Annotated in this window: 47 protein-coding genes (2 of these 47 running past the window's edge); 16 read left to right on the top strand and 31 right to left on the bottom strand. The window is 73.2% G+C overall.

All coding sequences use genetic code 11. The features are described from left to right. Together ACH4DX_RS29820 and ACH4DX_RS29815 are read left to right on the top strand one after the other, a co-directional pair. Positions 1–164 carry the 3' portion of a hypothetical protein gene (locus ACH4DX_RS29820; RefSeq protein ID WP_398121752.1) on the top strand. The gene continues 196 nt to the left of window position 1, outside the view, so the window shows 164 of its 360 coding nt (coding positions 197–360); its start codon lies off the left edge, out of view; it ends in the stop codon at positions 162–164. Position 165: 1 nt separating this feature from the next. Beyond that, positions 166–600, top strand: coding sequence for a hypothetical protein (locus ACH4DX_RS29815; RefSeq protein WP_398121751.1), 435 nt, complete (start codon positions 166–168; stop codon positions 598–600). Here the strand turns inward: ACH4DX_RS29815 and ACH4DX_RS29810 are convergent. The 3 genes from ACH4DX_RS29810 to ACH4DX_RS29800 form a co-directional block, all read right to left on the bottom strand. After that, a complete protein-coding gene (locus ACH4DX_RS29810) occupies positions 597–1,106 on the bottom strand; it encodes a GNAT family N-acetyltransferase (protein WP_398121750.1) in 510 nt (169 codons plus the stop codon). The genes ACH4DX_RS29815 and ACH4DX_RS29810 overlap by 4 nt on opposite strands. Before the next feature lie 40 nt (positions 1,107–1,146). Beyond that, positions 1,147–1,668, bottom strand: coding sequence for an RNA polymerase sigma factor (locus ACH4DX_RS29805; protein ID WP_398157417.1), 522 nt, complete (start codon positions 1,666–1,668; stop codon positions 1,147–1,149). 111 nt (positions 1,669–1,779) lie between these two features. Beyond that, positions 1,780–2,955 carry a glycerophosphodiester phosphodiesterase gene (locus ACH4DX_RS29800; protein WP_398157416.1) on the bottom strand — a complete coding sequence of 392 codons (1,176 nt, stop codon included), beginning with the start codon at positions 2,953–2,955 and terminating at the stop codon, positions 1,780–1,782. Between the two features lie 533 nt (positions 2,956–3,488). On the opposite strand from ACH4DX_RS29800, the gene ACH4DX_RS29795 reads away from it, so the two are divergent. Continuing rightward, positions 3,489–4,109 (top strand): lysophospholipid acyltransferase family protein, encoded by a 621-nt coding sequence (locus tag ACH4DX_RS29795; RefSeq protein ID WP_398121747.1) that lies wholly within the window; start codon positions 3,489–3,491, stop codon positions 4,107–4,109. Positions 4,110–4,317: 208 nt separating this feature from the next. On the opposite strand, the gene ACH4DX_RS29790 is transcribed toward ACH4DX_RS29795, so the two are convergent. The 5 genes from ACH4DX_RS29790 to ACH4DX_RS29770 form a co-directional block, all read right to left on the bottom strand. Further along, positions 4,318–5,859 (bottom strand): MFS transporter, encoded by a 1,542-nt coding sequence (locus ACH4DX_RS29790; protein ID WP_398121746.1) that lies wholly within the window; start codon positions 5,857–5,859, stop codon positions 4,318–4,320. Continuing rightward, on the bottom strand, positions 5,856–6,407 hold the full coding sequence (locus tag ACH4DX_RS29785) for a TetR/AcrR family transcriptional regulator (RefSeq protein WP_398121745.1): 552 nt from the start codon (positions 6,405–6,407) through the stop codon (positions 5,856–5,858). Before ACH4DX_RS29785 ends, ACH4DX_RS29790 begins: the two co-directional genes overlap by 4 nt. Positions 6,408–6,507: 100 nt before the next feature. Beyond that, positions 6,508–7,479: an aldo/keto reductase gene (locus ACH4DX_RS29780; RefSeq protein WP_398157415.1), complete on the bottom strand. Its 972-nt coding sequence runs from the start codon at positions 7,477–7,479 to the stop codon at positions 6,508–6,510. 271 nt (positions 7,480–7,750) lie between these two features. Continuing rightward, positions 7,751–9,181, bottom strand: a complete 1,431-nt coding sequence (gene argH, locus ACH4DX_RS29775; protein WP_398121743.1) for an argininosuccinate lyase — start codon at positions 9,179–9,181, stop codon at positions 7,751–7,753. A 92-nt stretch (positions 9,182–9,273) separates the two neighbouring features. Further along, positions 9,274–10,467: an argininosuccinate synthase gene (locus ACH4DX_RS29770; RefSeq protein WP_398157414.1), complete on the bottom strand. Its 1,194-nt coding sequence runs from the start codon at positions 10,465–10,467 to the stop codon at positions 9,274–9,276. Positions 10,468–10,646: 179 nt separating this feature from the next. Between ACH4DX_RS29770 and ACH4DX_RS29765 the strand changes: the two genes are divergently transcribed. From ACH4DX_RS29765 to ACH4DX_RS29745, 5 genes are all read left to right on the top strand, one after another. Further along, positions 10,647–15,611, top strand: coding sequence for a caspase family protein (locus ACH4DX_RS29765; protein WP_398157413.1), 4,965 nt, complete (start codon positions 10,647–10,649; stop codon positions 15,609–15,611). Beyond that, entirely contained in the window at positions 15,608–15,973 is a 366-nt protein-coding gene (locus ACH4DX_RS29760; RefSeq protein ID WP_398157412.1) for a hypothetical protein, read from the top strand. The genes ACH4DX_RS29765 and ACH4DX_RS29760 overlap by 4 nt, the downstream gene beginning before the upstream one ends. After that, complete coding sequence (locus ACH4DX_RS29755) at positions 15,970–16,599, top strand: hypothetical protein (RefSeq protein WP_398157411.1); 630 nt, start codon at positions 15,970–15,972, stop codon at positions 16,597–16,599. The genes ACH4DX_RS29760 and ACH4DX_RS29755 overlap by 4 nt, the downstream gene beginning before the upstream one ends. Before the next feature lie 129 nt (positions 16,600–16,728). Next, entirely contained in the window at positions 16,729–17,703 is a 975-nt protein-coding gene (locus tag ACH4DX_RS29750) for a bile acid:sodium symporter family protein (RefSeq protein ID WP_398157410.1), read from the top strand. Between the two features lie 142 nt (positions 17,704–17,845). Beyond that, the gene (locus ACH4DX_RS29745; RefSeq protein WP_398157409.1) at positions 17,846–22,912 is read left to right on the top strand and encodes a caspase family protein; all 5,067 of its coding nucleotides are present in this window, start codon (positions 17,846–17,848) and stop codon (positions 22,910–22,912) included. Here ACH4DX_RS29745 and ACH4DX_RS29740 read toward each other — a convergent pair. From ACH4DX_RS29740 to ACH4DX_RS29715, 6 genes are all read right to left on the bottom strand, one after another. Further along, positions 22,909–23,454, bottom strand: coding sequence for an arginine repressor (locus tag ACH4DX_RS29740; RefSeq protein ID WP_398121736.1), 546 nt, complete (start codon positions 23,452–23,454; stop codon positions 22,909–22,911). The two genes, ACH4DX_RS29745 and ACH4DX_RS29740, sit on opposite strands and share 4 nt — an antisense overlap. Positions 23,455–23,473: 19 nt before the next feature. Further along, positions 23,474–24,688, bottom strand: coding sequence for an acetylornithine transaminase (locus ACH4DX_RS29735; protein WP_398157408.1), 1,215 nt, complete (start codon positions 24,686–24,688; stop codon positions 23,474–23,476). Then, a complete protein-coding gene (gene argB, locus ACH4DX_RS29730) occupies positions 24,685–25,602 on the bottom strand; it encodes an acetylglutamate kinase (RefSeq protein ID WP_398121734.1) in 918 nt (305 codons plus the stop codon). The genes ACH4DX_RS29735 and argB overlap by 4 nt, the downstream gene beginning before the upstream one ends. A gap of 45 nt (positions 25,603–25,647) precedes the next feature. Then, positions 25,648–26,799 carry a bifunctional glutamate N-acetyltransferase/amino-acid acetyltransferase ArgJ gene (gene argJ / locus ACH4DX_RS29725; protein ID WP_398121733.1) on the bottom strand — a complete coding sequence of 384 codons (1,152 nt, stop codon included), beginning with the start codon at positions 26,797–26,799 and terminating at the stop codon, positions 25,648–25,650. Positions 26,800–26,857: 58 nt separating this feature from the next. Further along, positions 26,858–27,886, bottom strand: a complete 1,029-nt coding sequence (gene argC, locus ACH4DX_RS29720; RefSeq protein ID WP_398157407.1) for an N-acetyl-gamma-glutamyl-phosphate reductase — start codon at positions 27,884–27,886, stop codon at positions 26,858–26,860. Positions 27,887–28,242: 356 nt separating this feature from the next. Continuing rightward, positions 28,243–30,462, bottom strand: coding sequence for an NADP-dependent isocitrate dehydrogenase (locus ACH4DX_RS29715; protein WP_398157406.1), 2,220 nt, complete (start codon positions 30,460–30,462; stop codon positions 28,243–28,245). Between the two features lie 231 nt (positions 30,463–30,693). Between ACH4DX_RS29715 and ACH4DX_RS29710 the strand changes: the two genes are divergently transcribed. Further along, entirely contained in the window at positions 30,694–31,683 is a 990-nt protein-coding gene (locus tag ACH4DX_RS29710; protein WP_398157405.1) for an aldo/keto reductase, read from the top strand. A gap of 117 nt (positions 31,684–31,800) precedes the next feature. After that, on the top strand, positions 31,801–32,355 hold the full coding sequence (locus ACH4DX_RS29705) for a DUF6314 family protein (protein ID WP_398157509.1): 555 nt from the start codon (positions 31,801–31,803) through the stop codon (positions 32,353–32,355). A 28-nt stretch (positions 32,356–32,383) separates the two neighbouring features. Here the strand turns inward: ACH4DX_RS29705 and ACH4DX_RS29700 are convergent, their stop codons facing one another. Both ACH4DX_RS29700 and ACH4DX_RS29695 read right to left on the bottom strand, forming a co-directional pair. Beyond that, positions 32,384–32,845 (bottom strand): GNAT family N-acetyltransferase, encoded by a 462-nt coding sequence (locus ACH4DX_RS29700; RefSeq protein WP_398157404.1) that lies wholly within the window; start codon positions 32,843–32,845, stop codon positions 32,384–32,386. Positions 32,846–32,913: 68 nt separating this feature from the next. Further along, positions 32,914–34,359: a PLP-dependent aminotransferase family protein gene (locus ACH4DX_RS29695; RefSeq protein WP_398157403.1), complete on the bottom strand. Its 1,446-nt coding sequence runs from the start codon at positions 34,357–34,359 to the stop codon at positions 32,914–32,916. On the opposite strand from ACH4DX_RS29695, the gene ACH4DX_RS29690 reads away from it, so the two are divergent. Together ACH4DX_RS29690 and ACH4DX_RS29685 are read left to right on the top strand one after the other, a co-directional pair. Then, positions 34,358–35,296 carry a DMT family transporter gene (locus ACH4DX_RS29690; RefSeq protein WP_398157402.1) on the top strand — a complete coding sequence of 313 codons (939 nt, stop codon included), beginning with the start codon at positions 34,358–34,360 and terminating at the stop codon, positions 35,294–35,296. The genes ACH4DX_RS29695 and ACH4DX_RS29690 overlap by 2 nt on opposite strands. 134 nt (positions 35,297–35,430) lie before the next feature. Next, positions 35,431–35,625 (top strand): DUF1918 domain-containing protein, encoded by a 195-nt coding sequence (locus tag ACH4DX_RS29685; protein ID WP_398121725.1) that lies wholly within the window; start codon positions 35,431–35,433, stop codon positions 35,623–35,625. Positions 35,626–35,677: 52 nt separating this feature from the next. On the opposite strand, the gene ACH4DX_RS29680 is transcribed toward ACH4DX_RS29685, so the two are convergent. Then, on the bottom strand, positions 35,678–36,901 hold the full coding sequence (locus tag ACH4DX_RS29680; RefSeq protein WP_398157401.1) for a glycoside hydrolase family 10 protein: 1,224 nt from the start codon (positions 36,899–36,901) through the stop codon (positions 35,678–35,680). A gap of 184 nt (positions 36,902–37,085) precedes the next feature. On the opposite strand from ACH4DX_RS29680, the gene ACH4DX_RS29675 reads away from it, so the two are divergent. After that, on the top strand, positions 37,086–37,943 hold the full coding sequence (locus ACH4DX_RS29675) for a 3-hydroxybutyryl-CoA dehydrogenase (protein WP_398157400.1): 858 nt from the start codon (positions 37,086–37,088) through the stop codon (positions 37,941–37,943). Positions 37,944–38,190: 247 nt separating this feature from the next. Continuing rightward, a complete protein-coding gene (locus ACH4DX_RS29670; protein ID WP_030560343.1) occupies positions 38,191–38,448 on the top strand; it encodes a hypothetical protein in 258 nt (85 codons plus the stop codon). A 21-nt stretch (positions 38,449–38,469) separates the two neighbouring features. Here ACH4DX_RS29670 and ACH4DX_RS29665 read toward each other — a convergent pair whose 3' ends face one another. From ACH4DX_RS29665 to infC, 9 genes are all read right to left on the bottom strand, one after another. Continuing rightward, the gene (locus ACH4DX_RS29665) at positions 38,470–39,012 is read right to left on the bottom strand and encodes an NUDIX hydrolase (protein ID WP_398121722.1); all 543 of its coding nucleotides are present in this window, start codon (positions 39,010–39,012) and stop codon (positions 38,470–38,472) included. A gap of 153 nt (positions 39,013–39,165) precedes the next feature. Beyond that, a complete protein-coding gene (locus ACH4DX_RS29660; protein WP_398121721.1) occupies positions 39,166–40,515 on the bottom strand; it encodes a transcriptional regulator in 1,350 nt (449 codons plus the stop codon). Positions 40,516–41,009: 494 nt separating this feature from the next. Continuing rightward, positions 41,010–43,628, bottom strand: a complete 2,619-nt coding sequence (pheT, locus tag ACH4DX_RS29655; protein ID WP_398157399.1) for a phenylalanine--tRNA ligase subunit beta — start codon at positions 43,626–43,628, stop codon at positions 41,010–41,012. Continuing rightward, complete coding sequence (gene pheS / locus ACH4DX_RS29650; RefSeq protein WP_398121719.1) at positions 43,628–44,758, bottom strand: phenylalanine--tRNA ligase subunit alpha; 1,131 nt, start codon at positions 44,756–44,758, stop codon at positions 43,628–43,630. The genes pheT and pheS overlap by 1 nt, the downstream gene beginning before the upstream one ends. A gap of 207 nt (positions 44,759–44,965) precedes the next feature. Further along, a complete protein-coding gene (locus tag ACH4DX_RS29645) occupies positions 44,966–46,114 on the bottom strand; it encodes an ATP-binding protein (protein WP_398157398.1) in 1,149 nt (382 codons plus the stop codon). Positions 46,115–46,172: 58 nt separating this feature from the next. Next, complete coding sequence (locus tag ACH4DX_RS29640) at positions 46,173–47,030, bottom strand: TrmH family RNA methyltransferase (protein ID WP_398121717.1); 858 nt, start codon at positions 47,028–47,030, stop codon at positions 46,173–46,175. A 124-nt stretch (positions 47,031–47,154) separates the two neighbouring features. After that, complete coding sequence (gene rplT / locus ACH4DX_RS29635) at positions 47,155–47,538, bottom strand: 50S ribosomal protein L20 (protein WP_030560335.1); 384 nt, start codon at positions 47,536–47,538, stop codon at positions 47,155–47,157. 95 nt (positions 47,539–47,633) lie between these two features. Continuing rightward, on the bottom strand, positions 47,634–47,828 hold the full coding sequence (gene rpmI / locus ACH4DX_RS29630; protein ID WP_004944288.1) for a 50S ribosomal protein L35: 195 nt from the start codon (positions 47,826–47,828) through the stop codon (positions 47,634–47,636). Between the two features lie 106 nt (positions 47,829–47,934). Then, on the bottom strand, positions 47,935–48,612 hold the full coding sequence (infC, locus tag ACH4DX_RS29625; RefSeq protein ID WP_398121901.1) for a translation initiation factor IF-3: 678 nt from the start codon (positions 48,610–48,612) through the stop codon (positions 47,935–47,937). A 358-nt stretch (positions 48,613–48,970) separates the two neighbouring features. Between infC and ACH4DX_RS29620 the strand changes: the two genes are divergently transcribed. After that, positions 48,971–49,345, top strand: a complete 375-nt coding sequence (locus ACH4DX_RS29620) for a DUF1844 domain-containing protein (protein WP_398121716.1) — start codon at positions 48,971–48,973, stop codon at positions 49,343–49,345. Between the two features lie 19 nt (positions 49,346–49,364). On the opposite strand, the gene ACH4DX_RS29615 is transcribed toward ACH4DX_RS29620, so the two are convergent. From ACH4DX_RS29615 to ACH4DX_RS29605, 3 genes are read right to left on the bottom strand one after another with little or no spacing between them, the layout of a single operon-like run. Further along, positions 49,365–50,096 carry an SseB family protein gene (locus ACH4DX_RS29615; protein ID WP_398121715.1) on the bottom strand — a complete coding sequence of 244 codons (732 nt, stop codon included), beginning with the start codon at positions 50,094–50,096 and terminating at the stop codon, positions 49,365–49,367. Between the two features lie 10 nt (positions 50,097–50,106). Next, positions 50,107–51,291 carry a type VII secretion-associated serine protease mycosin gene (mycP, locus tag ACH4DX_RS29610; RefSeq protein WP_398121714.1) on the bottom strand — a complete coding sequence of 395 codons (1,185 nt, stop codon included), beginning with the start codon at positions 51,289–51,291 and terminating at the stop codon, positions 50,107–50,109. Further along, positions 51,288–53,207, bottom strand: a complete 1,920-nt coding sequence (locus tag ACH4DX_RS29605; protein WP_398157397.1) for a hypothetical protein — start codon at positions 53,205–53,207, stop codon at positions 51,288–51,290. The genes mycP and ACH4DX_RS29605 overlap by 4 nt, the downstream gene beginning before the upstream one ends. 759 nt (positions 53,208–53,966) lie before the next feature. On the opposite strand from ACH4DX_RS29605, the gene ACH4DX_RS29600 reads away from it, so the two are divergent. After that, positions 53,967–55,169, top strand: coding sequence for an amino acid deaminase/aldolase (locus tag ACH4DX_RS29600; protein ID WP_398157396.1), 1,203 nt, complete (start codon positions 53,967–53,969; stop codon positions 55,167–55,169). A gap of 69 nt (positions 55,170–55,238) precedes the next feature. Here ACH4DX_RS29600 and ACH4DX_RS29595 read toward each other — a convergent pair whose 3' ends face one another. Further along, positions 55,239–56,201 carry a DUF2510 domain-containing protein gene (locus ACH4DX_RS29595; RefSeq protein WP_398157395.1) on the bottom strand — a complete coding sequence of 321 codons (963 nt, stop codon included), beginning with the start codon at positions 56,199–56,201 and terminating at the stop codon, positions 55,239–55,241. 96 nt (positions 56,202–56,297) lie between these two features. Beyond that, positions 56,298–57,391: the 3' portion of a haloacid dehalogenase-like hydrolase gene (locus tag ACH4DX_RS29590; protein ID WP_398157394.1), read on the bottom strand. The gene runs 205 nt beyond the window's last position; 1,094 of the gene's 1,299 nt are visible here — the last part of the coding sequence; the start codon falls outside the window, past its right edge — the gene reads right to left on this strand; its stop codon occupies positions 56,298–56,300.

Genomic DNA, 57,391 nt, shown 5'->3' with positions numbered 1-57,391 from the left:
CGACGATCTTCGTGGCGTATCTGATCGGCTCGTTCGCGTGCGTGCCCGCGGCCGGATTCATGTCGCTCGCCGAGCGCACCCGCTGGGGCTCGCTGACCGTCGCCGCGGGCGGCGTGGTCCTGGCCGTACTGGAAGTACGGCTCTACGACATCTGGGGAGGCTGAGGTGACGGTGACGGACGACGGACCCCGCACCCGGCAGAAGCTGATCAGCGGTCCCGGCATCCTCCTCGTGTGGCTGTACGGAGTGATGGTCGTCGGCGCCGTGTCGCGCTCGGCGGTGCAGATCTCGACGGACTTCCACAAGGCCCCGCTCGCGTACACGCTGTCCGCGGTCGCCGGTGTGGTCTACGGCTTCATCACGTACTCACTGGTGCGCGGCGGGGAGCGGGCGCGCAGGGCGGCGCTCGTGTGCTGTGCGGCCGAGCTGGTCGGAGTGCTCGCCGTCGGGGCCTGGACCCTCGCGGAGCCCTCCGCGTTCCCCGACGCCACGGTCTGGTCGGACTTCGGGATGGGCTATCTGTTCATCCCCGTGCTGCTGCCGGTGACCGCCGTGTTCTGGCTGCGCAGGCCGCGCAGCCAGCCACGGGCGGGCGCCTAGGCGCTCGTCGCGTACGCGCCCGCTGCGGCTTCCTTGGCGAGGGTGACCACCGTGAGCCGGTCGTCCACGCGCCGGGTGCTCACCGGCGCGTAGCCGTGCTTGCGGTAGAGCTGGAGATTGCTCTCGCTGCGGTGGCCCGAGAACAGCTCGAAGCGCTTGGCGGAGCCGCCCTCGCCGAGGCGCAGCTCGATGGCGTGCAACAGCCGGCCGCCGAGGCCGTGCCGCTGCATCCGCGGGTGCACGATGAGCTTGCCGATGCGGGCGGTGCCCGCCGCGTCGACCGTGCCGCGCACGGACGCCACCACCTCCTCGCCCAGGTGCGCCACCAGGACGCTGCCCGCTTCGAGCTCGGCCCTGATGGAGTCCAGGCTCTGCGTCAGCGGCTCGATGGAGTAGTCGCCGTACAGCTCGGCCTCGCTCTGGTAGCAGAGGTACTGCAATTTGAGGATCTGCTCGGCGGTCCTGCCGTCGGCCGCCGCCTCCGAGATGGTCACGCTCATGCCCATGTGTGCATGCCTCCCGCTCACCTGCTCCGCCGGTTGTCCCTCACTCCTTTCCCCATGGGTCAGGAGTCGCAACCTCTTGCGCGAGCATTCTGCGCAGGCATCCCAGGCAACGGGAACGTTCCGGTCCCAAGGATCCTTGTGACATTCCCAACTCCCCTGCGATTTCGCGGTAGGTGGGGTCCTTGGGCGACAGAAGCGCAAACATGAGACGCGGACAGCGGCCGGGCAGTCTGCGCACCGCGGCGTACAGCGAGCGGTGCCGGTCGGCCCGCAGCGCCCGCTGTTCGGGACCGCCGCGCGGGTCGACGGGCTCGGTGACGTAGGCCCGTTCCCTGCGGGCGGTGGAACGGGTGCGGCGCGCCTCGTCGCGGACGGCGGCGCGGAGCCAGGCCGGGGGGTCGGCGGGCGGCTCGCCGGTGTCGAGGTGCTCGAGCAGGCGCAGCCAGACCGCCTGCTCGATGTCGCCGGGGTCGGTGCCGCTGCCGTGTGCCTCGGCCGAGACCTCCGCCGCGAGCAGCGGACGCAGGGCGGTGACCAGATCGGAGGTGAGCGAAGGGGTCATGCCGACGTGGACGCGGTCGTTCCGGTACGGGTTTCCTTCCCGACCGCGCCTCACCCCAACCGGGGCCCCGCGCACCCTCGTTGACGGGAGGGTGCCGGAGCGGGCGGCGGGTCAGTCGTCGGAGAAGTCCGCGGCGGCGAGCAGGGCCGTGTCCGGGTTGTCGGAGAAGATCCCGTCGATGCCGGTGGCGAAGTACGCCTTGAGCGCGCCGAACACGTCGCCGTACGCGTTCGGGTCCGTGCCCTTCTTGAAGTCGGCGGGCAGGAAGGTGTTCTCGTTGCGCATCGTGTAGGGGTGCAGGAGCAGGCCCTTGGCGTGGGCGTCGCGGACGAGGGTGGTCGGCTCCTGGAGCCTGCCGTCGGGGCCCTTGGGGATGATCAGGTCGAGGGTGGGGCCGATGCCCTTGGCGTACGAGGCCAGCCAGCGCAGGCCCTCGGGCTTGACGAGGTCGGCGACGGTGCGCGGGTCGCCCGCCTGCACGAAGTCCCACGGGCGCGAGGAGGCCGAGGACAGCAGGACGACGCCGGGCGCGCCGACGAGCTTGTGCAGGCGCTGGATGCTGCTCGGCTCGAAGGACTGGAGGAAGTTCGGGGAGTGGCGGTGGTGCCGGTCGTAGCGGCGGAGCAGTTTCGCGAGCCGCTCCTCCAGGCCGAGGCCGAGCCCCCGGAAGTAGGTGGGGTGCTTGGTCTCGATGTGCAGCCACACGCGCCTGCCGCGGCGGCGCCCCTCCTTCTCCGCCCAGCGGAACACCTCTTCGAGCGTGGGCACCTGCCAGCGCCCGTCGTAGAGGGTGTTGTGCTGCCGGGTGCCGGGGATGCGCTCCTTGGCCCGCAGCGTCTTCAGCTCGGCGAGCGTGAAGTCCTCGGTGAACCAGCCGGTGAGCTTGACGCCGTCGACGGACTTGGTCGTCCTGCGCCCCGCGAACTCCGGGTGCGCGGCCACGTCCGTCGTACCCGTGATGTCGTTCTCGTGACGGCATACGAGGTGGCCGTCCTTGGTGGGCACCACGTCCTGCTCGATGACGTGCGCGCCCATGTCCAGGGCGAGTTGGTACGAGCCGAGCGTGTGCTCGGGCCGGTAGCCGCTCGCGCCGCGGTGCGCCACGACGGTCGGCACGGGCAGGTCACGGTACCCGCCGCCGTGCCCGTGGCCGTGCCGCTCACCGGCTCTCGCCACCCCCGGCGCCCCCACGGCCGCCGCGCCCGCCCCGAGCACCGCGGCCCCGAGCACCGCGCGCCGCCCCGGGCTCGTGCCCGTCTCCCGTCGCCCCGATTCCTGCGTCGCCATTGCGCGCTCCTCCCTGTGTACTGCCGCGTGCCGCCTTGCACCTGACAAAGCGGCACGATCGTAGGTGTGATCATGTGACGAAAGGGAGGCCGGGGACCGAACGCCTGGCTGACGCCGCGTGTCGAGCGCGCTCACAGTCGGGGCCGGGGGGCAGGTGTACGCCTGACGGCGCGGGGCACTCGTGCCGGTGCGGGTTCGCGGACGGCCCGGCAGTGCGGACGGCGCGTACGCCCCGGCTCGGGGGCGCCGGCGGACTTCCGGCCGTAAGCGGAACCCGGAGTGAGAAGCACCACTCGGACAAGCCACGCAGTTCGCACGGCGATAACGTCGTCACGGTGGGGTCCTCGCGGGGACAACAGCAGCCAGGAACAGGTCAACTGCGCGTATCGGTCGGATGAACCCGATGTGCAATCGACGGGGCCCGCGAGTATGGTCCTCACCTGCACAGACTCGCCGCCGACCCGTTGACACCGGAGGACCTGTTGTCCCGTCTAGCGCTCATTAAGGCAGTGCTTGGGCCGATCTTGCGCCTGATGTTCCGCCCGCGGGTGGAAGGCGCCGAGAACATCCCCGGTGAGGGACCCGTCATCCTGGCCGGAAACCATCTGACGTTCATCGACTCGATGATCATGCCGCTCGTGTGCGACCGGCCCGTCTACTTCATCGGCAAGGACGAGTACGTCACCGGCAAGGGCCTCAAGGGCCGCCTCATGGCCTGGTTCTTCACCGGCGTCGGCATGATTCCCGTGGACCGCGACGGGGGTCGCGGCGGGGTGGCCGCCCTGATGACCGGGCGCCGCATCCTCGACGACGGCAAGGTCTTCGGCATCTATCCGGAGGGGACCCGCTCCCCCGACGGGCGGCTGTACCGCGGGCGTACGGGGATCGCCCGGCTGACCCTGATGACCGGTGCGCCGGTGGTGCCGTTCGCGATGATCGGCACGGACAAGTTGCAGCCGGGGGGCAAGGGGCTGCCGCGGCCCGGCAAGGTGACCGTGCGGTTCGGTGAGGCCATGGAGTTCTCCCGGTACGACGGGATGGGCCGTGACCGCTATGTGCTGCGGGCGGTGACCGACTCGGTGATGACCGAGGTCATGCTGCTCTCCGGGCAGGAGTATGTGGACATGTACGCCACCAAGGCCAAGGCCGCGTAGGCTCCGCCCGGGTTTTTACGGTGTGCCCGCGCCGGTGCTGGGGGTTCTTCCCGGCGCCGGGGCGGGCGTTCTGTGTATCGGCACCCGGCGCCGGGGGCTGTGCCCACCCTTCCCCAAGCTCTCGGCTTCGCTCGAGCAGGGGAGAACCCACTCGCCGTGCGGAACGCCTGCCCACAGTGGGAGCGGGCGGGTGCCCACGGGGGTGGGGTCAGTGTTCTGGGCTGTCCTCCAGTTTTTGGTGCTTCAGGAGGAACCAGGCCGCTGCCGCCGTGGCCAGCAGGACCGCTGCGCCCACGCCCGCGGCCAGGCGGAGGCCGTCCACGAAGGCGTCCTGGGCCGCGGCCAGCAGGGGCTCGGCCGTGTGGGCCGGGAGGTCCGCGCCCGCCTCGACGGCGCCGCCCAGGGAGTCGTGGGCCGCCGACGCCGCGTCGGCCGGGGTGCCCGCGGGGGCCGTGAAGTCGCGGTACACACCGGTCACGATGGAGCCGAGCAGGGCGATGCCGAGCGCCGCGCCGAGTTCGTACGCCGTCTCCGAGACCGCGGACGCCGCGCCCGCCTGCTCCTTGGGCACGCTGGACAGGATCACGTCGGCGGTCACCGTGAAGGAGAAGCCCGCCCCGACGCCGACGACCAGGAGTGCGGCGCCGAGCAGCGGATACCCCGTCTGCTGGCTCAGCACGGTCAGGGAGGCGAGCGCGACACCCACCGCGGCGAGACCGCCCGCGACCACCGCGCGCACCGAGTACCTGCGCGCCACCGTACCCGCGATCAGGCCCGCCGTGACGGCGCCCACGGCCGCGGGCAGTTCGGCGAGACCGGCCTCGAACGGCTGCCTGCCCTGCACCAGTTGCAGGAACTGGGAGAGGAAGAAGACGAGCCCGGACAGGCCGAGGATGGTCAGCAGGTCGGCGAGGACCGCCGCCGAGAACCCGCGGTTGCGGAAGAGCCGCATGTCGAGGAGCGGCGCGGGCAGCGTGAGCTGCCGGCGTACGAACCAGGTCAGGGCGGCCGCGCCGATGACGCCGGAGACGAGGACGTCCCAGCGCGGGCCGTGCGCCGCCGCCTCCTTGATCGCGTACACGACGGCGATCATGCCGATGAGCGAGAGCACCACGCTGATCAGGTCCCAGGGACCGGGCGCCGGGTTCTTCGACTCGGGCAGCAGCTTGATGCCGACGAGCACGAGGACCGCCATCACGGGCAGGTTGATCAGGAAGACCGAGCCCCACCAGAAGTGTTCGAGCAGGAAGCCGCCGACGACCGGGCCGACCGCCGCGCCCGCCGACGCCATCGCGCCCCACACGCCGACGGCGATGCTGCGCTCGCGCGGGTCGTGGAAGATGTTCCGGATCAGCGCGAGGGTGGACGGCATCAGGGTCGCACCCGCCACACCGAGCAGCGCACGCGCGAGGATCATCAGCTCGGGCGTGGTGGCGTAGGAGTTGAGCACGGACACCGCGCCGAACGCGACGGCGCCGGTGAGCAGCAGCTTCTTGCGGCCGATGCGGTCGCCGAGGCTGCCCATGGAGACGAGCAGGCCCGCGATCACGAACGAGTAGACGTCGCCGATCCACAGGAGCTGGGTGCCGGACGGCTTCAGGTCCTCACTGATGTACGGGGTCGCGAGACCGAGGACGGTCGCGTCCACCGCGACGAGCAGCACGGCCAGCACGAGTACGGCCAGGGCGAGCCAGCGGCCGGGGTGCGGCGCCACCTCCGCGGGCCGTACGCGCTGTTCGGTGCCTTTCATGGTTCCACTCTCCGTCGTGCGCCGCCGATCAGCAGCTCGGCGATCATGTATGAGATGTCCTTGGCCGCCACGCGGCCGTCGAGCACGGCCCAGGCGCCGGAGCCGACGAGCCCGTACAGCGCCTCCGTGAGCCATGCGGCGCTCAGGTCGATGCGGAACTCTCCGCTCTGCTGTCCGCGCCGGAACAGGGCCGCGATCCGGACGTCGAGCCGGGACCAGCCCTCGTGCTGGGCGTCGCCCTCGAAGAGCTGGTTCTCCGTGACGAGGAACGCGAGCAGGCCCGCGGCGGGCTCGAATTCCTTGATCAGGCGCCGCAGCGCGGCCTCGGCGCTGTCCTCGTCGAGCCGGGCGGCGTCCATGGCCGCCTCGCACTCCTGGATGCCCAGCTCCTCGAGCGCGCGGATGAGCGCGTCGCGCCCCGCGAAGTGACGGTGCAGCGTGGCGCGGCTGAGGCCGGCGGCCCTGGCCACCTCGTCCATGGTCGAGGAGCCCTTGCGGGTGAGCTGCGCGGCGGCACTGCGCAGCACGTGGTCACGATCGACTGGCATGAGACAAGCATAGGCCATTTGAGACAACTTTGTCTCACGCGACTGAGTCGAGGGAGTCTCGCGGGTGCCGCGCGGCCGGATGACGTGGTGTGCGTGTCGATCAGTGCCAGGGCAGGCCCGACCGCGTGGCCCAGTACGCCGCGGGCTCCTCCGCGAGGGCCGACAGCCGGTCCAGGTGCTCCTCGTCCAGGTCGACCGCCGTGGCGTGCAGGTTCGACACCAGCTGTACGGAGGTGGCGGCCCCGGAGAGGACGACGCCCGCCCACGGCTCCCGCAGGACGAGGGCGAGCGCGACCGCGTCGCAGCCGTGCCCGGTGGCCTCGGCGGCGGCGCGCAGCGCGGCGGGCGCCCGCGGGCCCGCGAGGCGGCCGTTGGCCATGCCCTCCTTGACCAGGACGGTGAGTCCGGCGTCGTGCGCCTCCGCGAGGGCGGGCCCCGCCGAGGTCTCCAGGGCGTTGTAGGTGGCCTGGACGGTACGGAAGAGGCACTCGCCGCCGACGGTGACGTCGAGGGCGGCGCGGATCGCCGCGGCCTGCTCGGGGCCGCTCACGGAGAGCCCGACGGTGACACCGCTGTCCGCGAGATCCGCGAGGCGGGCGTGCAGTTCCTTGTCGGTGAGGGCCGGGCTCTGAGGAGTGACCGAGTGGATCTGGTAGAGGTCGAGCCGGTCGCCGAGCAGCTCCGCGCTCTCCGCGCGCTGGCGGTCGTACGCGGCGACGCTGTGGTCCTTGACCTCGTGCGCGTCGGCGTCGGTGCGCCAGTCGGCCGTGTACGTGTAGCCCCACTTGCTGCCCACGACGACGTCGCGGACGGCGGGCCGCGCCCGTAGCCAGTCGGCGAGGAACTCCTCCGAGCGGCCGTAGGAGCGGGCCACGTCGAGGTAGCGCACGCCGAGCGCGTACGCGGCGTCCAGGAGTTCCAGGGTGCGGTCTCGGAGGGCCTCGACGCTGCGGGAGGGGGGTAGGTCCTCCTCGCGGCCCAGGGTGATGTAGCCGGGCCTGGCCACCGCGGCGAGGCCCAGGCCCAGGTGGGCGGTGGGGGTGGTTGCTGCGTCCAGGCGGGCGAAGGGCATGCGCGGGCTCCACGTCGAGGGGGTGCGCGCGGGCTGCGTGCACTCCCTCAACGTAATCGGGGGTGGGGGGGCGGGCTCGGGCGGGCCGGTCCGGGCCTCGCGGGGCGCCCCAGGCCCGCCCCTTCCCGAACCAGGGGCGCTGCGCCCCCTGGGCCCCAGCCCTTTGCCGGCGCTCCGCGCCTCGTCCTCAGACGCCGGACGGGCTGGAGAAACGCGCTCCGCGCTCGTCCTCAAACGCCGGACGGGCTGATATCTCACCGGAGCGAGCTGATCAGCTGCTGCCGCGCTTCGCCCACGTGCGCTGCTCCGCCACATCCCGCTTGATCTCCGCGAGCTGCACCGCCACCGCCGAGGGTGCCGTCCCGCCCCTGCCGTCGCGGGCTGCCAGTGCGCCGTGGACGTTCAGGACCGAGCGGACCTCCGGGGTCAGATGGGGGCTGATCTTTGCGAACTGCTCGTCCGTGAGCTGGTCGAGTTCGATGCCCTGCGCCTCGCACTCCTTGACGCACTCCCCCGCCACCTCGTGCGCGACGCGGAACGGCACGCCCTGCTTGACCAGCCACTCGGCGATGTCCGTGGCGAGCGAGAAACCGGCCGGTGCCAGCTCCTCCATGCGCTCGCGGTGCACGGTGAGCGTGGCCATCATGCCGGTGAAGGCGGGCAGCAGGACCTCCAGTTGGTCGCAGGAGTCGAAGACCGGCTCCTTGTCCTCCTGGAGGTCGCGGTTGTACGCGAGCGGCAGCGCCTTGAGCGTCGCCAGCAGGCCGGTCAGGTTGCCGATGAGGCGGCCCGACTTGCCGCGGGCGAGCTCCGCGATGTCGGGGTTCTTCTTCTGCGGCATGATCGACGAGCCGGTCGAGAACGCGTCGTGCAGGGTGACGAAGGAGAACTCCTTCGTGTTCCAGATGATGACCTCCTCGGCGATCCGGGAGAGGTTCACACCGATCATCGCGGTGATGAAGGCGAACTCGGCGGCGAAGTCACGGGACGCCGTGCCGTCGATGGAGTTGGCGGCGGAGCCGTGCTCGAAGCCGAGGTCCGCGGCCACCGCCTGCGGGTCGAGCCCGAGCGAGGAGCCCGCGAGCGCCCCGGAGCCGTACGGCGAGACGGCGGTCCGCGCGTCCCACTGCCGCAGCCGCTCCGCGTCCCGCGACAGGGACTGGACGTGGGCGAGCACATGGTGGGCGAAGAGCACCGGCTGGGCGTGCTGGAGGTGGGTGCGGCCCGGCATGGCGACGTCGGGGTGCGCCTCGGCGAGGCCGACGAGCGCTTCCTGGAGCTCGGCGAGCAGGCCGCCGATGATCCGGGCGTGGTCGCGCAGGTACATCTTGAAGAGCGTGGCGACCTGGTCGTTGCGGGACCGGCCCGCGCGCAGCTTGCCGCCGAGGTCGGGGCCGAGCCGCTCCAAGAGGCCGCGCTCCAGGGCGGTGTGCACGTCCTCGTCGGCGACGGTTCCGACGAAGGACCCGTCGGCGACGTCTCCTTCGAGCCGGTCGAGACCGGCGAGCATGCGCTCCAGCTCGTCGGCGGTGAGCAGTCCGGCCGTGTGGAGCACGCGGGCGTGGGCTCGGGAGCCCGCGATGTCGTACGGCGCGAGCCGCCAGTCGAAGTGCACCGAGGCGGACAGTCGCGCCAGCGCCTCAGCCGGGCCGTCGGCGAAACGGCCGCCCCAGAGGCGGACGTCGCCGGTGTTGCTGCTCACTGCACGTACTCCTTGGAGAAGGGGGGATGTGCGTCCGCCTCCCCCGCGCCGAGCGCTTCGGGGAGGCGGACCTCAACGTACCGCTGGGGGCCTCAGGCCAGGTCCCGCTTCGCGGCGATCTTCGAGGACAGGCCGAAGATGTCGATGAAGCCCTGCGCCTTGGACTGGTCGAAGGTGTCGCTCGAGTCGTAGGTCGCGAGGTTGAAGTCGTACAGGGACTGGTCGGACCTGCGGCCGGTGACGACGGCGCGGCCGCCGTGCAGGGTCAACCGGATGTCGCCGCTGACGTGCCGGCTCGCCTCGTCGATGAAGCCGTCGAGGGCCTTCTTGAGCGGGGAGAACCACAGGCCGTCGTAGACCAGCTCGCCCCAGCGCTGCTCGACCTGCCGCTTGTACCGGGCCAGCTCCCGCTCGACCGTGACGTTCTCCAGCTCCTGGTGGGCGGTGATCAGGGCGATGGCGCCGGGAGCCTCGTACACCTCACGGGACTTGATGCCCACCAGCCGGTCCTCGACCATGTCGATCCGGCCGACGCCCTGGGCGCCCGCGCGCTCGTTGAGCTGCTGGATGGCCTGGAGGACCGTGACCGGCCTGCCGTCGATGGCGACCGGCGCGCCCTCCTTGAAGGTGATGACGACCTCGTCGGCCTCGCGCGGGATCGCGGGGTTGGAGGTGTACTCGTACACGTCCTCGATGGGCGCGTTCCAGATGTCCTCCAGGAAGCCCGTCTCGACGGCGCGCCCGAAGACGTTCTGGTCGATGGAGTACGGCGACTTCTTGGTGGTCGCGATCGGCAGGCCCTTGTCCTCGCAGAAGGCGATGGCCTTGTCCCTGGTCATCGCGTAGTCCCGGACGGGGGCGATGCACTTGAGGTCGGGGCCGAGGGCCTGGATGCCGGCCTCGAACCGCACCTGGTCGTTGCCCTTGCCGGTGCAGCCGTGGGCCACGACGCCGGCGCCGTGCTTGTTCGCGGCGGCTACCAGGTGCTTGACGATCGTGGGCCGGGACAGGGCCGAGACCAGCGGGTACCGGTCCATGTAGAGGGCGTTGGCCTTGATCGCCGGGAGGCAGTAGCCCTCGGCGAACTCGTCCTTGGCGTCGGCGACCTCCGCCTCCACGGCACCGCAGGCGAGCGCGCGCTTGCGGATGACGTCCAGGTCCTCGCCGCCCTGGCCGACGTCCACGGCGACGGCGATGACCTCGGCGCCCGTCTCCTCGGCGATCCAGCCGATGGCGACGGAGGTGTCCAGGCCGCCCGAGTAGGCGAGTACGACGCGCTCGGTCACGGGGTTTCTCCTCACAGTGCATTCGCTCGCTCAGTGCATTCATTCACTGACATGCATGAGTATGCACTCCTCTGCATGCTTCGTCAATCGGGCACGCGGTCTCCCGGTCACGCCCCGTCGGCGCCCGGAGCGGTGCATCATGTTCCTCCGGCCCGGGGAGAGGGCCCGGGGGAGGAACCATGACGGCACGGGAGCGCTGCGCGCTGCTGATCGGTATCGGGCACGTGCCCGCGGCGACCGAGCTCTTCGAACCGCTCGACGAGGCCGTCGACGCCGATCTCAGGCTGATGAACTCCGCCCTCGGGGCCGCGGGGTACGACGTCACGACTCTGCACAACGCCGGTCTGAACGAGATCAGGACCCGCATCCACGAGGCGGCGCGCGACGTCCCCGACGGCGGCACCCTCCTGCTCTACTTCACCGGGCACGGGATCCGCGCCGGCGGCATCGACTACCTGGTGCCCTTCGACGCCTTCCCGCCCGCCGACGGCGACTGGCAGGAGCCGTACATCGACTCGCTGCTCCCCGCGAGCATCAGCCCCTGGCTGAAGGCCTGCACCGCGGGCACGGTGGTGTGGGCCGTCGACGCCTGCCGCACCGAGCTGGCCGCCGGCGACGTGCGCTTCGGCAACAGCGTCGACAACGGCCCACCGGGAGGCGGCTTCGCCGTGCTCATGGGCTGCTCGGCGGGTGAGCGCGCGGGCAGCACGGGCGAGGGCAGCTTCTTCACCCGGGGCCTCGCCGAGGCCCTCAGCCCGCTGACGCCCGCCCGCGCCGTGGAGGACGTCTTCGACGCCGCCGCCGCGCGGACCAGGGCGGTGGCCCACCGGCACGGGCAGACGCAGAACGCCTACGTCCACTACGGCATGAACTTCGAGGCCCGCACCAAGAGCACGGACGTCTGCGAGGGCCGGCCGCTCCTCGAGGCCTGGCAGGGGGCCGTGCGGGACACCGCGCTGTGGCAGCTCGTCGACGACCGCGGCCAGGGCTGCGTCGTCCGGTTCAAGGACTCTCTGAGCGCTTTCGTGGAGCGGTGCGCGTTCACCCTGCACCGCGCGCAGGAGCGGCTGCCCCACGAGGACCCGTGGTCCGACGACACCTTCCCCGTGCGCCTGTTGTGCGACCGCCTTCCCTCGCTGCTGCCCGCCGGTGCCACACTCTCCGCGGTGGAGGTCGCCACGCTCGTCGCGGCGCCCTTCCTCCGGGAGGCCGCGTGGGCGGAGCGGCTGAGCCAGGCCGCCGAGATCGCGCCGGAGTCCCTCGAGCGCCGGCCCGGCGCCGACGCGTACCGCAGGCACTACGAGCAGATCGCCGAACAGCACGTGCGGGTGGCCCGCAAGGCGGCGGAGTGCCGGGCGCGCGAGCGCACCGAGGACGCGGTGGCCGTCACGATGTGGCTGGTGCACCGGTGGGTGGCGGACCGGTTCGAGACGGACGACGAGGCCGTGCCGCCGGCGGCCGCGGACCAGCTGGCCGCCGGGCTGCTCCAGAGCGCGGGCGCCGTGCCCGACCGGGTCAGGGAACTGTCGGGGCTGCTCCGGGCGGCGGCCGCGGGCATCGGCCTCGACGAGCCGCCGGACGACCTCGCGGGGCGGGCACCCGCCAAGGTGCTGCTGCCCGGCGGCCACCAGCCGCTGCGGCTGCGTCCGCTGGCGGCGCTCCTGCGGCTCGCGGGCGCGCTCGCGGTGGACGTGCGGACGTTCCCCGAGATGGTGGCCGAGCACCTGGCCGTCTCCGATCCGGTACTGCCGCAGGAGATCGTCGGCCTCGTGTCCCAGCCCGAGCTGCTGAGCTGGCAGTCCGAGGGCAGCACGCTCCACCTCGACGTCCCGTGCCCGCACCAGTCGGTGCACGCCGCGCTCATGGACGTCGCCCACCAGGCGGACCAGCTCGCCGAGCAGGTGGCGGGCCTCGCGGCGACGCTGCCCGCCCCGGAGGCCGCGCTCCTCGCCGCCGTGCCGACCCGGATCACCGACCGCGACCTGCGACCGAGCCGCTCCCACGGCCAGGCTTCGTACGAGGTCCCGCTGCTGCGCTTCCACCTCGCGCAGACCGAGGTGCGCGAACTCCTCATGGGTGAGCAGCTCTACGGCGGCGAACCGCAGCTCGCGCTGCGCGAGCTCTACCAGAACGCCATGGACGCGTGCCGCTACCGCGCGATGCGCTGGAGGTATCTGGACAGCGTGGGCGCCTCGCCCGCGCCCTGGACGGGCGGCCGCATCTCCGTCGTCCAGGGTGAGGACGACCGCGGCCGGTACGTGGAGTGCCGGGACAACGGCGTCGGCATGAGCGCGGACCAGCTGAAGTACACCTTCACGCGTGCGGGCAGCCGGTTCGAGCAGTCCAAGGCGTTCCGGCGCGAGCAGTCGCGCTGGCTGCGGCACGATCCGGGGCTGCGTCTCTACCCCAACAGCCGTTTCGGGATCGGCGTGTTCAGCTACTTCATGCTCGCCGACGAGATGTCGATCGTGACACGGCAGGTGAGCGCGGAGGGGAAACCGGCGGAGCAGGCGTTGCGGGTGGACATCCCGAGCAGCGGCAGCCTGTTCCGGATCAAGAGGCACGAGGCGCCGGGAGACAGCCTGCCGGAAGGGGGAACGCGGGTCCGGCTGTATCTGCGGCCGGGCCACACGGCGGACGCGCTCTCGTGCGTCGCCACGCTGCGGGATCTCGTACGCGTGAGCGAGTTCGACCTGGAGGTGCGGGACGCGGCCGGGGCCGAGCACGTCTGGGAACGAGGGGTGCTGCAACCGGGCGTCGGCGGCGGCTCGATGAAGCCACTGGAGGCGGTGCCGGGCGTCCTGTGGTGGGTCGGCGAGGACGGCGGTGTGCTCTGCGACGGCATCACCACCGACGTACGGCCTTTCGGGTACGTGCTGAACCTGACGGGTCCGCACGCGGGACAGCTCAACGTCAGCCGCAAGGAGCTCCAGGACTACGACCGCGACTGGGAGCGGCAGAACTGGCGGGCGGGCGCCCGGAGACTGGGCGAGTGGCCGCTGTTGCGGATGGAGTGGCTCTGGGAGCTCGAGCAGCGCAATCTGGCGGTGGCACGGTCGCTGTGGCGCGAGTGGCGGGGTACGGGCGTCACCGCCACGCGGGAGGACGGGCACCGGCACTCGCTCGACGTCCAGGGCTGGTTCTGGCTCGACCGGGCCATCACTTCCCAGCAAGGGCACCACTCCGGCATCGGCGGCGGGATCAACTCCTGGCGTGCCGCCGCGCTGCGCCTGCCCCACGCCGGCGGGCGGATGTCCAGCCCCAAGAGCCTCGTCGGCCATCCCGTACCGGAGCCGGGGGACGCGGCGGTGCAGGACACCGGTATGAGCTGGTGGAACGTCCTGCTGCGCGCCGCGCAGCAGGAGACCACGGTGACCGACATCCTCCGGCGCAAGCGGCGGCTGCGCATCGCCCACGCGCACGAGGCCCCGCCCGCCGTGTACGGGGAGGGTCTCGACGAGGAACCGGACCGGATCGACACCGGGCTCGCCCGGATCCTGTCCGGCTCCTTCACCACGGACCTGCCGACCGAGCTGCGGCACAACGGCGCGGTCACCGCCGAGACGGGCTGCCTCGTGCTGACGTCCCAGAAGCTGGCCGAGCCCCTGGGCCGGGTCGTCGCACGGTACGAGCGCTGGGCACCCCTGCACAACGCTCCCCCGCTGTCCGTTCCCGCCCATCACCGGGACCACGTGTGCACGGAGAGCGACATCGCCCACCTCTTCCTCGACGACAACACCAGGTACGAGAGGTCGCTCGTCCCGGTGTCCGGCGCGGAACAGGCGCGCGAGGTGTGCAGGCGCACCGGTACACCGGCATCCGATGTACTGCGTCTGCTCGACGAGTTCTCCTGGCTCGGCTGGAGGGCTCCCGCCGCCGGGACGGTCCAGGCGTGGATCGACCTGGACGCCGAGACCGACCTGGAGCTGACCCGGTTCACCGGCGGGGAGCAGGAGCCCCGCACTCTGCGCTGGGCCGCGACGATCTCGGTGGCCGCGACCCGGAGCTGCGACCTCGCGACCGCCGAGGAGGACCTCGCCAGGGTCGCCGCCGCGACGGGCCTGACATACGAGCGACGCTACGCGGGTGCGGGCCCCGGTGGTCCGTTCGTGCCTTCGCCGGTCGCCGGGACGCTCGTCGACGCGCTGAACAGCAACGACGTACTCCTGGAGCGGGGGGTGAACCTAGAGGAACTGGGCAGGGCGTCCCGCCGGCTGCCGGACCCGGCCGAGATCGCAGGCGTGGTCGAGGAGCTGAGGGCGGCCGGGGTGGCGGTGCCCGACGACGTGCGCGTCATCGCCGCCTGGCCGAGCCTGCCGCTGCGCAGCCGTTACGCGCTGTCCGGCAAGGAGGCCTCCAGTGAGGACGAGGACTACCCGGCCGACCGGCTCACAGCGGCCGGACTCCTGTACACGGCGGCGTGTCTGCACGAGTCCCTCGGCGAGGTGTGGAGTCTCGCCCGCCAGGAGGCCGACAGGTTCGGCCTCACCGTGCCGCCGCTCCCGGAGGAACTGACGGCGTGGCGGCCGGTCCCGCACATGACCACGGTGCTGATCGAACAGCCCCTCCACTTCGGCCAGTTCTACCCCGCCACCTGGGTGCCGCTGACCGCGTCGTCCTTCGCCCAGTACGCCAGTGACCATCAGATCGACATCGCCACGGCCTACGCGCAGCTGGCCGTGCTGAGGCCCATCGGTGCTCTGGTGCCCCCGCTCTCCGCGGAGGAGCGGGACGCGCTGCCCACGACGGTCCCCTCCGCGCGGGACGTGGTCGCGCTCTCCCGTGACCAATGGGTCTCACCCAAGGGGGAGTTCTGTGCCCTGGACCTGATCAGCATCGCGGGACGCCTCGGCGAACCCGCCACGGACACGCTCCGGCGTATCACTCCCTATCTGCCGTTGCTCCCCGCCTCCGTCCGGCTGCCCCCGCCGCCGGACACGATCCCCCTGTGGCAGGACCTCGCGATCCTCAGCGAGAACCTGGACGGGCGGCTCCCCGCCGTGACCGGCCGGGTGAGCGCCCGCCACATCGCCCGCGCCGCGGACGCCGTCGGCGAGCCCGCGTCCTGGGTCACCGCACGTCTGCGTGAGTACGCCACCTTGTTCTCCCTCGACCTCGACCTCGACCTGGACGACGCCTCATGACACAGCCCCCGCAGCGCCCCCACGCGTTCGACACCGCCTACGCGGAGGAGGACCTCGGTGAGGTGGGCGACCCGTTCACCGTGAGCCCCACCTCCGCGGGCCGCACCTCCGTACGGGGACACTGCCCCCGCTGTCACGGCAGGACGGCCACCGAGTACCGGTACGGCGTCCCCGGAAGCGGTGCCGGGGCCGGGACGAAGGGCCCGCTGGACGCGGACACGGCGCTCCTCGTCCAGGAACGGCACTTCTGCGAGTGCGGCCACCCGCATCCGCAGCTGCCGTCGAACGCCGTCTTCATCGGCTGCGGAGCGAGTTGGTACGTACGGTCCCTGGTGGCCGTCGGCCCGAGCGGCACCCCGTGACGGCCCAGTCCGACCGGCGCTGGGCGGAGTTGGCGCGGGAGCTGGAGTTCACGCAGCTCGACGAGTTGCGCCGCCGGGCTGAGGGGTGGCGTACGGGTCTGACCGGCCTGACGACCCTGCTGGCCGTCCTCGCCGTCCTCAAGGGCCGCGACGACCTGAACGGACTGCCGGACGCCGCCCGCCACACGGCCTCCGGCCTGATCGCCGCCGCTTTCCTGCTGCTCCTCGCCGGGTCGGTGCTTGCCGTGCGGGCGGCACACGGACGGCTGGGCGACCGCACCCTGCTCGCCGGGCAAGCACTGCGGTGCTGGACGGAGGACGAGGTCGTGCGCGTCACGAAGGCGCTGCGCCGCGCCTCGGTGTGCTGCGTGCTCGGCGTCGCGTGCGCCGCCGTCGCCGTGGGCCTGGCCTGGGCCACGACCGAATCGTCCGGGGACCGTCTGGTGCGGGTGGGCACGACGTCCGGGGAGCGGTGCGGCGAGTTCCTCGGGTCGGGCAGGGACGGGGTCTCGCTGCGCGCCGAGGACGCGGGGAAGACGGGCGACGGGAAGGCGCGGCGGGTCGTGCTGCCCGCACGTACGGTCATCTCCGTGACCCCGGTGGACGGTTGCGGCGCCGCCAAGTGAGGGCGCCGCAAGGTGAGCGGCACCGCCCAGGTCCCGTGCGGCGGGCGACGCCCGCCCCGGCGACACATGTAGCGACCACATATCGAGACGGGGTTGCACCGCCGGGGCGCCGCCGCGTTGCATCGCCGGGTGCAGACCGATCACCCCACGCCCGGCGCCCCCGCCCCGGGGTCTCCCGACCGTGCCGCGCGCCGCGCCGTCACCGTCTTCCCGCTGCTCGTCCTCGCCGCGGGCGGACTCGGGCTCGCCGCGCCGGGCGCCTTCGGGGGCTGGAAGGAGAGCGTGCCGTACCTGCTGGGCGTGGTCATGTTCTGCATGGGCCTCACGATGACGCCGCGGGACTTCGAGGGGGTCGCGCGGCGGCCCTGGGCCGTGGCGCTCGGCCTGGTGGCGCACTACGTCATCATGCCGGGCCTCGGCTGGCTCATCGCCCACGCGCTCGACCTGTCGCCGCAGTTGGCGGCGGGGGTGATCCTGGTCGGCTGCGCGCCGAGCGGCACCGCCTCGAACGTCGTCACCTATCTGGCGCGCGGTGACGTCGCCCTCTCCGTGTCCGTCGCCACCGCCTCCACGGCCCTCGCACCGCTCGTGACCCCGCCCCTGACCCTGCTCCTGGCGGGTGAGTACCTGCCGGTGGACGCCGGTTCGATGGTGGCGGACATCCTCAAGACGGTGCTGCTGCCCGTCGTCGCCGGGCTCGTGGTGCGGCTGTGCTTCGGGGCGTACGCCGACCGGGTGCTCGGTGCGCTGCCCTGGCTGTCGGCGGGGACCGTCGCCGTGATCGTGGCGGTGGTGGTGGCGGGCAGCGCGGAGGCCATCAAGTCGGCGGCGGGTCCGGTGTTCGTCGCGGTCGTCCTGCACAACGGCCTCGGGCTCGCGCTCGGCTACGGCGCGGGCAGAGCGGCCCGGCTCGGCGCGCCCGCGTCCCGTGCCATGGCCTTCGAGGTCGGCATGCAGAACTCCGGGCTCGCCGCGTCCCTCGCGACCGCCCACTTCAGCCCGCTCGCCGCGCTGCCCGCCGCCGTGTTCTCCGTGTGGCACAACGTGTCCGGAGCCGTGGTCGCCGCGTGGATGTCCCACCGGGCACGGCGGGCGGCGGCCTGAGGGGCCGGGCGCGAGGCCGCGGTCGGAGCCCCTGGAAGGCGTCCTCGAAGGGGGTCCGCGCATGGCTCGACCACGCCGGTGGACCCGCCGGTCGGCCCCTCCCGGAAGTGGGACGATGAGGCCTCGCACACGGGGGGACGGCATGGCATCACGTACAGCACTGCTCATCGGTGTCGGCGCGACGCCGGACGCCGCCCACCGGTTCGCCTCCCTCGAAGCACCGGTCGCCGCCGACCTGCGGGCCCTCGGGGCCTCGCTCAGGGCCGCGGGGTACGAGGTGCGCACGGTGCCGGGGGCCTCGCGTGCCGAGATCATCACGACCGTGGACGAGGTGTCGCGGGGTGTCCCCGAGGACGGCACCCTGCTGCTCCACTTCACCGGGCACGGCATCCGTGTGGGCGGCACCGACCACTTGGTCCCGGCCGACGCGCGCGCCCCGCACGGCGCGGACGGCGACGCCGAGTGGACCCAGCCGTACCTGGACACCCTGCTCCCCGCCGACATCAGTCCGTACCTCGCCCACTGCCGGGCGGGCACCGTGCTGTGGCTGATCGACGCCTGCCGGGGCGACCCCGCCGACGGGGTGTTCGGCAGCAGTGTCCTGAAGGGGCCGCCCTCGGGGCGGTTCGCACTGCTCACGGCGTGCGCGGCCGGGCAGCGGGCGGGGTACTCGGCGGGCGGCAGCTTCTTCACCCTCGGGCTCGCGGAGGCCTTCCGGCCGTTGACGCAGGCGCGGACGGTGCAGGAGGTCTTCGAGACGGCGCGGCAGCACACGCTGCGCGCCGCCCGTCTGCACGGTGCCGCGGACCAGGAGCCCCAGGTCCGGTACGGCACGGACCGCGAGGCGCAGGCGCGCGCCGCGGTCATCTGTGAGGGCCGTCGGCTCCTGGAGGCCTGGCGCGAAGCCGTCGCCGGCACCGCGCTGTGGGAGCGTGTCGCGCCGGGCGACGCCGCGGGCGTGCCCCGGCTGCGGGAGTGCCTCGGGGAGTTGGCCGACACATGTGCGCAGGTCGTCCACCTGGCGCAGGAGCGGATGCCCGACCCCTGGGCCGACGACGACTTCCTCGTCCGTGTCGTACGGGACCAGTTGCCCAGCCTCGTCCCCAGGACGCCGACGCTGTCCGCACTCGAAGCCGCCGCGCTCGTCGCCGCGCCGCTGCTGCACGAGGCCGCCTGGGCGCGGCGGCTCAGCCACGCCGGCGACATCTCGCCGTACACCACCAGGCACCTCAAGGACGCAGACGCGTGGCGGCGCCACTACGAGCAGGTCGCCGAGCACCACCCGCACATCAAGAAGAAGCTCAGGGACTGCTGGCTGGACGACCGACCCGACGAGGCGCGCGGAGTCGCCCTGTGGCTCGTGCACCGCTGGATCGCCGAGCGGTTCGTGACGGACGAGCAGCCGGTGCCCGAGGCCGAGTCGCTGTCGCTGGCGGAGGCACTGTGCCCCGGCCCGCGCGCCCGCGAGCTGTCCGCCGCGCTCGCCGCCCTGACCGCGGGAATCACGCTCGGCCCTCCGTCCCAGGACCGCGCACCGCGCCCCGCCCTCGTCCTCCCGCTGCCCGGCGGCGCCCGGCAGTCCCTGCGCGCCGACGAGTTGGCGGGCATCCTGCACCTTGCCCGCGTACTCGCCCTGGACGTCCGGGCCCTCCCCGACGTCCTCGCCGAGCATCTGGCCGTCCGCGACGCCCTGCTCCCCCAGGACGCCGTCAACGCGGTGCGCGCCGCGGACTGGCACGCCGCCGACGGCGACCTGCACCTGGACGCGACCTGCACGCACCCCGCGCTGCACGCCGCGTTCACTGACGTCGTCGATCAGGCCGACGAACTGGCCGAAGCCCTGCGGGACACCGCCCGCACGCTGCCCGCACCCCGGGCGGCGCTGCTCGCGGGCCTGCCCGCCCGCGTGACCGACCGCGGCCTGCGCCCGGCCGAGGACCGCGGCCGCAGGGCGTACGACGTGCCGCTGCTGCGCTTCCAGCTCGCCCAGACCGAGGTCCGCGACCTGCTCATGGGCGAGCGCATCTACGGCGGCGAGCCGGACCTGGCGCTGCGCGAGCTGTACCAGAACGCGATGGACGCCTGCCGCCACCGCGCGATGCGCCACCGCTACCTGCGGAGCAGGGGCGCGCACCCGGCGCCCTGGTCGGGCCGGATCGTCCTCACCGAGGGCGAGGACGAGCGGGGCCGCTACATCGAGTGCCGGGACAACGGCGTCGGCATGGGGCTCGACCGGCTCAAGAACACCTTCACCAAGGCGGGCCGCCGCTTCGAGCAGTCCCGCGCCTTCCGCCAGGAGCAGGCCACCTGGCACCGCCACGACCCGGCGTTGCGCCTCTACCCCAACAGCCGCTTCGGCATCGGGGTGTTCAGCTACTTCATGCTGGCCGAGGAGATGACGGTGCTGACCCGGCCCGTCGGCACGGACGGGATCCCGGCCCGGCGGGCCCTGCGCGTGGACATCCCCGGCAGCGCGAATCTGTTCCGTATCCAGGAGTACGACGACTCCTTCGCGGCGGAGGGCGACGGGCTCCTTGAGGGCGGTACCCGGGTGCGGTTGTACCTGCGGGACTCCGCCGCCGTGTCGGCCGTCTCGCCGGTCGCCACCCTGGAGCGCCTCGTGCTGGTGAGCGAGTTCGCGCTGCGGGCGCGGGACGCCTCGGGGCGGCGGCGGGACTGGGAGCCGGGTGTGCTGCGCCACGCACCGGCGGACGACGAGGCCGCCGGGTATGCCGAGGCGGTGCCCGGGGTGCTGTGGTGGGTGGAGAACCAGGGCGCGATCCTGTGCGACGGCATCGCGACCGACAAGAAGCCCTTCGGGTACGTCCTGAACCTGACCGGACCGCGGGCGGGCACGCTCAGCCTCGACCGCAAGACGCTCCAGTCGTACGACACGGCTTGGGAAGCCGAGCAGTGGGCGCGGGGCGCGGCGGCGCTCGCCGACTGGCCAGGCCTGGGCATGGCGTGGCTGTGGCGCCTGGAGCAGCACAACCTGGCCGCCGCGCGCACGGTGTGGCAGCGGTGGCGCGGACGGGGTGTGCGGGTGCGCGACCAGGACACGTGGGGCGGCGCGGCCCTCGACCTGGACTCCACGGGCTGGTTCTACTGGGACGGCCGCATCGACCGCAGGCGCGGCCACGGCAGCGCGGAGTGGGACTGGCCCGAGGCGGTGACGCCGTGGCGGGCCGCCGTGCTCGGCGGCGGGCGGCCCGCGCGGCAGGCACCACCGGTCTCGGCCGCGGGCCACCCGGTGCCCGAACCCGGCTGGGCCCGCGTCGCCCAGTGGGACCGGCCGGACTGGGACACACGGCTCAACCCCGAGCGGAAGCCGTTGGACTGGCGGGTCGCCGTGGCCCTGGCGGAGGGCGCGGGCATGACGGTCCGTGAGGTGCTGCGGGCCGCGCGCGGCCTGCGGATCGTCCATCCGCTCCTGAAGCCGCCCCCGGTGCTGCGCCGTGCCACCGCCGCCGCGGACGGGGACGGGGAGGGCCTGGACTGGAGGCCCGACCGGTACGACGCGCAGATCGTCGAGGGGCTCCTCGCGCGGGGCGTGCGCAACGCCTGGCAGCGGGCGCGCGAGCAGAAGAACGAGAACGACTACGAGCACGCCCCGGACGACCTCGGCGGCCTCGTCCGGGCCTCCCTGGCGACCCGGCAGCCGCTCGGGCGCCTCGCCGAGCGGTGCGCCAGGTTCGCGCCGTTCCTGTCCGCCCCGCCGCCGGTGGCGCCCGCCCACCACAGGGACCACGTGTGCGACGAGACGGACCTCGCGCTGCTGTACCGGGAGGGCCCCCGGGGGTGGCGTCCCGTCCGGTGGCCGTGGGAGGTCATCGGCGTCGCGGACACCTTGCGACTCTCGCCGCTGGAGGTGCGCGAACGGCTCGACCGGTTCGCGTGGCTCGGCTGGAGGGCCCCGGACGAGGACGCCGTACGGCGGTGGGCCGGTGTGCCGTGGGAGATCTCCATGGGGTTGCAGACCTACTGCGTGCCGGGCGGGGACGGCCGCCTCACCCTGCCGTGGGCGGCCACGTTCGCGCTCGCGGCGGGCTGGGAGGTGTCGCTGCGCAAGGCGGAGAAGGCGCTCGCGCGCTGGGCGGAGCACCTCGGTCTCCGCCACACCCGGCAGCACCGGGAGAAGTCGGCGGCGGGCCGGGTGGTGCCGGTTCCGGAGACGGCGAGCGTGCTGGAAGCCGCCCACACGGCGGGGCTCGCCCTGGAGGACGGGCTCTCGGCACGCGACCTCGCGTTCGTCCGGCCGCAGGGGGTGTCGTGGGACGACCTCGCCCTGGTCGTGGAGCAGCTCCGCGAAGCGGGCGCGGACGTGCCCGCCACGGCCGGCCTGCTCCGGGCGTGGGAGGACCTGCCGATGCCGAGCCGCTACGCGTTCTCGGGCAGCGACCCGTCGTTCGATGTCGCCGACTACCCGGTCCTGCCCACGGCCGACGTGCTCTTCTCGTCGAGCATCGACCTGCGGACGCCGCTGGCGACGATGTGGAGGACGGCGCGCCGCGAGGCGAAGCGCGTGCGCCTTCACGTGCCGGAGCTCCCGCCCGCCCTCGCGGGGTTCCGCCCCGGGTACGAGGAGCGCCGGGCCCTGCTCGACTGGAGCGACAACGACGATCCCGACAACTGGTTCGAGCCCCCGCGCTGGGCCACGCTCACGGCCGAACGCCTGGTCGGGTACGCCCGCAGCCACCACATCGGCGCCCGCACCGCGTACGAACGCCTCTCGCCCCTGCGGGAGCTGGGCGCGCGGATCCCCGAGTTGGACCCGGCCGACGTCGAGAGCCTGCCCGGAGGCGTCCCCGACGCCCGGGACGCCGTCGCCCTCGGCGCAGCCCACCGCGTCTCCGCGCCCGGCAGCCCACTGAACCCCCTCGACCTGCTGAGCCTCGCCGGGCGCCTCGGCGAACCCGTCGCCGCCACCTGGCGGCGCATCGTCCCGTACCTCCCCCTGGAGGCGTCGCCCCCGGCCCTCGACCCGGCCGCCGTACCGGAGGAGCTGCCCCGCTGGCAGGACCTGATCGTCCTGGCGGTGCACGCCGACGGCGCGCTCCCGGCGCTGAGCGGAAGCGTCACGCGGGAGCAGCTCCGGTTCGCCGCCGACGCCGTGGACGAGAGCGAGGAGTGGGTCGTGGACCGCATCGGGCGCTACGCGGAGCTGTTCGGCCTGGAGCTGCCCGCCGACGGGGCGGGGGCGGGGGCCTAGTGCTCGTTGGAGGCGAGGCGCAGCAGGTGGTCGGCGAGCGCCTGGCCGCCGCTCGGGTCCCTGCTGATCAGCATCACCGTGTCGTCGCCGGCGATCGTGCCGAGGATGTCGTGCAGTTCGGCCTGGTCGATGGCGGAGGCGAGGAACTGCGCGGCGCCCGGCGGGGTGCGCAGGACGACGAGGTTGGCCGAGGCCTCCGCGGAGATGAGGAGCTCCACGGAGAGGCGGCGCATCCGCTGCTCCTTGGCCGACTCGCCGAGCGGGGCGCGCGGGGTGCGGAAGCCGCCCTCGCTCGGCACGGCGTAGATCAGGTCGCCCTCGGTGTTGCGGATCTTGACGGCGTTGAGCTCGTCGAGGTCGCGGGAGAGCGTCGCCTGGGTGACGGTCAGACCGTCGTCGGCGAGCAGCTTCGCCAGCTGGCTCTGGGAGCGCACCGGCTGCCGGTTGAGGATGTCCACGATCCGGCGGTGGCGTGCGGTGCGGGTCTGGGGCACCGCGGGTCCCGCGTGCTCGGCCGGCCCGTTGTCCTGCGCGTGGCTCATCGTCGTCCCATTCCCCGGATCATCCTTCCCCGTCGGCCGCGTCGGCCTTGTCGGCCCCGGCAGCCTGGTCGAGGACGCCGGGCAGGGCCCGGAGGAAGGCGTCCACCTCGGTGTCGCGCACGTTCAGCGGCGGCATGAGCCGTACGACATCGGGGGCGGGCGCGTTGACCAGGAAGCCGGCGTCCTGAGCCGCCTGCTGCACCCGCGGTGCCAGCGGCTCGGTGAGCACGATACCCAGCAGGAGCCCCTCGCCCCTGACATGGTCGACCAACGCGTGCCCGGACGACTCGATGGCACCGCGCAGCTTCTCGCCGGCGCGCTTGGTGTTCTCGAGCAGCCCTTCGGCCACGATCGTGTCGATGACGGCGAGTCCGGCGGCGCAGGCCACCGGGTTGCCGCCGAAGGTGGTGCCGTGCTGGCCGGGGGTGAGGAGCTCGGCCGCCGCGCCGAAGGCCACGGTCGCGCCGAGGGGCAGGCCACCGCCGAGGCCCTTCGCGAGCGTGACGACGTCGGGGTGCACGCCTTCCTGCGCGAGGTGCGCGAACCAGTGGCCGGTGCGGCCGACCCCGGTCTGCACCTCGTCCAGGACGAGGAGGGTGCCGGTGGCGCGGGTGATCTCGCGGACCGCCCTCAGATAGCCGGCGGGCGGCACGACGACGCCGTTCTCGCCCTGGATCGGCTCGACGATCACGAAGGCGGTGTCCTCGGTGACCGTGGCGCGCAGGGCCTCCACATCGCCGTACGGGACGTGCGTGACGTCGCCGGGCAGTGGCAGGAACGGCTCCTGCTTGCCGGGCTGTCCCGTGAGGGCGAGCGCGCCCATGGTGCGGCCGTGGAAACCGCCCTCGGTGGCGACCATGCGGGTGCGGCCGGTACGGCGGCCGATCTTGAAGGCGCCCTCGTTGGCCTCCGCGCCCGAATTGCAGAAGTACACGCGGCCGTCACGGCCGAAGAGGTCCAGGACGCGCTCGGCGAGGGCGACGGGCGGTTCGGCGACGAACAGGTTGGAGACGTGGCCGAGCGCGCCGATCTGCCGGGTCACGGCCTCCACCACCGCCGGGTGGCCGTGGCCGAGGGCGTTCACCGCGATACCGCCGACGAAGTCGGTGTACTTCGTGCCGTCCGCGTCCCACAGGGTGCTGCCCGCGCCGCGCACCAGCGGGATGCGGGGCGTGCCGTAGTTGTCCATCAGCGCGCCCTGCCAGCGCCGGGTCAGGTCCTGGTTGGTCGTCATGCCGGTTCCCCCTGGTTCGGCTCGTCCGGCACGACCATCGTGCCGATTCCCTCGTCGGTGAAGATCTCGAGCAGGATCGAGTGCTGGACGCGCCCGTCGATGACGCGCGCGGTGTTGACCCCGTTGCGCACGGCGTGCAGACAGCCCCGCATCTTGGGCACCATGCCGCTGGAGAGGTCGGGGATGAGTTTCTCCAGCTCGGTCGCCGTGAGCCGGCTGATGACGTCGTCGTTGTCGGGCCAGTCCTCGTACAGGCCCTCGACGTCGGTGAGCACCATCAGCGTCTCGGCACCAAGCGCCGCAGCGAGAGCCGCAGCCGCCGTATCAGCATTGACATTGTAGACATGCCCCGTGTCACCTTCGTCCTGGGAGCGGGCGATCGAGGAGACCACCGGGATGCGGCCGTCCGCGAGCAGCGCCTCGATGGCGCCGGTGTCGATCTCGGTGACCTCGCCCACCTGGCCGATGTCGACCGGTTCGCCGCCGATCAGCGGCCGGTGCCGGGTCGCGGTGATGGTGTGCGCGTCCTCGCCCGTGAGGCCGACGGCGAGCGGCCCGTACTCGTTGAGCAGGCCCACGAGTTCGCGCTGCACCTGCCCGGCGAGGACCATGCGCACGACGTCCATGGCTTCGGGCGTCGTCACGCGGAGCCCCGCCTTGAACTCGCTGACCAGGCCCTGCTTGTCGAGCTGGGCGCTGATCTGCGGGCCGCCGCCGTGCACCACGACGGGCTTGAGGCCCGCGTGGTGCAGGAACACGACGTCCTGGGCGAAGGCGGCCTTCAGCTCGTGGTCCACCATCGCGTTGCCGCCGAATTTGATGACGACGGTCTTGCCGCGGTGACGGGTCAGCCAGGGCAGCGCCTCGATCAGGATCTGTGCCTTGGGCAGTGCGGTGTGCTTGCGGGTGCTCATGGGCTTTCCAGGTGGGGAAGGACGTACCGCTGCCTGCGGGACGGCTTACGACGAGTACGCGCTGTTCTCGTGTACGTAGTCGGCGGTGAGGTCGTTCGCCCAGATCACGGCCGACGCGGAACCGGCGGCGAGGTCGGCGGTGATCCGCACCTCGCGGTAGCGCATGTCGACCAGGTCGCGGTCCTCGCCGACACAGCCGTTCTTGCAGACCCAGACGTCGTTGATGGCGACGTTCAGCTGGTCGGGCTCGAAGACGGCGCTCGTGGTGCCGATGGCGGAGAGCACCCGGCCCCAGTTGGGGTCCTCGCCGTGGATGGCGCACTTGAGGAGGTTGTTGCGGGCGATGGAGCGGCCCACCTCGACGGCGTCGTCCTCGCTCGCGGCGCCGACGACCTCGATGCGGATGTCCTTGCTCGCGCCCTCCGCGTCGCCGATGAGCTGGCGGGCGAGGTCGTCGCAGACCGTGCGGACGGCCTCGGCGAACTCCGCGTACGCGGGACTCACCCCGGCCGCGCCGGAGGCGAGCAGGAGCACCGTGTCGTTGGTGGACATGCAGCCGTCGGAGTCGACCCGGTCGAAGGTGAGGCGGGTGGCCTCGCGCAGCGCCCGGTCCAGGTCGGCGGCGGGGACGTCGGCGTCGGTGGTGAGGACGACCAGCATCGTGGCGAGGCCGGGGGCGAGCATGCCCGCGCCCTTGGCCATGCCGCCGACGGTCCAGCCCGCGCCCTCGGCCACCGCCGTCTTGTGCACGCTGTCGGTGGTCTTGATGGCGATGGCGGCCTTCTCGCCGCCGTGCGCGGACAGGGCACCGGCCGCGGTGTCGACGCCGGGCAGCAGCTTGTCCATGGGGAGCGTGACGCCGATGAGCCCGGTCGAGGCGACGGCCACCTCGCCCGCGCCGACGCCGAGGGCCCCGGCGACGCGCTCGGCGGTGGCGTGGGTGTCCTGGAAGCCCCGCGGGCCCGTGCAGGCGTTGGCGCCACCGGAGTTCAGGACGACGGCCGCGACCTGTCCGCCCTTGAGCACCTGCTCCGACCACAGGACCGGCGCGGCCTTCACGCGGTTGGACGTGAAGACTCCCGCGGCGGCCGTGCGGGGCCCGTCGTTGACCACGAGGGCCAGGTCGGGGTTGCCGTTCTGCTTGATCCCTGCGGCGATGCCCGCCGCCCGGAACCCCTTGGCTGCCGTGACACTCACTGCGTCTCCTTGTTCGTCGCGGGCGTCGGGTGCGGCACCGGGTGCGTGCGCACGGCGCTCACGGCGCGACACCGATCGTGGAAAGCCCCAGCTCCTCCGGGAGCCCCAGGGCTGTGTTCATGCTCTGCACCGCGCCGCCCGCGGTGCCCTTGGTCAGGTTGTCGATGGCGCTGATCACGATGACGCGGCCGGACGCCGGGTCGTGGGCGGCCTGGACGTGCACGGCGTTGGAGCCGTACACGGAAGCCGTCGCCGGCCACTGGCCCTCCGGCAGGAGCCGCACGAACGGCTCGTCGGCGAAGGCCTTCTCGTACGCCGTACGCACGCTTTCCGCGGTCGCGTCGGGCCTGGCCCTGGCGCTGCACGTGGCGAGGATGCCGCGCGGCATCGGCGCGAGGGTCGGCGTGAAGGAGACCGTGACCCGCGTGCCGGCGACGGCGCTCAGGTTCTGGATCATCTCGGGGGTGTGCCGGTGCCCCCCGCCCACGCCGTACGGCGACATGGAGCCCATGACCTCGGAGCCGAGCAGGTGCGGCTTGGCGGCCTTGCCCGCGCCCGAGGTCCCGGACGCCGCGACGACCACCGCCTCGTCCTCGACGAGCCCGGCGGCGTACGCGGGGAAGAGGGCGAGCGAGACGGCCGTCGGATAGCAGCCGGGGACCGCGATGCGCTTGGTGCCCGCGAGGGCGGCGCGGGCGCCGGGCAGCTCCGGCAGGCCGTAGGGCCAGGTGCCCGCGTGCGCGCTGCCGTAGAACTTCTCCCAGTCCGCCGCGTCCCGCAGCCGGAAGTCGGCGCCCATGTCGACGACGAGCACGTCGGGGCCGAGCTGTTCGGCGACGGCCGCGGACTGGCCGTGCGGCAGGGCGAGGAAGACGACGTCGTGCCCCGCAAGGCTCTCGGCGGTGGTCGGCGCGAGGACGCGGTCGGCGAGCGGGGCCAGATGCGGCTGGAGGGCGCCAAGGCGCTCGCCCGCGTTCGAGTGGGCGGTGAGGGTGCCGATCTCCACCTCGGGATGCACGGCCAGGAGCCTGAGCAGCTCGCCGCCCGCGTACCCGCTCGCTCCTGCTACCGCTGCGCGTACCGTCATGGATTCCTCCTGCGTGAATGGCATGAATATACATTGCGCCGCACGTTTATGCAATGGAGGTCGGAGTCGCCCCGTACCGCAGCCGCTGGTGAGGCGTCGCGGGAGCCGGCGGGACCGGGCTCGCTCCCCTCCCCCGAGGTGATCGACGCTGCGCCCATCATGGCACCGGGGCCGCGCGGACCGGCAGCGGCGGCTGACAGTTCAGTAGCCTGAACGATCGACGCGCGGAGGCTTCCCTCCCACAGGGCCTCCCCGCCCACAGGGCCCTCCCGCCCGCGAGCACGACCGCCCCGGTCGGCGGCTGCCGACCGGGGCGGAGGGGTGTGCGGGCGCCGGGGCGCCGGTCACGGGGTGGGTCAGGCGAGCGAGGCGATCGCCTGGTTGAACGTGGCCGACGGGCGCATGACCGCCGCGGCCTTGGCCGGGTCCGGCTGGTAGTAGCCGCCGATGTCGGCGGGCTTGCCCTGAGCGGCGATCAGCTCGTCGACGATCGTCTGCTCCTGCTCGGTCAGCGTCTTGGCGAGCGGGGCGAACGCCTCGGCGAGCTTGGCGTCCTCGGTCTCCCTGGCCAGCTCCTGGGCCCAGTACAGGGACAGGTAGAAGTGGCTGCCGCGGTTGTCGATGCCGCCCAGCTTGCGGCTCGGCGACTTGTCCTCCTCCAGGAAGGTCGCCGTCGCGCGGTCCAGGGTGTCCGCGAGGACCTGGGCGCGGGCGTTGCCGGTGGTCTGCGCGAGGTGCTCGAAGGACACCGCGAGCGCGAGGAACTCGCCGAGGCTGTCCCAGCGCAGGTAGTCCTCCTTGACCAGCTGCTGCACGTGCTTGGGCGCGGAGCCGCCGGCGCCGGTCTCGAACAGGCCGCCGCCGTTCATCAGCGGGACCACCGAGAGCATCTTGGCGCTGGTGCCGAGCTCGAGGATCGGGAACAGGTCGGTCAGGTAGTCACGCAGGACGTTGCCGGTGACGGAGATGGTGTTCAGGCCCTCGCGGATGCGCTCCACGGACAGCTTGGTGGCCTCCACCGGGGACAGGACCCTGATGTCGAGGCCCTCGGTGTCGAACTCCGGCAGGTACGCCTCCACCTTGGCGATCAGGTTGGCGTCGTGGGCGCGGGTGGCGTCCAGCCAGAAGACGGCCGGGTCGCCGGTGGCGCGGGCGCGGCTGACGGCCAGCTTCACCCAGTCCTTGATCGGGGCGTCCTTGGTCTGGCAGGCGCGGAAGATGTCGCCCTCGGAGACCGCCTGCTCGATCAGGACGCCGCCGTCGGCGTCGACGAGGCGGACCGTGCCGGTGGTGGGGATCTCGAAGGTCTTGTCGTGCGAGCCGTACTCCTCGGCCTTCTGCGCCATCAGACCGACGTTCGGGACCGAGCCCATGGTGGACGGGTCGTAGGCGCCGTTGGCCCGGCAGTCGTCGATGACGACCTGGTAGACGCCCGCGTAGGACGAGTCGGGGATGACCGCGAGGGTGTCGGCCTCGCCGCCGTCCTTGTCCCACATGTGGCCGGAGGTGCGGATCATGGCCGGCATGGAGGCGTCGACGATGACGTCGGACGGCACGTGCAGGTTGGTGATGCCGCGGTCGGAGTCGACCATCGCCAGGTCCGGGCCCTCGCCCAGCTCGGCCTCGAAGGACGCCTTGATCTCGGCGCCGTTCGGGAGCGACTCCAGGCCCTTGTAGATGCCGCCGAGGCCGTCGTTGGGGGAGAGACCGGCCGCGGCGAGGTCGCCGCCGAAGGCCGCGAACGTCTTCGGGAAGAAGGCGCGTACGACATGGCCGAAGACGATCGGGTCGGAGACCTTCATCATCGTCGCCTTGAGGTGCACCGAGAACAGCACGCCCTCGGCCTTGGCCTTGGCGACCTGCGCGGTCAGGAACTCGCGCAGGGCCGCGACGCGCATCACGGAGGCGTCGACGACCTCACCGGCGAGGACCGGGACGGACTCGCGCAGGACGGTGGTGGAGCCGTTGTCGGCGACCAGCTCGATCGCGAACGCGCCGTCCTTCTCGATCACGACGGACTTCTCCGTCGAGCGGAAGTCGTTCTCGCCCATGGTGGCGACGTTCGTCCGGGAATCACCCGTCCAGGCGCCCATGCGGTGCGGGTGCGCCTTGGCGTAGTTCTTCACCGAGGCGGGGGCGCGGCGGTCGGAGTTGCCCTCGCGCAGGACCGGGTTGACGGCGGAGCCCTTGACCTTGTCGTAGCGGGCGCGGATGTCGCGCTCCTCGTCGGTCTTCGGGTCGTCCGGGTAGTCCGGCAGCGCGTAGCCCTGCTCCTGCAACTCGGCGACGGCGGCCTTGAGCTGCGGGATGGACGCCGAGATGTTCGGCAGCTTGATGATGTTCGCCTGCGGCGTCTTGGCGAGTTCGCCCAGCTCGGCGAGCGCGTCGTCGATGCGACGGTCCGCCTCCAGGCGCTCCGGGAAGCTCGCGATGATCCGGCCCGCCAGGGAGATGTCACGGGTCTCGACGCTCACACCGGCCGTCGAGGCGTACGCCTGGATCACGGGCAGGAACGAATGCGTCGCGAGGGCGGGGGCCTCGTCAGTGTGCGTGTAGATGATGGTCGAGTCAGTCACCGGGTGCTCCGCTCCACGTCTGCAACATTGCTCGACATCAAGATATCTCGTGCCGACGGCGGTCAGGACAGGGCCCTGGCGGACATCGCCCGTCCGGTCGGCGGGACGCGCCGCGGCCGCCCGGCGGCGCGAACCGGTCCGGCTCGCTCCCTTGTGGTGGAGCGCACTCCACCTCCTAGGGTCACGGACTGTCACGGACGACAGCACCGCACACCATCTGGAGGCAGGACCATGAACGGCACACCCACGCGCAGGCTCGGCGCCCTGACGGTCTCCGCCCAGGGGCTCGGCTGCATGGGGATGAGCGACGCCTACGGCTCGTCGGACGACGACCGTTCGATCGCCACCATCCACCGCGCGCTCGACCTCGGCGTCACCCTCCTGGACACCTCCGACTACTACGGCGGCGGGCACAACGAGGAGCTGCTCGGCCGGGCCCTCGCGGGGCACCGCCGCGCGCAGGCCGTCCTCGCCACGAAGTTCGGCTTCGCCAACCGGCTCGGCGAGCCGGTGCGGATCCGCGGCGACGCCGCCCATGTGCGCGAGGCGTGCGACGCCTCGCTGCGCCGGCTCGGCGTCGACCACATCGACCTGTACTACCTGCACCGCGTCGACCCGCGGGTGCCGATCGAGGAGACGGTCGGCGCGATGGCCGACCTGGTCGCCGCCGGGAAGGTGCGTCACATCGGCCTGTCGGAGGCGAGCGCCCGCACGATCCGGCGGGCCCACGCCGTGCACCCCGTCGCGGCGCTCCAGAGCGAGTGGTCGCTGTGGACGCGGGACCTGGAGGACGAGATCGCGCCGGTCTGCCGGGAGCTCGGCATCGGCATCGTGCCGTTCTCGCCGCTCGGCCGCGGCTTCCTGACCGGCCGCCTCACCTCCGTGGACAGCCTGGAGGCGGGCGACATGCGGCGCGGCCAGCCGCGGTTCGCCGACGGCAACCTGGAGCGCAACCTCGCCATCGTCGAGGCCCTCGACGGCCTGGCCGCGCGGCGGGGCGTCACGGCGGGCCAGCTCGCCCTCGCCTGGGTGCAGCACCGCGGCGACGACGTGGTGCCGATCCCGGGCACGCGCCGGCAGGCCTACCTGGAGGAGAACCTGGCGGCCGCCACGCTCGAACTGTCCCCCGCCGAGCTCGCCGCGATCGACGCGGTGGCGCCCCCGGGCGGTGTCGCGGGCACCCGTTACGACGAGCAGAGTCTGGCGGTGGTCGACAAGTAGGACGGGCCCGGCGCCGAGTAGCCTGCGGGCATGTCCCTTCCCGTGCCCTCTTCCGACGAGCGCGCCCGCGCCGCGACCGGGCCGGCGGGGCCCGAGCCTGCCGGACCCGTGCACGCGGTGCCGGACCTGCTGGCGTTCCTGCTCGGGGACTGGCGGGTGGAGCGGACGGTACGGGACTTCGCGGGTGCGGTGGCGGGGGGCGGCACGGCGGTGGGGGGCGCCGCGGCGGCAGGGGGCACCGCGGCGGCCAGGGACGGCACGACGGCGCGGGACGACGTGGCGGCGGGCCCTGCCGAGGGGCGCTTCAGCGGGACGACACGCTTCACCCCGCTCGACGGCTCGGGCCCGAGCCCGGCCGCGGCCCCCGCGGGCCTGCTGCACCACGAGTCCGGCACGTTCACCTGGCACGGCGTCGCCCGGCCCGCCGAGCGCACCCTCAGGTTCCTGCCGGGCGCGGTGCCGGGCACCGTCGCCGTGCACTTCGCCGACGGGCGCTTCTTCCACGACCTGGACCTGCGCTCGGGCCGGCACACCGCCGACCACCCGTGCGCGCGGGACCTGTACCGCGGCGCGTTCGCGGTGTACGACGCGGACCGCTGGCACACCCGGTGGCGGGTGACGGGCCCCGCCAAGGACCTGCTCCTGACGACGGACTACACGCGCCTGCCGTGACCGTGCCCGCGCTCGGGCCGGCGCCGGGTCACTGCTCCCCGAGCAGCATCCAGTGCTCGGGGTGGTCGAGGCCGACGAAGCCCACCTTCTCGTACACCCCGTGCGCGTCCTCCGTGGCGAGCAGCACCCTGCGCAGCCCGTACGGGGCGAGATGGTCCCGCACCCCGGCGGCGAGCGCGGTGCCGAGCCCCTTGCCGCGCACCGAACGGTCGATGTACACGTCGCAGAGGAAGGCGAACGTGGCGTGGTCGGTCACCGCGCGGGCGTAGCCGACCTGGGCGCCCGAAGCCTCCTCGTACACACCGAAGTTGAGCGAACCGGCCACGGACGCGTCCTGCTTGCCGCGCGTCCTGCCGATGGCCCAGTAGGCGTCCTGCGACAGCCACTGGTGGATGCGGCACAGGTCGAGGCGGGTGGGGTCGGTGGACAGCTCGTACCCGGCGGGGAAGGGGAACGCGCTCGTGTCAGGGGCTCCGTGCTCGTTGGTCATGACGGGAGACTCGCAGGACGGCCGCCCGGCGTCGAGTGTCCTGACGCCGTTCCCGCACGCCCCCCGCGTCACCCGAGCACCTCGTCGCACGCCGCGCGCAGCCTGCGGACGCCCTCGGTGATCTCCGCGGGCCCCGCCAGCGCCGCGAAGCTGATCCGGAGGTGGCCCGCGGGCGGTTCCGCCGCGAAGTAGGGGCGGCCCGGGGCCACCGCCACCCCGGCGCGCGACGCGGCCGCGGCCAGGGCGCTCTCGTCGGTGCCGTCGGGCAGCCGCAGCCACAGGTGGTAGCCGCCGACGGGGACGTGCGGCAGGACGAGCTCGGGCAGGCCAAGCCGCAGCGCCGCCGCCATCGCGTCCCTGCGGTCCCGCAACTCGACGGCCACCGTGCGCAGATGGCGCGGCCAGGCCGGGGAGCCGACGAGTTCGAGCGCGGCCTCCTGGAGCGGTCGCGGTACGAAGAAGTGGTCGACGACCTGGATGGCGCGCAGCCGCTCGAGGACGGGGCCGCGCGCGGCGAGGGCGCTCACGCGGAAGTTCGGCGATGTCGCCTTGGTCAGCGAGCAGACGTGCACGACGACACCGTCCCTGTCGTCGGCGGCGAGCGGCCGGGGCAGCGGCCCCGCGTCCTCGTGGACCAGGCGGCGCACGAAGTCGTCCTCGACCACGAACGCGCCCGCCTCGTCGGCGATCCGCAGGACCTCGGGGCGGCGCTCGGCGGACAGCACGGCGCCGGTGGGGTTCTGGAACAGGGGCTGGCACACGAACACCCGGGCCCCGGTGGCACGGAACGCGGCGGCGAGCAGGTCGGGGCGTACGCCCTCGGTGTCCACGGGCACCGGCACCGGGCGCAGCCCAGCGGCCCGCGCGATCGCGAGGAGGCCCGGGTAGGTGGGCGATTCGAGGAGTACGGGCGCGCCGGGCGGGGCGAGGGCGCGCAGGGTCGTGGTCAGGGCGCTCTGCCCGCCCGCGGTGATCAGGACATCGGCGGCGGTGAAGGCGCCGCCGATGCCGCGCGCGAACCACTCCCGCAGCTCCGGCAGGCCCTCGGCCGGTGGCCGGTCCCAGACGCCGGGGCGGCGGCCCGCGCGGGCGAGCGCCGCGGCCATGGCGCGCTCGGGCTGCAACGACGCGTGCAGATAGCCGCCGCTGAACTCGACGACGCCGGGCGGCGGCGCGGCGAGGGTGGCGAGGACGCCGGTGGCGTCGACGGACCGGGGCACGACCTCCGTGGCGGCGTCCGCGCTCAGGGAGACCTCCTGCCAGGAGGTGTCCCCCACGGCCGCGGCGGCGGCGCCCGCTCCCTGCGGCTGCGTCCGGAAGGCCCCGGCGCCCGGCCGCGTGACGACGAGTCCCTCCGCCGCGAGCTGCGCCAGCGCGCGCGACACGGTCACCGGGCTCACCCGGAACCGCTCGACCAGCGCCCGACTGGACGGCAGCTTCTCACCGGGCGAGTAGCGATCCAGCTCGCTCCGCAGTCTCTGCGCCAAATCGCCTACACTGCTACGCTCATGCATGAGAGCACAGAATAGCGCTACCGCCTCCCGGGGGATAACAGTCCCGGCCGCCGCGCCCACGGGAGCACCGGCCCCCGACCGCCGCCGTGCGGGCACCGTTCAGGCCGCGCTCGGCGTCGTCGCCTTCTCCCTCACGTTCCCGGCCACCGCCTGGGGCCTCGAAGGCATCGGGCCCTGGTCCCTGGTGGGTCTGCGCTGCGTGCTGAGCGCGGTGATCGCCGGTGGCTGTCTGCTCGCGCTGCGCGTTCCCGTGCCCGCGCGGGCCCACTGGGGCGGACTCGCGGTCGTCGCCGCCGGTGTCGTGATCGGGTTCCCGCTGCTCACGGCCCTCGCCCTCCAGACGTCGAGCACCGCGCACGCGGCCGTGGTCGTCGGCCTGCTGCCCCTGACGACCGCCGCGTTCTCGGCGCTGCGCACCGGTGTCCGCCCCTCCCGGACCTTCTGGACCGCGGCGGTCGCGGGCGCGGTGGCGGTACTCGGGTTCACGGTGCAGCAGAGCGGCGGCGCGCTCTCGACCGCCGACCTGTATCTGTTCGGCTCGCTCCTGGTGTGCGCCGCCGGTTACACCGAGGGCGGCCGGCTCGCCCGCGTGCTGCCGGGCTGGCAGGTCATCGGCTGGGCCCTGGTGCTCTGTCTGCCGCTGTCCGTCGCCTGGTCGGCGCTCGCCCTGGCGCACGAGCCCTTCGAGCTGACGGCGCACAGCGCGGCGGGCCTGCTCTACGCGGCGATCGGCTCCCAGTTCCTCGGCCTGCTCGTCTGGTACCGCGGCATGGCCGCCATCGGCATCCCGAAGGCCAGCCAGCTCCAGCTCGCGCAGCCCCTGCTCACCCTGTTCTGGTCGCTGTTCCTGCTCGGCGAGGAGCTGACGCCCGCGGCGCCGCTGACGGCGGTGGCGGTCCTCGTGTGCATCGCCGTCACCCAACGGGCCCGCGGCTGACGGCGGGCTGCGGCGGCCGCCCTCCGGTGCCCGTACGGGGAGTGCGCGGCAGGGGAGGCGCCAACGGCCGACACCGGTCGTACACTGACGGCCACGCACCGCTACCACTGTGATCCAGGAGGAGGGCACTCCCCATGCACGCATCCGTGGGCGACCGGCTGCTGATCCACGGCAGGATCGTCGGCCAGCAGGACCGGACGGCGGAGGTCGTCGAAGTCCTCGGCGCGAACGGCACCCCGCCCTACCGCGTACGGTTCGACGACGGGCACGAGACCCTCATGTCACCGGGCCCGGACACCGTCGTACGGCACTCCGGCACCGGCGAGTGAGCACCGGGGCCCGGGCCGCCCGACCCGGGCCCGGGCCCCGGCGCCGCGGCGCTCAGCCGGAGCTGACGCGGTAGTGGTCGTCGACGACGCGCTGCATCGCGCCGATCCGGTCGGCGACGACGTGCTTCGCCGAGTAGAAGACGTGGCCGCGCACGCGCGGGTAGTCCTTGGCGAAGGTGAGGTGCCGGGACAGCTCCGCGGGGTCCTGCCACGGCGCGGGCTGCGCCGGGTCCCCGGCCTTGTAGAGGGCCTCCCCCACGTAGAGCCGCACGCCCGTGCCCCGCGCCACCTCGTCCCACCAGGGCACCAGCTTGGCGTAGTCGGCCACGGTGAGGCCGATATGCCAGTACAACTGCGGACAGATGTAGTCGATCCACCCTTTTCGCACCCAGCCGCGCGTGTCCGCGTACAGATCGTCGTAGGTCTGCACACCCGCCCGGGTGTCCGAACCGGTCGGGTCCGTCGCGGCGTTGCGCCACACGCCGAACGGGCTGATCCCGAACTGCGTGCGACTGCGCGCCTTCCGCACCCGCAGGCCCATCTCCCGCACCATGCGGTCGATGTTGTCGCGGCGCCACGACGCCCGGTCGGGGAAGCCGCCACCGTAGCGGGCGAAGGCGTCGTCGTCGTCGAAGCTCTGGCCCGCGACGGGGTACGGGTAGAAGTAGTCGTCCCAGTGGACCGCGTCCAGGGGGTAGCGGCGCACCGCGTCGAGCATCGAGTCCTGCATGAACCGCCGCACCTCGGGCAGCCCGGGGTTGTAGTAGAGCTTCCCGCCGTACGGCACGACCCAGTCGGGGTGCAGCCGCGCCGGGTGGGACGGGACGAGGCGCCCGGGGTCGGTGTGCATGGCGATGCGGAACGGATTGAACCAGGCGTGCAGCTCCAGGCCTCTTCGGTGCGCCTCGCGCACGGTGGTGCCCAGCGGGTCCCAGCCGGGGTCCTTGCCCTGGGTGCCCGTGAGGTACTCCGACCAGGGCTCGAAACGCGACGGCCAGAAGGCGTCGGCGGTGGGGCGCACCTGGAGGACCACCGCGTTCAGCCGGCGGCGGACCGCCTCGTCCAGATACGCGATCAGCTCCGCTCGCTGCTCGGCGGCGGACAGGCCCGGCTTGGAGGGCCAGTCTATGTTGACGACGGTCGCCACCCACATGCCGCGCAGCTCGCGCCCCCGGTGCCGGGCCGCGGGCGCCGCCACCGCGTCCCCGGTCACCGTGAGCCCGGCGGCGAGCGTGGCCGCCGCCACGGTGAACGCCCGACGTGACATATGCCTCATGAAGTCGCCCCTCGAGTCAGGATTCCTCCGTCAACCGCAGGCCGTGCGGCAACAGCATGCCCGACCCGGCCCGGATCCCACCGCAGGTTGCGGAGTAACGTTCACCGGCGAGGCAGGCACCGGCACCGTGCGGGGGACCCTGCCGGACCTGTTGATCAGCGAAAGGCACGAGGTGACCGACTCCATGGCCGACATTGCGCGCGTGGGAGTAGTGGGCTGCGGCCAGATGGGCGCGGGGATCGCGGAGGTCTGCGCCCGTTCCGGCCTGGACGTGATGGTCGCGGAGACCACCGGTGAGGCCCTGGAGATCGGCCGCACCCGGCTGTGCAACTCCCTGGCCAAGGCGGCCGAGCGCGGCAAGATCTCCGAGGAGGAGCGGGACTCCGCGATGGAGCGCCTCAGCTTCACCACCGACCTCGGCGAGTTCGCCGACCGTGACCTCGTCATCGAGGCGGTCGTGGAGAACGAGCAGGTCAAGACCGAGATCTTCCAGGTGCTCGACCATGTGGTGACGCGCCAGGACGCCATCCTCGCCTCCAACACCTCCTCCATCCCGCTGGTGAAGCTGGCCGTGGCGACGTCCCGCCCGGACCAGGTCATCGGCATCCACTTCTTCAACCCGGCCCCCGTGCAGCAGCTCGTCGAGCTGATCCCCGCCCTGACCACGTCGGAGGGCACGATCAGCCGGGCCCAGGCCCTGGTGGAGAAGGTGCTCGGCAAGCACGCGATCCGCGCCCAGGACCGCTCGGGCTTCGTGGTGAACGCGCTGCTCATCCCGTACCTCCTTTCGGCCATCCGGATGTTCGAGTCGGGCATCGCCTCGCGCGAGGACATCGACAACGGCATGGAGATGGGCTGCGCCCACCCGATGGGCCCGCTGAAACTGTCCGACCTCATCGGCCTGGACACGGTGGCCTCGGTCGCGGACAGCATGTACGACGAGTACAAGGAGCCGCTGTACGCCGCTCCCCCGCTGCTCCAGCGCCTGGTCGACGCGGGCCGCCTCGGCCGCAAGACGGGTTCCGGTTTCTACACGTACTAGGTTCCGCTTACCGGACCGCGACCTCGGGGCGACCGCACGGTGACTACGCTCCGTATCTGAATTCAAGTCAATTTTCGGCCAGTCCACGGGCCCGGCACTCCACGAGTGCCGGGCCCGCGCCATTCACACACCGTGTGCGCGGCGGGCTCGCATATGCCCTTCGCACACGCTGTCGCCCCGGCCACCTGGCGAGTTGACTTTCCGTGCGCACAGGGGGGAAGTGACCGCTACCGAAAGGAGCTGACTCGTGACCACCGACCCCGAGCGTCCCGTGGTCCCGGAAGAACTCGCAGAGTTACGACGCAGCCTGGACGTGGGCCTCGCCCGCGTCGACGGACGGCTCGCGTTACTCACGCAGAGCGACTCCCAGCACACCAAGGACCAGGACGACCTGTCCCTCCGGATCACGGCCCTCGAGCACAACAGGTGGCCCCTGCCGGCCCTCGCCGCCCTTACGTCGATCGGGGCACTCGCGGTGGCGGTCTGGCAGGCCCTCGGGCGCTAGGGCCGAGCCGGGGCAGGAGCGCTAACGCGCGTCCTGGCCAAGACGCAGATGGTGCAGCAAGAGGAGTGCCGCCGCCATGTTGGCGGCCGGGACCTCGCCCCGCCCCACCATGTCGGGGACGAGCTTCAGTGGGACCCACTCGCGTCGGTCCGACTCGAAGTCGTCCTGGGGGTGACCGATGTAGGTCCCCTCGTCCGACCAGTAGATGTGGTGCCGGGCGTCGGTGAGACCGTTCGACGGCTCCACGCTCATCAGGTGCCGCAAGGGTCCCGGCCGCCAGCCGGTCTCCTCCTCCATCTCACGGGCCGCCGCGTCGGCGATGTCCTCGCCGTCCTCGACGACGCCCGCGGCCAGTTCCCAGCCCCAGCTGTCGGTGATGAAGCGGTGCCGCCACAGGAGCAGCACCTCGTTGGCCTCGTTGACGACCGTGGCGATCGCCACCGGACGCAGCCGGATCAGGAAGTGATCGAGGTGTCGCCCGTCGGGTAGCTCGACATCTGCGAGATTGACGGTGAACCATCGGTTTCCATACACAGTTTGTTCACTCTGTTTCGTCCACTGCACGGTTCTGCCACCTTCCGCTGAATAGATGGCAATATCGCAGCAGGAGAGGTGCAGAGCACTCCGCGCACGGCAGAGCGAAGGAGCACGCGTCAGGTGTCGGTCCGCCCCCGGACCGCGGGCGGCGTGGAGTTCGCGGGGGACCGCGCGGAGTCGCTAGAGCGGTACCCGCAGTGCCCCGTCGATGAGTTCGGCGGCCTCGGCCGTGCCCGCGCGGTCGCTGCGCACCAGGTGTTCGCGCACCGCCCGCAGCCGGTCGCGCAGCCGCTGGGACTCCATCCCCCGCGCCTGTTCCGCCATTTCCACCGCCGTCGCCACGGCCTCGTCGGTGTTCCCCTTGCGCAGTTCGATCTGGCTCAGCATGGCGAGCCGGTGCACACGGCCCCGGTCGTGCGCCGGGGTGTCCACGGCCGCCGCGGCGTGCTCGTGCGCGCCGGTGAGGTCTCCGAGGCTGAGCAGCGCCTCCGCCACCTGGACGTTGACCAGACCGGGCTGGACATAGCCCGTCTCGTCCGGCTCGCGCCCCCGCCGGATGCGGTCGGCCGCGGCCTCGGCACGCCGGATGCAGGACAGCGCGCCGCTCCCGTCGCCCAGGTGCGCGTACGACTTCGCCTGCATCGCGTACAGGTCGGACGCGAGCGCCGGGGTGATGTCACGTCCCGCGGCCCGCAGCGCGGCCTCCGCGAAGGCGACCGCCTGGCGGTACTCGCGCATGAAGAGCGACTGGTTGACGAGCAGGGCGATGACATAGGCGCCGAGCCCGCGGTCGCCGCTGGCCTTCGCCAGGCGCAGGGCCTGGTGGAAGTAGCGCTGCGCCAGGCCGTGCGCGTCCGAGTCGTAGGCGCAGATGCCGGCTATCGCCACCAGACCGCCCGTGGCGCGGTGCAACTGGCGCCCCATCGCGTCGGTGTAGCTGCCGCGCAGCAGCGGGGCCGCCTCGGCGTTCAGGAAGCCCACGATGCGGGTGCGCGTGGCCACCCCGCCGGTCTTGCGGTACATCTGCTCGTAGTGCGCCCGGGCCATCCGCATCATGTCCACGTCCGCCATGCTGACCGGGTGCCGACCGCCGCGGGAGACGTCGACGTCCTCCGGCGGGTTCTCCCACTCCCACACCGGCATCACCGCGGGCGTGCCGGTGACGGCGGGGGCGCCGAGCAGATGCGGGCGCTGCTGTTCGTCCGAGCGCCACAGCGCCGTGGCCCGCTCGACGAACCCGGAGAGCGTGGAGGCCATCGAGCTGTGCCGGCCGGCCGTGCTGCCCGGCACTCCGAGGCCGATGTCGTCGAGCGTGACCGTGCGCCTGAGCCGTCCTGCGAGCACCTCGCAGATCAGGTCCGGCACCTGGCCGCGCGGGCGCTGGCCCTTCAACCAGCGTGCCACGGCCGTGTGTTCGTATCGCAGCGAGAGGCCTCTCGCCCTGCCTGCCTGGTTCACATGGGCGGCGAGACCCGCGTGCGAGATGCCCGCCTCGTCGAGGATCGCGTCGAGCAGAGTGTTGGGCTGCATGAATGCCCTCCGTTGGCTCCGTGCGACCCAGCGTAGTCGCACCCCCTTCACACGGGGTGTGAACGGAGTGCCCGCGTCCACTCGGTGCGCGCTCTGCCGCGCCGGGCGCGGTCCCGGTTGACTGAGAGCCCTCACCAAGGAGGCGGCCGGGCCGCCGGCTCCCCCCCTCTGTACAGTGCGGCGGCCCCGTGTGGCGCCGTCCGTCGGCCGTCGTCTGCCCAGTAGTTCCCGCGACGGCCCGGACGGCGCAGGCCGTACCACGCCGGGCGGTGTTCAGCACATGGTGCGGGCGCACCGCCCGGCCTCCGCCCGCGGCGGACGCAGTGCGGGCCGCCCGCGGCGGAGCACGCGACGCAGGCGGCCGTCCTCGGCGGCACGCAAGGCGAGCGGCCGCCCGCGGCGGCACGCGATACGCCGAGGGGCGCATCCGCCTTCGCGGATGCGCCCCTCACTTGCGTCTCGCGTGCCCGCGGTGTCCCCGCGGGCACCGGGGACTAGGCCCCGCGCAGCACCGCGCCGGTCACCTCGGCGGCGCGCGCCACGGCCGCGTCGCGTGCCGCCGAGGCCTCCTCGACGGTCAGCGTGCGGTCGGCGGCGCGGAAGCGCAGCGCGTACGCGAGCGACTTCTTGCCCTCGCCGAGCTGCTCACCGGTGAAGACGTCGAACAGGCGGATGCCCTCCAGGAGTTCACCGGCGCCGTCGCGCAGAAACGCCTCGACGACGGCCGCGGGCACGTCCTGGTCCACGACCAGCGCGACGTCCTGCGTGGCCACCGGGAAGGTGGAGATGCGCGGCGCCCGCAGCGAGCCCTCGCCCGCCTCGGCGAGGAGGTCGAGGTCGAGCTCCATGGCGCAGGTGCGGGCGGGCAGCCCGAACGCCTTGATGACGCGGGGGTGCAGCTCGCCCGCGTACCCGACGGAGACGATGCCACCGCGGCCGCCGTCGGCACCTTCGGCGCCCTCGGCGTCCTCAGCACGGTCGGCGCCCTCGGCGCCGTCCAGGTAGACGCTCAGCTCGGCGCAGCGCCCCGGGTGCCACGGGCCGTACTGGCCCTGCTGCACGATGAGTTCGGCGCCGGCCTCGCGGGCCACCGTGCGCGCCGACTCGACGGCGTCCGCCCAGTCGGACGGGCGGCCCTTGCCCCACCAGCCGGACTGCTCACGGGCGCCGGTGAGGACGACCGCGACGTGCCGGGGCTGCTCGGGCAGGCTCGCGTCGAGCGCGGCCAGCTCCTCGTCCGTGGGACGGCGGTCCACGGGCGGGGTCGCGGCCTGCGCGGTCTCCTCCGAGTTCGGGTGGAAGACCAGACCGGTCTCGAACAGCGCCAGGTCGTGGCTGCCGCGCCCGTCGTTGCGGCGCAGCGTGGCGAGCAGGCCCGGCAGCAGCGTCGTACGGAGAGCGGGCTCCTCGCCGGACAGCGGGTTGACGAGCTCGACGACGCGGCGGTTCGGGTCGTCCGCGTCGAGGCCGAGCTGGTCGAAGACCTGCTCGGAGACGAACGGGTAGTTCGGCGCCTCGACGTAGCCGGCGCCCGCGAGCGCGCGGCCCACGCGCCGGTGCAGCCGCTGCCGCTCGGTCAGGCCGCGCCCGGCGGGGGGCCGCGGCAGCGTCGAGGGCAGGTTCTCGTACCCCTCGAGGCGGATGACCTCCTCGGCGAGGTCGTTGATCTCGGCGAGGTCGGGGCGCCAGGACGGCACCGTGACGGTCAGGGAGTCCTGCCCGTACACGTCGCAGCCGACCTCCTGAAGACGGCGTACGACGGTCTCGCGGCCGTAGGTGACACCGGCGACCCGGTCGGGGTGGTCGGCGGGCATCGAGATGGTGTGCGGCGCGGAGGGCACGATGACCTCCGTCACACCGGCCTCCGCGGTGCCGCCCGCGAGCAGCACCAGGAGGTCGACGGTGCGCTGCGCGGCGGCGGACGCGGCCTGCGGGTCGACGCCGCGCTCGAAGCGCTTGGCCGCCTCCGAGGACAGCTTGTGCCGGCGCGCGGTGCGGGCCACGGCGACGGGGGCGAAGTGCGCGGCCTCGATGACCACGTCCGTGGTGCCCTGGGACTCGTCCGGCTCCCCGAAGGAGTCGGACGCGGCGACGACGGTGTCGGCGATCTCGGTGTTGGCGCCGCCCATGACGCCCGCGAGGCCGATGGGGCCGCGGTCGTCGGTGATCACCAGGTCCTCGGCGTCGAGGACGCGCTGCGCGCCGTCGAGGGTCGTGAGCTTCTCCCCCTGCTCGGCGCGGCGCACGCCGATGGCGCCCTGGACGCGCGAGCGGTCGTAGGCGTGCAGGGGCTGGCCGAGCTCCAGCATCACGTAGTTGGTGATGTCGACGGCCAGCGAGATCGGGCGCATGCCCGCCTTCTGGAGGCGGCGCATGAGCCAGAGCGGCGAGCGGGCGTCGGGGCGCAGCCCGGTCACGGTGCGCGCGGTGAAGCGGTCGCACCCCGCCGGGTCGCTGATCTGCACCGGGTAGCCGAAGGAGTTCGGCGCCGGTACGTCGAGCAGCGCCGGGTCGCGCAGCGGCAGGCCGTAGGCGGTGGCGGTCTCGCGAGCGACGCCGCGCATCGAGAGGCAGTAGCCGCGGTCGGGCGTGACGGCGATGTCGAGGACCTCGTCGACCAGCTCCAGGAGCTCGATGGCGTCGGTGCCCGCCTCGTGCTCGGGCGGCAGGACGATAATGCCGTCGCCGCCCATCGCGGTGGAGTCGCCCATGCCCAGCTCGTCGCCGGAGCAGATCATGCCGTGCGAGGTCTTGCCGTACGTCTTGCGCGCGGCGATCGCGAAGTCGCCGGGCAGGACCGCGCCGGGCAGGACCACGACGACCTTGTCGCCGACGGCGAAGTTCCGGGCGCCGCAGACGATCTCCTGCGGCTCACCGGTGCCGTTGGCCGTGCCGACGTCGACGGTGCAGAAGCGGATGGGCTTCTTGAAGCCCTCCAGCTCCTCGATGGTGAGGACCTTGCCGACGACGAGGGGGCCCTTGAGGCCCGCGCCGAGCTGTTCGACGGTCTCCACCTCGAGACCTGCCGCGACGAGCTTGGCCTGCACATCGCGGCCGGTCTCGGTGGCGGGGAGGTCGACATACTCCCGCAGCCAGGAAAGCGGGACCCGCATCAGATCTCCATCCCGAACGGCCGGGTGAAGCGCACGTCACCCTCGACCATGTCTCGCATGTCTTCTACGTTGTGGCGGAACATCAGCATCCGCTCGATGCCGAACCCGAAGGCGAACCCGCTGTACTTCTCGGGGTCCACACCGCAGGCCGTCAGGACCTTGGGGTTGACCATGCCGCAGCCGCCGAGCTCGATCCAGCCCTCGGAGGAGCAGGTGCGGCAGGGGCGGTCGGGGTTGCCCACGGACTCGCCACGGCACACGTAGCAGACCATGTCCATCTCGGCGGAGGGCTCGGTGAAGGGGAAGAAGTTCGGCCGGAGCCGGGTCTTCATGCCCTCGCCGCCGAACAGCTCCTGCACCATGTGGTCCAGGGTGCCCTTGAGGTCGGCCATGGTGAGGCCCTCGTCCACGGCGAGCAGCTCGACCTGGTGGAAGACCGGGGTGTGGGTGGCGTCCAGCTCGTCGGTGCGGTACACGCGGCCGGGGCAGATCACGTACACCGGCGGCTCGCGGTCGATGAGCGAGCGGATCTGCACGGGCGAGGTGTGGGTGCGGAGCACGACACCGGAGTCCTCGCCGTCCGCGGCGGCGCCGCCACGGACGAAGAACGTGTCCTGCTCGCCGCGGGCCGGGTGGTCGGGGCCGATGTTCAGGGCGTCGAAGTTGAACCACTCGGACTCGACCTCGGGGCCCTCGGCGACCGCGTAGCCCATGGCCACGAAGATGTCCTCGATGCGCTCCGACAGCGTGGTCAGCGGGTGCCTGGCACCGGCCGGTACGCGGTCGTGGGGCAGCGAGACGTCCACGGCCTCCTCGACCAGGACGCGCGCGTCCCGCTCGGCCTCCAGTTCGCTCTGGCGGGCGGCGAGCGCCTTGTTCACGGCGCCGCGGGCCATGCCCACGCGCTTGCCCGCGTCGGCCTTGGCCTGCGGCGGCAGCGCGCCGATCTCGCGGTTGGCCAGGGCGAGCGGTGAGGTGCCGCCGGTGTGGGCGGTCTTGGCCTCCTGGAGCCGGTCGAGGTCGGCGGCGGCCGCGAAGGCGGCGAGCGCCTCGTCCCGCATGCGCTCGATCTCTTCAGGTTTCAGTGCCTCGACCTCGACAGGGTCGTACGACTTGTTCGGTGCCGACATCTCTTCCCGTGCTTCCGGTTGGCTGGCGGATGGTCCCCGTCAACGAGTCGGAGACGACTGGTCCTGAGAATGTCCCGAAATGGGGGACACAAAGGTGCCAACGACCGAGTCTAACGGGGTGGTGGTAACGGATGGGCCCGCGGGCTGCTCAAGCCTTGGCCGTCACCCGCCACCCTGCCCGACGCGTCGCGGCCCCTCCTTGTTTCATCACTGCAAATACGCCGGAGCCGCCACGGGCAGCGTGAATCGGAACTGGGCGCCGCCGCCCGCCGCGCGGCCCACGGTGATCGTGCCGCCGTGCGCTTCGACGATTCCCTTGACGATGTACAACCCCAGCCCCGTCCCGCCGCGTTTGCTGCCCCGCCAGAAGCGGGTGAAGACGCGGCCCATCGACTCCTCCGGAATGCCGGAACCCTCGTCGCTGACGGTGACCGCGGTGTCGGCCGCCCCCCGCACGCGCAGGGACGGCGAGGGCGCCACGTCGATGGTGACCGTTCCCTCGCCGTGGCGCACCGCGTTTTCCAGGAGGTTGCTCAGCACCTGGTCGATCTTGTCGGGGTCGGCCCAGAGGTCGGGCAGCGGCTGCTGCACCCGTACCAGGAAGCGGTCCGCCTCCTGTCCCGCGGCGACATGGGCCTGGATGTGCCGTCCGACGGCCGCGCCGATGTCGACGGGCTGGCGGCGCAGCTCCAGGCGCCCGGAGTCGATCCGGGAGATGTCGAGCAGTTCGGCGATCAGCCGGGTGACGCGGTTGGCGTCCGCGTCCACGGTCTCCAGCATCAGCCGCTTCTGGTCGTCGGTGAACCGCTCCCACTTGGCGAGCAGCGTCGCCGTGAACCCCTTCACCGACGTCAGCGGCGAGCGCAGCTCGTGGGCGACGGTGGCGATCAGCTCGGCGTGGCTGCGCTCGGTGCGGCGCCGGGCCTCGGTGTCGCGCAGGGAGACGACGAGGCGGCGCAGCGGCCCGGTGGGGCGGGCGCGGACGTAGCGCGCGGAGACGAGGACTTCGCGGCCGCCGGGCAGGAGCAGGTTCCGCTCGGGCTGGGCGACGCGGATGGCGAGTCCGTTGTAGGGGTCGGTGAGCTGCCACCACCGGCGCCCTTCGAGGTCCTCGAGGGGCAGCGCCCGCTCGATGGAGCGGCCGAGGGCGTCGGCGGCGCGGACGGCGGTGATGCGTGCCGCGGCCGCGTTGAAGCAGATGACGCGCCCGCTCTCGTCGGCGACGACGAGGCCGTCGGGCAGGTCGTCCGGGTCGATGCCGAGCTCGGCGGGGCCTGCGCCCGCCGGGCCTGCGGGGCCCGCGGGAGGGCACAGGATGTCCCGTACTCCCGGTGGTCTGCTCGTGCCGACGCTCATGTCCCCTTATCCCCGCCTCTCGGGCCTGGCGCAGTGGGCCTGTGAGCCCGACACACTACTAGCCGGGGGTGACGGAGCGGCACCCTCCGGCGGCGCGCTGTGCACGGGCGGAGGCATAGAGGCATACGGCTGCCGCGGTCGCCAGGTTCAGGCTCTCGGCGCTTCCGTGGATCGGAACGCGCACCACGGCGTCCGCGAGTGCGCGGGTCTCCTCCGGCAGGCCCCAGGCCTCGTTGCCGAAGATCCAGGCCGTCTCGGTGCCCATGGTGCCCTGGTCCAGCTCCGCGTCGAGGTCGTCGTCGCCCGCGCCGTCGGCGGCGAGCACCCGTACGCCCGCGCTCCTCAGCCCGCGTACGGCGTCCTCGACGGGCACGCCCACGGCGACGGGCAGGTGGAAGTGCGAGCCGACCGAGGCGCGTACGGCCTTGGGGTTGTACAGGTCCACGGAGGCGTCGGTGAGCACCACGGCGTCGGCGCCCGCGGCGTCGGCGCACCGCAGCACGGTCCCGGCGTTCCCGGGGTCGCGCACGTGCGCGAGCACGGCGACCAGCTTGGGCCGCCCGGCCAGGATCTCCTCGAACGGCACGTCGAGGAACCGGCAGACCCCGACGAGTCCCTGCGGGGTGACGGTGGTGGAGATGTCGGCGATGACGCTCTCGTCGGCGAGGTGCACACGGGCACCGGCGTCCCGCGCCGCGCCCACGATGTCGGCGTACCGCTCGGCGGCCTCGACGGTCGCGAACAGCTCCACCAGCGTGGGCTGCCCGTCCCCGCGGTGTCCGGCCCCCTCCCGCACGGCCTGCGGGCCCTCGGCGAGGAACAGCCGCTCCTTGCCGCGGAAGTTCCGCCTGCCGAGCCGCCGGGCCGCGCTGACGCGCGGCGAACGCGAGGAGATCAGTTCGGGACCGTGTGCCATCGAGTCGCTTTCAGAGTTCGGGGAGGGGTGCAACGTCGGCCGGCTCGCCGGGGAGGCAAACGTGAGTGGACCCGTAGGCCACCGGGCCTACGGGTCCACTCACATCGCTCGGCTCAGTGCGACGTCACGCGGCCTTCGGGGCGTTGACGTCGGACGGCAGCGCCTTCTGCGCGACCTCGACCAGGGCGGCGAACGCGTTGGCGTCGTTCACGGCCAGCTCGGCGAGGATCTTGCGGTCCACCTCGATGTTGGCGGCGTTCAGACCCTGGATGAAGCGGTTGTAGGTGATGCCGTTGGCGCGGGCAGCGGCGTTGATGCGCTGGATCCACAGCCGACGGAAGTCGCCCTTGCGCTTCTTGCGGTCGTTGTAGTTGTAGACCAGGGAGTGGGTGACCTGCTCCTTGGCCTTGCGGTACAGGCGCGACCGCTGGCCGCGGTAGCCGCTGGCCTGCTCGAGGATCGCCCGACGCTTCTTGTGGGCGTTGACTGCCCGCTTGACGCGTGCCACTTGTTAACTCCTTGTAGCGGGGCCGCGGTGTTCCTCACGCGGCCCGGAAACGTATGGGTCCCGGTCCTGACGTACGGCGCTCGCGCGCCGGCACGTCACTTGCCGAGAAGCTTCTTGATCTTCTTGGCGTCGCCCGGGGCCATCTCGGCGTTGCCGGTGAGGCGACGCGTCAGACGGGACGACTTGTGCTCGAGCAGGTGGCGCTTGCCGGCGCGCTCGCGGAGCACCTTGCCGGAGCCGGTGACCTTGAAGCGCTTGCTGGCACCGCTGTGCGTCTTGTTCTTCGGCATAGCGCCGTTCTCTCCTCGTCGGTGGCACTCCGATGCCCGGTCGTGGAACCGGGCATCCGGGAGCGTCATGGGTGTCGTGTGCGACCCCTGGACTCGCGTCCGGGGATCAGGCCTCGGCGGGAGCCTCGGCCGGGGCCTCGACGGGGGCTTCGGAAAGCTCTTCGCCCTCCGCGAGCTCGTCCTCGGCGGCGTTCTGCGACTTGCCCGGGTTGGCCTTCGCGTCGGCCTTGCGGGCCGCCTGGGCCTCACGGGCCTCGGCCATCGCCTCGGTCTTCTTCTTGTGCGGACCGAGAACCATGATCATGTTCCGGCCGTCCTGCTTCGGGTTCGACTCGATGAACCCGAGGTCCTGGACGTCCTCCGCGAGCCGCTGCAGCAGCCGGAAGCCGAGCTCCGGACGGGACTGCTCGCGACCACGAAACATGATCGTGATCTTGACCTTGTCGCCCTGCTTGAGGAACCGGACGACGTGACCCTTCTTGGTGTCGTAGTCGTGCGGGTCGATCTTCGGCCGGAGCTTCATCTCCTTGATGACCGTGTGCGCCTGGTTCTTGCGCGCCTCACGGGCCTTCATGGCCGACTCGTACTTGAACTTCCCGTAGTCCATGAGCTTGCACACGGGCGGACGGGCGTTCGCCGCGACCTCGACCAGGTCGAGGTCGTACTCCTGCGCAAGCTCCAGGGCCTTGGCAAGCGGAACAATCCCGACCTGCTCGCCGCTGGGGCCGACAAGTCGCACCTCGGGAACGCGAATCCGGTCGTTGATGCGGGGCTCGGCGCTGATGGATCCTCCTCGGTAGCACCACGCGACGGTCTGGCGGACAGCCGCGTTACGTCTGTTGTGACGACCAACGGCACCGGAACACAAAAAATGCCCCGACCGATCACTGAAGGGGCTCCATACACTTACCGGAGCACCTCCGCGGTGATCGCGGGGCGCGCATCCGACGGTCCGCCGCGCTGCGGCGACCGCCTGACCGGTGACCCGCCGCCCCTAGGAGCAGCCAGGTGGGAGATCGGAGCCTCCACTTGTGGGCCGGGCACTTGCGTTGGCACGCGGGTGTCCGGCCGGTCGTTACACAAGGTTAGCAGGTCCTGGGGGGTGGGGCTAACGCGGACGCGGCGGCTCTAGGGTGAGGGGCATGAGTGACACGAGCCCCGCCGCTTCCCCCGCACCCCAGAGCCCCGACTTCGACGCCATGACCCGCGACATCGCGGACGTCCCCGCGGTCGAGGTGATCACCACGGTCGCGGTGCACCTGATGAGCGCGGCGGCGGTGAACCTCGGCCTGGCCGAGGAGGGCGCCGCCCACAAGGACCTGGACGAGGCCCGCAAGCTGATCCACTCGCTCGCCGGCCTCCTGGACGCGAGCGCCACGGAGGTCAGCTCCTTCCACGCGGCTCCGCTGCGGGACGGCCTGAAGTCGTTGCAGCTGGCGTTCCGCGAGGCGTCGGTGGTGCCGGACGAGCCCGGGCAGGGACCCGGCGAGAAGTACACGGGCCCTGTCTTCGGCTGACGGCCCTCCACTCGACGACCTATCCGCGTACGTAAAGGGGCTCGCCCGGTGGCGTCGCCTCGGCCGGCAGGAGTGCCAGGTCGAGGCCGCGCACCAGGCGGGCCCTGAGTGTCTCGTCGGCGGCGAGGGTCTCGGCGACGCGCCGGGCTGCGGGCGCGGGGGCGGCGGCCGGGTCGAGGACCAGGGCGAGGGTGCCGTCGGCCGTGCCGGGGCCGAGGTGGGCGCGGAGCACGGCGGGCTCGGCGGCGACGACCGCGCGTACGGCGGCGACGACGGCCGGGTCCGTGAGCGCGTCGGCGCTGCGGCGGCCCTCGGCGAGGGCGATGAGCGCCGGGCGGTTCAGCTCGTAGGGGACGGGGCCCGCGAGGTCGAGGACGATGGTGTCGGCCTGCTCGTGGGCCGCGGCCTTCAGCGCCTGGTGCAGCGGTACGGCGACGGGGCGGGCCCCGGGGTCCCACAGGGCGAGGGCCGCGGTGGAGGTGAAGGCGGGAAGCGCGGTGCGGTGTCCTGCCTTGAGCGTCGGCACCGCCATGTCACTGGTCTTCTCGCGCCGCAGCCCGTTCTCGTCCTCCTCCACCTCCCCCAGCACGGCGACGACGGGCACGAGGAGGCGGGCGCCCGCGAGTGCTTCGAGGACCGGGCCGTGCGCGGTGCGGTCCTGCTGCCACGCGGCGAGCGCCGCGGCGAGGGCCGGGTCGGCCGATCCGTCGTCGTCGGAGAAGCCGGGGTCGGGAATGTTCTTGTTCGCCACGGCCTCGACCCTAGCGCCGGCGCCCGAACGCTCCTCGCCGCCCCCGCCACAGCACGGCGCCCGCCGCGAGCAGGCCGACGCCGAGCGCGCCCGCCGCGGGGCCCGCCCAGGCGGCGGGTCCGCCGTCGTCGCCGGGGTCGTCGGGTCCCGGCCCGAAGTACTTCTTCGCGTGCGCGGTGGTGCGCAGCGACGACCGCGGCTCGATCCCGCCCGCGCGGGCGAGGGCGGCGACCGGGTCGACGAGGCCGAAGCCCCGGGAGTCGTCGCGGCCGCCCGCGGGGGCGTCCCGCGCGGTGTCCTGGAGGAGCCGCTTGATCTGCGCGGGGTCGAGCCGGGGGTGCGCCGCGCGGACGAGGGCGACCGCGCCGGACACCATGGCGGAGGCGGCGCTGGTGCCCCAGCCCTCGTAGTACTTGCGGTCGGGGTCGGCGATCACCACGTCGTCGCCGGGGGCGCTGACGGTGGCGTACCAGCGGCGGGTGGAGAAGGACGCGCGGACGCCGTCGCTGTCGACGGCCGTGGCGGCGATGACTCCGGGGTACGCGGCCGGGTACGAGATGTGGTCGCCGCGCTCCCCGCCGTTGCCCGCGGAGGCGACGACGACGGCGCCCTTCCTCAGGGCGTACTGCACGGCGGCGTCCTCCGCCGGTTCCGGGTGGGCGGACTTGGAGTCGTCGCCGAGGGAGAGGTTGATGACGTCGGCGCCGTGGTCGGCGGCCCAGCGGATGCCTTCGGCCAGGGCGTTGCCGCGGGTGGAGCGGGCCTTCTTGCGGGCGGGGTCGCCGTCCTCGAGGATCACCCGGACCGGCAGGACGCGTGCTTCGGGCGCGATGCCGAGCACGCCGTCCGCGCGGTTCTCGCCGTGGCCGTGGCCCGCGACGATCCCGGCCATCGCGGTGCCGTGGCGGGCCCAGGACTCGGCGCCCCTGCGGGCGCCGAAGCCGACCATGTCCTTGCCTTCGAGGACGTTGCCCACCAGGTCGGGGTGGGAGGCGTCGACGCCGGTGTCGAGCACGGCGACGGTGACGCCCGCGCCCTTGGTGGTGCGCCAGGCCTGGTCGGTGCCGAGGGCGTCGAGGGCCCACTGCTGGGCGCGGATGCCGTCGTCGGCGCGGGCGGCGGGGGTGGTGGGCGGCAGCGCGAGTGACGTGGCGAGGGCGGTGACGGTGACCGCGGCGGCTCTGCGGATCCTCATGCGGGCTTCTCCGTGGCCGCGGTGACGGTTCTGCGCAGGCTCCGCTCGACGCGGTCGGCGATGCCCTTGGCGTCGTTGCCGAGCCCTGCCTGGGCGGGGGCGGAGGTGGCGCCCACCCGCATGGCCTCGGCCGCGGGCTCCGGTTCGGTGACGGCGCGGCCGTCGGCGAAGCCGGAGACCGCGTACGCGACGACGGGGGCGTCGGGCAGGACGGACAGGGTCCAGGTCGCGCGCTGGGCGTCGCCGAAGCCCGCGGCCGGGGTGCCCGGTGCCGCGTACGGGCGGGGCATCAGGTCCGGGCGGGTGTCGAGGCCCTCCTCGGTGAACCTGCCGCGCAGGGCGTTCATGGCCGCGGCGTCGGCCTTGGTGAACAGCAGGCCCACGGTGGTGACGTGGCTGCTGGTCGCGTCCGCGTACGTGGCGCGCAGCAGCCGCAGGCACCCGGCGGGGGCTAGGGCCTTGCGCAGGAGCGGGTCGAAGGCGTTGCCGCAGCCGCTGTCGGGGGCGACGGCGAGGCGGTTCCAGGTGCGGTCGGCGCCGCCGGGGCCCGCGCCCTCGCCCTTGATCGAGGGCGGGAACAGCTTGTCGACGGGCACGCTGTGCCAGAGCCCGCCCGCCGCCGCGTACGCGCTCCGCGAGCCGCCCGCCGCGTCCGACTCGCCCGTCAGCCAACTCCCGGTCGCCGCGCCGCCGATGAGTCCGAGCCCGAGGACGACACAGGCCGCGGCGGCTGCCACGCGGGGGCGCGCCCAGTCGCCGACGGGGCGCAGCCGGGTGGTGGTGTCGTCGTACAGCGTCGGCCGCGCGAGAAACACGAACGGGCGGCCCGTGCCGGGCCGCGCCGACAGATCGACCCCGCCGACGCCCCGCCGGGCGGCGACGGCCCGGCGCGCGAATGCCCGCACGGGTTCCTGGGGGGTGGCGGTGCGGGGGGTGAACTCGGGGGCGGTCTCGGGGGCGGGGGCGGCCTGGCGGCCGGGTTTGCGTACGGTTTCCGGAGTGGCGGCGGCTTGGCGCTCGGGCGTGCGTACGGCCTCCGGAGTGGCGGCGGCTTGGCGCTCGGGCGTGCGTACGGCCTCCGGAGTAGCGGCAGTCGGGCGCTCGGGCGTGCGCACGGCCTCTGGAGTAGCGGCAGCCGGGCGCTCGGGCGTGCGTACGGTCTCCGGAGTAGCGGCAGTCAGGTGCCCGGGCCCGCGTACGGCCTCCCCAGTAGCGGCAGCCGACCGCTCGGGCCCGCGTACGGTCTCCGGAGTGGCGGCAGTTCCTGGCGTCGGCCCGAGCGTGTGCTCCTGGGCGGAGGCTGCTGCGGCCCTCGGCTCCGGGCTCCTCGGCGCGGCGGCCGCGCGTGCCCTCGGCGCCGTGCCGGACGTCTCTGCGGGCGCCGCGTCAACCGGAGCGGGCGCGCCCGCCGGGCGGGGCGGTACGCCCGGCCGTGGCGGCGGCACCACCGGGGCCTTCGGTGCGGTACGACGCGAAGTCGACGTCAGCGGGCGGGCCTTCGGCGCACCGAGCGGTGGCGTGTCCGGCAGGCGCGCGGAGGCGGGCGGGGGCGGCGGGGAGTCGGGAAGCCGCGCCGAGGCGGGCGGCGGGGCCTCCGCCTCCCCTGCCGGGGCGGCGCGCCTGCCCACTGGCCGCGGCGTCCGCACCCGGTCGAAGGGCGCCAGGAGGTCCGCGACGAGGGAGGACTGCTTGGCGGGGGTATCGGCGGCGGGGCCGTCGGCTACGGGGCTTTCCGCGGCGGGGCTTTCGGCGACGGGGCTTTCGGCGACGGGGCTTTCCACGGCGGAGCTTTCCGCGGCGGAGCTTTCCGCGGCGGGGCTTCCGGCGGCGACGAAGTCGCCGGAGCCTTCCGGGCCACCGGGGTCGGCCACCCCGGCCGGTTCAGCCGCCCCGGCCACTCCGGCCGGTTCAGCCACTCCGGCCAGTTGGGCCGGTACAGCCAGTTGGCCCGGTACAGCCGGTCGAGCCGGTACAGCCGCGCCTATCGCGCCGCCCGGTTCAACACCCTCACCGGGAACACCCCGGTCCACCGCGCGCCCCGCCCCCGCCCCGTCCACGGCGCCCACACCGGCGGAAGCACCCGAAGCACCTCCACCGCCCGGCCCCGCCCCCACCCGCAGAGACCTATCGCCCGGCCCCGCCGAACCCCCGGCGGGCCGCCGCACCCCCTCACCAGAGGTCCACGTCCGGGCCTCGGGAAAGCGCGCGTTGCGGGGCGGAGCCAAGGATGCGGCCGGGGGTGCCAGGACGAAGCCGTCGGCCACCTCCGGGCCGGGTACGGGATCGTCGCCCGTGTCCGCTCCCGGTACGGGAACACCTGCGTCCGCTTCCGGTACGGGAACCCTTACGTCCAGTCCCGGAACGGGGTCACCCGTCCCCGGTCCCGGTGCGGAGTCGACGACGTCGGCGGGGTGACCCGTGGGCGGCGGAGGCGGTGTCCCGGTGCTGTCCAGGGAGGGGTTCGGCACCCGTGGAGGGGTGCCGGGACGTGGGGGGACGGGGGGCCGTCGCGCCTCCGTGCTCATGCACCCCCCGTTCCTCGCGTCGCGCGCTCCCTGCGTGCGCGTCACTCTACGGGCTGGCACGAGGGCCGAGGGAACCCAGCCCGAAGGCCGGGGCGATCTGCCCGGATCATCCCCCTACCCTCGAGTAGCCACGTCTGGCAGGCTGCCGCCATGAGAGGCCGAGCCGCAGACCGGGCCCGCTACGACCGGGCCACAGCGCATCTCGACGCGCCGCTCGCGATCGTCGACTTGGCCGCGTTCGACGCCAACGCGGACGACCTCGTGCGCCGGGCCGCGGGCAAGCCGATCCGGGTGGCGAGCAAGTCCGTGCGCTGCCGGGCGCTCCTGGAGCGGGTGCTGACGCGGGACGGCTTCGCGGGGGTCATGTCGTTTACGCTCGCCGAGTCCCTCTGGCTGGCCCGCTCCGGCTTCGGGGACGTCCTGCTCGCCTATCCGTCGGCCGACCGCGCCGGCTTCGCCGAGCTGGCCGCCGACCCCGAGCTTGCCGCCGCCGTCACCGTGATGGTCGACGACCCGGCGCAGCTGCGGCTGATCGACGACGCGCGGGCGGGCGGCCGCGAAGAGGTGCGGGTGTGCCTGGAGTTGGACACCTCGCTGCGGTTGCTCGGGGGCCGGGTCAGGATCGGGGCGCGGCGCTCGCCGCTGCACGACCCGGCGCAACTCGGCGCCCTGGCCCGGGCCATCGCCCGGCGGCCGGGTTTCTGCCTCGTGGGCGTGATGGCGTACGAAGGTCACGTGGCCGGGGTCGGGGACGCCGTCGAGGGGCGGCCCGGCAGGTCACGGGCGGTGCGGACGATGCAGGCCGCCGCCCGCGGGGAGCTGGCCGCCCGCCGCGCGGCCGCCGTGGCGGCGGTCCGTGCCGCCGCGCCCGGCCTGGAGTTCGTGAACGGCGGCGGGACGGGCAGCGTCCAGTACACCGCGGCGGAGGAGGCGGTGACGGAGATCGCCGCCGGTTCGGGTCTGTTCGTGCCGCGTCTGTTCGACAACTACACCTCGTTCAGCGGACGTCCGGCCGCCCTCTTCGCCCAGCCGGTCGTCCGCAGGCCGGGGCCCGGTGCGGTCACGGTGCTCGGCGGCGGCTATCCCGCGTCGGGTGTCGCGGGCGCCGACCGGTCCCCGGTGCCGTATCTGCCGGACGGGCTGCGGTACGACGCCCAGGAGGGCGCGGGCGAGGTGCAGACCCCGCTGCTCGGGGCGCCCGCGGACGACCTGCGCATCGGTGACAAGGTGTGGTTCCGGCACGCCAAGGCCGGTGAGCTGTGCGAGCGGTTCGAGGCGCTGCACCTGGTGCGCGACGATGTCGTACGGGACGTCGTGCCGACGTACCGGGGCGAGGGCCGCACGTTCCTGTGAGGGGACCGCGGAGCCGGGAGGCCCGTCCGGGCCTGGAGGCCGTCCGGGCCTGGAGGCCCGTCCCGCCGCTCACCGCCCCGGTTCGACGCTGCTCCCCACTCCCCCGCCGGTCACACCGTCCCCGACCGGCCTGATCCCGTCGACGACCTCGTCGATGTCGGAGAGGGGCGGGGCGCCCCGGCCCGCGTCGACGGTGAAGCGGACCCGCACCATCGCCTCGGAGCCGGTGCTCGACGGGAAGGCGAGGGACTGGACGTAGCCGCCCGCGCCCTCTTCGGTGTGCACCCGCCAGCGCACGAAGTAGCCGCTGCGGCCGCCGACCGCCACGGTGCCGGCCTCGACCTGCCGGTGCCGGGCGATGCCGCCGAACGGCTTGCGGCCGATCGAGTCCTCGTCGTACGCGGCGTCCGCGGCGTCGGCGATGTCGGCCTCGGCGAGCTTGCGCGGCGAGCGCTCGTCGCTGCCGGTGACGGTGGCCGACGTGATCGTTCCCCGGCGGCAGCGGCCGGGGTCGCCGGGGCAGTCGTAGGTGTCCGGGGTCCGCAGGGCGAGTTCGTTGCCGACGGTGTCCTCGGCCTTCTCCCAGCCCTTCGGTACGGGCAGCGTGATGCCGTTGAGCTGGTCGACGAGGGTGTCGGGGTCGTCCGTCGACGACGGTGCGGTGGAGGGCCCGGTGGGCTCCGGGGACGCCGTCGACGCCGCGGGGCCCGGCTCGTGCGGATCCGAGGGCACGGGCGCGGGCCCGGCCGTCGGGTCGCCGTCGTCGTCCTTCAGGACGAGGAGACCGGTGACGATGGACGCGATGAGCACGGCCCCCGCGGAGCCCAGGGCGACGGCCTTGGCCCGGCCTCCACCCGTCCGCGCGGGCAGCGGCGCGACCGCGGTGGCGGCGAACTCCGGCCGCGGCCGCGCCGGGTGGACCGTGGCCTCGGGGCCGTGCCGGTGCTCGGTCCACGCGGACCCGTCCCACCAGCGCTGGACGGCGGGGCGGGACGGGTCCGGGTACCAGCCGGGTGGCGGCGGCATGCTCATCCCGGCACTCTAAGGCCTGGGCCGGGGCGCGCGGCGGCCGGTTCGGTCCGCCGCCGGGACGCCCCGGCGGCCGGTTCGGGCCGCCCGGTCGGGCGGTCAGTGCACGGTGTCGCGCTGGTCGGGGACCACCGAGCCGTCCGGGCGCAGGACGGGGCCCTTGCGTCCACCGGGCTCGTTGTACGCGCCGGTCGAGCAGGGGTACGTACCGGACTTCTGCGGCAGTGGCTCGATGAACATGGGGTTCACGATCCAGCGCCCGTCGGCGTTGTCGTAGGCCCGGCACATGAACTCGCTCTTGTTGCGGTTGAGCACGAGGTGGGCGCCCGTCGCGTCGCCGACGAACGTGACGTCGGTGTCGGCGTCACCGCCGCCGACCGCTATCCGCTTGCCCCAGCTCTGCTTGTCCCAGGCCTTCTTGCCCTTGATCCGGTAGATCTCCTGGTTGATGAAGCAGCGCTTCCCGTCGATGTACGGGATGGTCTCGCCCTTGTTGGCCCCGATGCCGCCGCAGCCCTGGTTCCGGGTGGTGATGCGGCCCTCGCGGTCGAGGACGGACCGGATGGCGACGGTGTGCTCGCGGTCGACGCCGACGCCGCGCGCCCACACCTCGGCGACGGGCTCGGAGCCCGCGGAGACGATGTAGACGTCGAATCCGGCCTTCTTCAGGGTGCGGATCAGATCGCGCTGCTGGTCGTAGTAGCGGGCGTAGCCGGGCACGGTGTGGCTGCCGATGGTGCGGGTGGTGCCGACGGGCGCGGCGAGGGCCTCCTTGCGGGCCTTCTTCGCGTACGACTCCACTTCCTCGACAGTGTGTCCGGCGAACAGCTGCGGCACCCAGGCGTACTGGGGGACGGTGCGGCGGTGGTTCCACGTACCGGCGAAGGCGGCGGCGCCGCTCATCGTGGTGCCGTCCTCGCGGATCTGGAGGATCTCGTCCGCGCAGGCGTCGTCCGTGGACGTGGGCAGCGGCCGGCCGACGGGCACCGTGGTGCCGCAGGCCTCGGTGAGGGCGCGGTGGCCCGCGTCCGTCATCCACTTGCTCGACGACTTCCAGCTCTTCGGGCGCAGGATCTTGTCGTGCCGCAGCGCCCAGCTGATGGTGGCGTCGGTGACGTCGTTCTTGGTGATGGTGTTGTCCCAGTCGAAGGCGGCGACCGGGCGCTTCCCGACGTGTGCGAGACGCGGGTTCG

It is taken from the genome of Streptomyces sp. NPDC017940, from assembly GCF_044328435.1.
Taxonomy (GTDB): domain Bacteria; phylum Actinomycetota; class Actinomycetes; order Streptomycetales; family Streptomycetaceae; genus Streptomyces.
Note: the sequence above shows the minus strand (reverse complement) of the source record. Positions and strands in the feature narration are given on the sequence as shown.

What these genes read in the sequence shown, in the direction of transcription:
- ACH4DX_RS29700 (WP_398157404.1), bottom strand. Translation starts at nt 32,845, where the DNA reads ATGACCAACGAGCACGGAGCCCCTGACACGAGCGCGTTCCCCTTCCCC.
- ACH4DX_RS29795 (WP_398121747.1), top strand. Translation starts at nt 3,489, where the DNA reads ATGTTCCGCCCGCGGGTGGAAGGCGCCGAGAACATCCCCGGTGAGGGA.
- ACH4DX_RS29640 (WP_398121717.1), bottom strand. Translation starts at nt 47,030, where the DNA reads ATGGCACACGGTCCCGAACTGATCTCCTCGCGTTCGCCGCGCGTCAGC.
- ACH4DX_RS29680 (WP_398157401.1), bottom strand. Translation starts at nt 36,901, where the DNA reads ATGAGGCATATGTCACGTCGGGCGTTCACCGTGGCGGCGGCCACGCTC.
- ACH4DX_RS29785 (WP_398121745.1), bottom strand. Translation starts at nt 6,407, where the DNA reads ATGCCAGTCGATCGTGACCACGTGCTGCGCAGTGCCGCCGCGCAGCTC.
- ACH4DX_RS29735 (WP_398157408.1), bottom strand. Translation starts at nt 24,688, where the DNA reads ATGACGACCAACCAGGACCTGACCCGGCGCTGGCAGGGCGCGCTGATG.
- ACH4DX_RS29710 (WP_398157405.1), top strand. Translation starts at nt 30,694, where the DNA reads ATGAACGGCACACCCACGCGCAGGCTCGGCGCCCTGACGGTCTCCGCC.
- ACH4DX_RS29685 (WP_398121725.1), top strand. Translation starts at nt 35,431, where the DNA reads ATGCACGCATCCGTGGGCGACCGGCTGCTGATCCACGGCAGGATCGTC.
- ACH4DX_RS29765 (WP_398157413.1), top strand. Translation starts at nt 10,647, where the DNA reads ATGACGGCACGGGAGCGCTGCGCGCTGCTGATCGGTATCGGGCACGTG.
- ACH4DX_RS29645 (WP_398157398.1), bottom strand. Translation starts at nt 46,114, where the DNA reads ATGAGCGTCGGCACGAGCAGACCACCGGGAGTACGGGACATCCTGTGC.
- ACH4DX_RS29675 (WP_398157400.1), top strand. Translation starts at nt 37,086, where the DNA reads ATGGCCGACATTGCGCGCGTGGGAGTAGTGGGCTGCGGCCAGATGGGC.
- ACH4DX_RS29690 (WP_398157402.1), top strand. Translation starts at nt 34,358, where the DNA reads ATGAGAGCACAGAATAGCGCTACCGCCTCCCGGGGGATAACAGTCCCG.
- pheS (WP_398121719.1), bottom strand. Translation starts at nt 44,758, where the DNA reads ATGTCGGCACCGAACAAGTCGTACGACCCTGTCGAGGTCGAGGCACTG.
- ACH4DX_RS29595 (WP_398157395.1), bottom strand. Translation starts at nt 56,201, where the DNA reads ATGAGCATGCCGCCGCCACCCGGCTGGTACCCGGACCCGTCCCGCCCC.
- mycP (WP_398121714.1), bottom strand. Translation starts at nt 51,291, where the DNA reads ATGAGGATCCGCAGAGCCGCCGCGGTCACCGTCACCGCCCTCGCCACG.
- ACH4DX_RS29805 (WP_398157417.1), bottom strand. Translation starts at nt 1,668, where the DNA reads ATGACCCCTTCGCTCACCTCCGATCTGGTCACCGCCCTGCGTCCGCTG.
- ACH4DX_RS29790 (WP_398121746.1), bottom strand. Translation starts at nt 5,859, where the DNA reads ATGAAAGGCACCGAACAGCGCGTACGGCCCGCGGAGGTGGCGCCGCAC.
- argB (WP_398121734.1), bottom strand. Translation starts at nt 25,602, where the DNA reads ATGAGCACCCGCAAGCACACCGCACTGCCCAAGGCACAGATCCTGATC.
- pheT (WP_398157399.1), bottom strand. Translation starts at nt 43,628, where the DNA reads ATGCGGGTCCCGCTTTCCTGGCTGCGGGAGTATGTCGACCTCCCCGCC.
- ACH4DX_RS29660 (WP_398121721.1), bottom strand. Translation starts at nt 40,515, where the DNA reads ATGCAGCCCAACACTCTGCTCGACGCGATCCTCGACGAGGCGGGCATC.
- ACH4DX_RS29780 (WP_398157415.1), bottom strand. Translation starts at nt 7,479, where the DNA reads ATGCCCTTCGCCCGCCTGGACGCAGCAACCACCCCCACCGCCCACCTG.
- ACH4DX_RS29810 (WP_398121750.1), bottom strand. Translation starts at nt 1,106, where the DNA reads ATGGGCATGAGCGTGACCATCTCGGAGGCGGCGGCCGACGGCAGGACC.
- ACH4DX_RS29600 (WP_398157396.1), top strand. Translation starts at nt 53,967, where the DNA reads ATGAGAGGCCGAGCCGCAGACCGGGCCCGCTACGACCGGGCCACAGCG.
- ACH4DX_RS29695 (WP_398157403.1), bottom strand. Translation starts at nt 34,359, where the DNA reads ATGCATGAGCGTAGCAGTGTAGGCGATTTGGCGCAGAGACTGCGGAGC.
- ACH4DX_RS29620 (WP_398121716.1), top strand. Translation starts at nt 48,971, where the DNA reads ATGAGTGACACGAGCCCCGCCGCTTCCCCCGCACCCCAGAGCCCCGAC.
- ACH4DX_RS29745 (WP_398157409.1), top strand. Translation starts at nt 17,846, where the DNA reads ATGGCATCACGTACAGCACTGCTCATCGGTGTCGGCGCGACGCCGGAC.
- ACH4DX_RS29760 (WP_398157412.1), top strand. Translation starts at nt 15,608, where the DNA reads ATGACACAGCCCCCGCAGCGCCCCCACGCGTTCGACACCGCCTACGCG.
- argC (WP_398157407.1), bottom strand. Translation starts at nt 27,886, where the DNA reads ATGACGGTACGCGCAGCGGTAGCAGGAGCGAGCGGGTACGCGGGCGGC.
- rpmI (WP_004944288.1), bottom strand. Translation starts at nt 47,828, where the DNA reads ATGCCGAAGAACAAGACGCACAGCGGTGCCAGCAAGCGCTTCAAGGTC.
- ACH4DX_RS29800 (WP_398157416.1), bottom strand. Translation starts at nt 2,955, where the DNA reads ATGGCGACGCAGGAATCGGGGCGACGGGAGACGGGCACGAGCCCGGGG.
- ACH4DX_RS29740 (WP_398121736.1), bottom strand. Translation starts at nt 23,454, where the DNA reads ATGAGCCACGCGCAGGACAACGGGCCGGCCGAGCACGCGGGACCCGCG.